The following is a 55,743-nucleotide window of genomic DNA, read 5'->3' as shown; positions in this document are numbered from 1 at the left end:
AAAAACTTTGTCAACAATATGTTAGTTCTAAGCCGGGATACTGAAGTTCAGAAACCTATTGTAGCTATGCCCGGCACGGACACCTTTCAAATAGGGCAAAAGATAATCATTGAATTGTTAAGCCAGGTAGACGATGGTAAAGCGTCTATTTTGGTTAATGGAAAATCTGTTCCTGCTTTTGTAGATTTCCAAGCAAAACCCGGGGATAAATTTCAGGCTGTTGTTAAAAACTTTGTCAACAATATGTTAGTTCTAAGCCGGGATACTGAAGTTCAGAAACCGGGGGAATCCGTCCCATCAAACACGTTAAATACGGTATTGGCTAATCGGGGTTTACCTACTAATGAGTTATTTGTTTATTTATTAAACGATGCGCAGACTGCTTTATATCCGGAAATCCTCAAAAATTCTAATCTTCCGGAAGAACTATTACAAAAATTTAATGATTTAATACCTAGCTTAAAAGGGCTGTCAAATCACGAGACAGCAGGACAATTAAAATCCTTTTTAAAACTACTTGGGATAAATTATGAGCGCCGATTGTTTGACATTTTAATCAAAGGACAAGGGGACGATTCTGGGGAACTTGCTCAGTTAAAAGATACCCTAAAAGCCCAGCTTCTTAGCCTGACGAACACTCATCCCTCTTTATCGGTCATTAATCAATTATTGGATAAGATCACAGGCCAGCAATTATGGTACGATACGGGTGTGGATGGTAATGGTTATATGTTAGCCGAAATTCCAATTAGACAAGACCAGGAAGTCAAATCAATTAAGCTTGCCATTCAGGGAAGTCGTAAAAATGGTAAGATTGATCCTAAACATTGTCGCATCGCATTACAAACTGAAACACCTAATCTCGGACCGATTGGCATTGATGCTTTCTTTTCTATGAATCAACTTTCGTTAAGTCTATTAACGAAAAATCCAGACGCTTTATCAATACTTCTTGATGGTCTGATGGACGAAGTGAAAAGGAACTTTCAAATGATAGGCGTTAACTTAACCTCTATTCATCTCAAACCTTTAGATAATTCGGAATTTCACACATTGCTTAAAGGAGAGGCAAAGAACGGAGTGGACGTATTGGCATGAAAGAAAAAGCAGTTGCATTAGCTTACGATCAGATCGGGGGCACAAAGATTGTAGCCTCTGGGCAAGGTGAAGTTGCACAATATTTGATCGAAGCTGCTCAGGAACTAGGTATTCCAATACAAACGGATGCCCAATTAGTCGAAGCTTTAATAAAAATTGATATTGGTCAAGAGATCCCACCAGAACTCTATAAGGCTGTGGCTGAAATTCTTGCGTTTATTTACAGATTGGATTCTGAATGGAGTGTATATTACGATTCAACGAAGCCACAAATCCGGTAATGGTCTATATAGCTTTTGTATCCTCGCTGTCAACTCGATGTGAGGAAATCTCCTGCGCGTGATGTAAGTAAGATTATGGTTGATGAGCAAGCCCACGCGGCAAGACGAAAACCACTGAACATTCGCTTCAGTGGTTTTTACCTTATCACAGTAACATAGATCTTCATTAGATCTTTAGCTCTGAATCGCACCAATAACAGAATATGGATAAAACTGCATAATCGCGATGAGGAAATCACGTTACGGCGTTATAACCTACTTTTTTATCGGAATCCAAACCTTACACTTATAATCCGGAGCAGATATATCACCCAGGCGATAAACCTCCAGTTGTGGCCCTTCCTCTTGCTGATAACCCGTCGCTGGAATCCATTCGGAATAAATCCGTTCCCATACCTTCTGTATTGCACCCGGCATGGGACCAACTGACTCAAACACGGCCCACCGTGCAGCAGGTATGTCCAGAATCCGCCCTCGAGAAGTAGCCCTGGAGCTTTTCAGTTGATCTATCATTTAGCGTCACGATCATTTTCACTCTTGCTTCTTTGGCATCCGGGTTGACCGCCCTATGCGGTTCACTCATAGACCAGAGCAACTACCCGGAAAACTGGTCTTTGAGAGAACTTCATAATTACCTTCCTCAGAATTTTCCCTAATATAACATCTGACAAGCCTCGGAATTTGACTCATCCCTATATTTTTCGCCGAGCAGCGCTTAATTCTCCTTTTGTTACAATAACTAAGACCCAGTCTTTAATGGAGGCCGAACTGGATCTAAGACAGACTTAGCATCAAAAAGATTCTTCAGAATTTCTGCCTGATTATACAGTGCGATCCCGTCGATATGCCTCCGGTCCATCATCACATAATCGGTTGAATCTTTCAGATAGGGTGTGGGGCCGACGGAACAGAGAATATTGAACCCTTGATCAAGCAGGAATTGGAATTTGGGATTCCCAGGCAACACCGAGCTGCCAAAAGGATAAATATAGATATTGGTTGGGCCGATAAGGGATTCCACTTCCTTTCTCCATCGCAATGTGTCCTTCTCCAGACTTTGATAAGATTCCGCCCGGGCGTCCAGATGGCTGTAACCGTGAGAGGCAAATGTCCAGCCTGTTTCCTTAAGTCGTTCAATAATCATTAAGGCCGTCTGCCGTTCTTCCGGATAGGAAGGGGAATCCAACTTATTGGTATTATAACCTAAAATCCCATAATAACCGGTAAGGGCCAGGATTCCCTTAGCACCCTGGAAGGAAAAGTCGGGATGCTCAGCCACAAAGGCATCGATCATCGGGATAATCTCGTTATCATGGGAGATGACTTTCTCTCCGCTGGGGGATACGGAATAAGTCGCCACATTGCCATCGGAATCGAGAATGAGTTTACTGATCGTCCCATTCGTTGATTTGTAATCAGGATAATTAACATCATCAACAGATAGGATAAGCGGTTTCTTGTTGAGAGGAAGCTTTAGCTCTTTCCTCACCAAGACCGTTTTCCCGTCCTCTACTTTTTCTTCATACAAAGCATTTACATTAACCATAATATAATTGTTGGCATAAATTTGGTTGAGAATCTTTTTGAATTCACTCACAGTCACAAAATACTGGTTAAATCCATTGGAATCCGCATCCCCATCAAACGTCAGGGCCGGATAAGCCAGCAGCGGATGGAAAAAAATATGTTCAATCGGTCCCTTATAAGGAACCAATGTTTTCTCAGCTTCCTGAGCTTTTTGATACTTTTGAAGATCATTTTTAATTTGTACGTCATCCGGGAAATAAGCCGACATATCGGTCAGGAGTCTTATTGCTTCCTGATTATTACCCTGTTTGCTTTCAAATCCTGCTTTCGCCAGATAATGGGCGTACATTTCTGTTACCGATTTCTCTATCTGGTCTTGGGCTGTCTGATAATCTGGGTTTTCCGAAGTTATCTTTTTATAAAATTCTATAGCTTGTAAATAATCCTTATCAGCATAGGCTGTATTCCCCCTAAGATAACTTTCCTGTTCAGCCTTATACTGGATCCCACGGGCCGCATCTTCAATTTGCTGATCTCTTATGGCTTGCTGGAGCTTTTGCTCCTGTAATTGCTGAGCATTCAGTTCTGTCTGATAACGGTTTTGTTTCTGCGTTTCGTAATGGTTATACAAGATTGGCACAGTAAAACCTGTTAATAAAACAAATACCAGCAGAGTCATGATAATTGTCTTATGTGAGGAAAGATTCAGGTTTGTTTGCAAGATGATCATTCCTTTAATACATAATTAATCTGCAATATTTATCTATATTAGTATAAAATTCGCCATAAAATCTTTATCTCCTGTTATTAAAACAACAAATTTTGCTAGCTTTGCCCATCTCACAGGGTCTCTATGAAGTCCGACAGAGTCAAATGACATAGAAAACTAAAAACCCCACAATGTTGCGGGGTCTAAGTTTCTTATTGAGCTGATGGCCGAATATAAAGCCTTTTGGGGTCATCCCCACCGATTTTAGCATTGCGAATTTTCGTTTTCGCAGGGAAATGCTCGTTCTTATCCTTCGAAGTTTCGATGTATTTCTTTTCCCAAATTGCCAACCGACTGCTTTTTTATAACTTCGTTTGTCCATATCTATCCCCCTAAATCCCCCAACGAGAACCCTGCATTTATGAATTTTTCTAATCTCTTTGCCAAATTACTTTAATTTCATCTGGATCATAAACAAATTCATGAGGAGAGACATCTAATCGGACAACGATAAAAACTCCATTCTCATCACGGTCAACTCGAACGACAACACCATTATGATGATTACTAGTTTTAACACGATCACCGCCTTTAAGCACCTTGTGTCGAAGAGAAGCTTCAGTTTTGGATTTCAATTGGAACATACTTTTTTCCATTTTTGCCCCCTTGTTTTTGAATCACACATAGTCATAGAAGCCTCTACCAGTCTTCATTCCTAATAATCCCGCTAAAACTCTCTTTTTGAGCAAAGGATGTGGCTTATATCTATCGCCAAAATCCCGCTGCATTGTCTCCATACCGTGCATCGCAATTTCTGCTCCTACCAGGTCCAGCAATTTACATGGTCCCATGGGATGACCGGCACACAGCTTCATGGCCTTATCAATTTCTTCCGGTGAATTGCCCTCTTGAACTAATTTTATCGCTTCATTAATTAAAACATCTAATAGTCTGGTTACAATAAATCCCGCATAATCTACGGCAATCGCTGATTCCTTACCAATCTTTGCTACATAAGCTAAGGTCTCCTTCATAGTTTCCTCGCTGGTAAGCTGACCTCTTATAATTTCCACACCCTTCATTAAAGGAACAGGATTCATAAAATGAATGCCGATGACTTTTTCGCCCCGACTAGTCGCACTGGCTATCTCTGTAACCGGGATTGCCGATGTATTGGTTCCTAAAATGGCTTCGGGTTTGCAATATCTATCAAAATCCGTGAACATCTTTTTTTTGAGATCCAAATTTTCAAAAACACATTCTATGATTAAATCAGCATCAAGGCAGGCTTTTTCCAGAGAAGTAGTGGTATTGATACGGGCAATGGTCATTCTCATATCTTCCTCAGACAGCTTACCTTTATCCACCATTTTGTTTAAACTGCTTTTAATAGCACCCAATGCATTTTTTAAAGATGTTTCTGCAATGTCATTGAGAATTACGTTATATCCGGCTGCTGCACTAACTTGAGCAACTCCCCCCCCCATAACCCCGGCGCCAATGACAGTTACTGTTTTTATTTCCATAATACGAACCCGCCTTTCCCGCAATACTTCCTTATAATATAATTGCCTTACCCGGTAACCTCCCGTAAAGAGCTGATGCTGAACGCTATCTTACCTTGATCTACATAATTTGCAGCCAAAAGGTCGGTGCGATAAGTTCAGCATCCGAAATAGCTAAATGAAGCTCATGTCTAGGTGTTTAAAGACCCTACTTAAACATTCCAATTACTCTACAGCAATTCGTAAACTCCTGCGGCACCCATGCCTCCGCCGATACACATTGTTACCATCCCATATTTCAGCTTCCTTTTTGTCATTTCCTCTAATAAAGTTGCTGTCAGTTTGGCACCGGTGCAGCCGAGGGGATGCCCGAAGGCAATAGCTCCACCATTGACATTTACCTTTGCCGGATCTATGTCCAGCGTCTTTAAGATCGCCAGCGATTGGGATGCAAAAGCTTCATTTAGCTCGAAAAGATCGATTTGGTCAAGTGTCAGTCCAACTTGTTTTAGAACTTTAGGAATAGCTTTGATCGGCCCAATCCCCATAAGTTCCGGTTCCACGCCAGCTACAGCAAATCCACGCCAGATTGCCAAGGGCTTAATTCCCAGGGCTAAGGTCTTGCGTTCCGACATTAGGAGTGTCATGGCAGCGCCGTCACTAGTCTGAGACGAGTTCCCAGCCGTCACTGAGCCACCAATTTTGAAAGCCGGTCTAAGTTTAGCCAAGGTTTCAAGCGTTGTATCCGGGCGGATCCCCTCATCTTTGGTAAACCATTTTTCCCCGGGGCTTCCCCAGGTCGACAGCGAAATGGGGACAATTTCATTGTCAAAACGTCCACTGCTTTGGGCCGCCCAAGCCTTTTGATGACTTGAAGCAGCAAATTCGTCCTGTTGTTCACGGGTTATTGCATAGTTTGCCGCAACATTTTCAGCAGTAATCCCCATGGAGAGGTATGCTTGCGGGGCATGAACTGCCAGATAAGGGTTTGGTGCTGCTTTGGCTCCTCCCATGGGAACCATCGACATGCTTTCGATACCTCCTCCCATCATTACATCTGCCTCACCTAAGCGGATGCGGTCGGCCGCCATAGAAATGGCCTGCAGTCCGGATGAACAAAAGCGATTGATGGTTACTCCACAAACATCAATGGGAAGCCCAGCGCGTAACGCCACGATCCTGGCCATATTCATGCCTTGCTCTCCTTCAGGAAAAGAGCAACCAATTACTAAATCTTCGATTTCTTTGGGATCAAGCCCCGGAACTTTTTTGAGGATGTCTTGTATCACATAAGCACCTAAATCGTCAGGTCGTACCTGCACCAAGGAACCTCTGCCCGATTTTCCGATCGCAGTCCGTTTTGCCTCAATAATATAGGCTTGTTGCATTCTCTTCCCCCCTAATTCCGTAATGGTTTTCCCTTGGTAAGCATATGGCGGATACGATCCTGTGTCTTCCCTTCCCCGAGCAGGCTTATAAAGACCTCCCGCTCAAGGTCTAAGAGGTATTGTTCGTCCACGAGCATGCCGGCCGGACGATTTCCGCCTGTCATAACATAAGCCAATTTATTAGCCAAGTACTGATCATATTCAGAGATATACCGTCCTTCGAGCATACCGTACATTGCCATCTCCAAAGTCGCACGGACACCAGGCCCGGCAATTTTAACCTTCTTCGGCAAATTAGGCCTGAAGTTTCGAGCCAGGTCGATGACCCGCGCCTTAGCATCTGAGATAATGTGTTCAGGGTTCATGCTATAGCGATCATGGTCACGCAGGAAGCCAAGTTGGCGAGCTTTCTCAGCACTCGTTGAGGTTTGAGCCATTGCGACCACTTCAAAACGTTTGGCAAAAAAGTTATCCGGAGTTACTTGTGTCCAGGGTAAGATTCCTTCCATTGCCCTAACAGCCATTTCTTTCGTTCCACCGCCAGCCGGTATTAAGCCTACACCAAGTTCAACCAGTCCCATGTAGGTCTCTGAAGCGGCTTGAATGGCATGGGCGTGCAGGCATATTTCTGCCCCACCACCCAGGGTCATTCCGAAGGGAGCAGCTACTACAGGCTTATGAGCATATTTTAGCGCCATTACAGCATTCTGCAATCCACGCACTACCTGATCAAGATCATCCCAGTTGTTCTTTTCGGCTTCCCGGAGGATTTGCTTGAGGTTGGCACCCAGGCAGAAGTGTTTCCCTTGATTGCCGATGACAAGTCCCAGGTAATTAGATTCCACCTCCATTAATGACCGATTGATCATCTCTACTACATCTGAGGTGATGGTGTTATTCGAAGAGTGGACTTCTAAGCAAACAACCCCGTCTCCTAGGTCTACTAAACTGGCACCCTCATTAAACATAATTACCTGGTCCGCCTTATGAGCTTGTTTCAATGAGAAGACATAGGGGCTTACTGCTTTTTTATGATAGCCTCCGTCTTTATAATAACTAGTCCGTCCATCCTCTGTCTCATGGTAGAAACGTTCATAGCCATCTGCAAGTAATGCTTGGACGATGGGGGGGAGAGTGCCGCCTTCAGCGCTGATTCGGTCCGCTGTAGCTTTGACTCCGAGTGCATCCCACAATTCAAAGGGACCCATTTCCCAATTATAACCCCAGCGCATACCTTCATCGATTCCGGTAATATCATCGGCAATATCCTGAACAATTGTCGCTGCATAAAGGAGAGTTGACTTAAGAATATTCCAAACAAACTCTGCCCCAACGTCATCTCCGCTAACTAAGGTGCGCAATTTTTCGGGCAATGTTTTGGCTGCTTTGGCTTTTTCCAGGGATGGGAAACTTACAGCATTTTGTGGACGGTAAGTCATGGTAGGAATATCTAGCACTTCAATAAGTTTGCCTTTTGGGCCTTTAGATTTTTTGAAGAAGCCTTGTTTGGCTTTATCTCCCAGCCAACCATTTTTCTGCATCGTGAAAACAAACTCCGGTAAGACGAAGTCGTCTTTTTCTTCAGGCACGCCATCGGCTACATTGTTATTCGAATGGATAAATACATCCAGGCCGACAAGATCAATCAAACGGAAGGTTGCACTGTTGGGACGTCCTATGACGGGTCCGGTCAAGGCATCCACCTCTTCGATGGTTAAGCCCAAACGTACCATTTCTTTAAACATGACCGGTGTACCGCAGGCACCGATGCAGTTGGCGATAAAGTTAGGCGTATCTTTGCACATAATCACACTCTTGCCCAAAATCCGCTCTCCAAACTCAGCCATGAATTTGACAACGTCCGGGTCAGTATCTGGCCCGGGAATAATTTCTAAGAGTTTCATATAACGCGGGGGGTTAAAGAAGTGTGTCCCTAAAAAAAACTTGGTAAAGTCATCAGGAAGCCCCTCTACCATCGATTTCAAAGAGATCCCCGAGGTATTTGAAGTTACAATCGTCCCTGGTCGGACAAAAGCAGCAATTTTCTTAAAGAGATCGACCTTGATATCCAGCCGCTCTACTACAACCTCAATCACCCAATCGACTTCACTTAATCGACCCAAATCATCGCTTAGATTCCCCACCTCAATTCGCTCAGCAAACTCCGGAACTAAGAATGGAACCGGATTCATCTTCAATATTTTGGCTTTATTTTGATCTGCTAAGCTATTTCGTACCTTTCGGTCCTCTAAAGTTAATCCCGTTGCTTCTTCTTTAGGCGATAGTTTGGATGGGACAATGTCCAACAGCAGACTGGGAATTCCGGCATTGGCTAAATGTGCAGCTATGGTGCTCCCCATTACGCCCGATCCTATGACCGCTACTTTGTGAATCTGCATTTATATCCTCCTCTCGTTTCTGTTAGGTGACACCTCGTTTATCTCTCGCAACTTTTCTTTAACTTAAATGCTCCGATATCGCTAAAATGGAAATTAAGTCTACTCCAAAGCCAGAAGATCATGACTCTCACCTCCTCAATGAGACCAGAATATTCACCTACTAACTGTCCAATCTGCAAGATCGAAGCCCTCTTCCTTCTTATAACGATCAAACAAGTAGTGACGGAAACGCACATACTCCTTAAAATCACACTCGATCCCCTCTTTTGCCAACACTTCAACTAATTTTTCCAGATCGGGAGGACATCCCCAGATCGGAATAGCCTTTGTCACATTGGGATTATCCTTATTAGAGTGACATGCGCATTTACCAAAGAAGACCGAATTGTCAAAACCCGCAGAAGCTTTCTGTTGCTTACCGGAAACTAACTCAACCTTTGGGAAAGGCTTCCCTTTGAATGCCGAACCAAAGAGGATCAACATAGGATTAAATTCTACGGAACAACCCGTGCACAGACTACTATCATACTTGCGAATTGCGAGCCCTGTGATGCCACGTTTTTTGAACCCAACCGGGCCAGTGTCGTCTTCCGTCCACTCCCAATCATAGGTAACAAATTCCCGATGATCTGCTACACTCTCACCTTTAATTTCATAGTCTGCTAATTCAAGGCTGTACCCGTGGCGCTTGGCATAATTGCTCAGATGGGCTACCTCTTTTGCGGGATAACCAAGGATTTCCGCTCCCACAAGGTCACAAGCAAAAGGATCACGAGAAGTAATCAACAAATCTTTTCTGAACGCTTTTCCAGTATGGCCCGGGCCTTTTTCTATAGTATAAAGACCATCTATGATCGTCAAAGCCACTGGCAACTTTTCAATGATACGGGGAAAGGTTAGACTCAGCTCCTCTGCATCTACGCCATGGCAAGCCTGTTTGGACTTTTTATTGAGGCACCCTTTAAGGTTTTTAATTCCCAAAGAGACTTTAGCTTGGTTATGAGTTTTTAACACTGGGAGATTAATGATCTTGTCCGCTTCCAAGGATTGCTTAGCAATGTCTAGCTTAAACCCATCACCATAATCCACTGCCAGAAACTCTCCTTTGTTAAAATCCACAAGTTTAACTCCATAGCGCACCTGCAATTTCGTATAGCCCAACGTTTCGCAAACAGCATCCCATTTAGAGCTGAGCCCTGGAAGGGCACCTTCACCAATCGTTAAATCTTTGAATCCATTTTCCGCTAAAATTCGGACTAAAGCCTCTATCACTGTACTGGTTGTAACAACTCCAAATGGAGGGTATGGTAAATCAAAATCCCAACTCACAATATTAGGTTTAATTAAAATTCGATCATTTATATTCAACCCGGCTAATCCATCGCTTAATCTCAAACTTTCCTTTAGGGACTCATAGATATCTGTCACTTTTACAATTGACACCGCTGCATTTGCCATTTTTTACTCCCCTCAAATCTTAGGATTGATTAGTATTCCTCAATGTCCAGCGGGCCTTTTAGAAAGCATCTTCGGGAATATCAATAGCTGAAGTGTCAGCTTCTTTAATAAGCTCCACTGTCGCCATGACATCCGGCACAATATTACGTACATAAAATTTAGCGGTTTGTATTTTACCGTTATAGAAGTCTAGGTCATTATTTCCTTGACTCAGCTTTTCTTGGGCAACTAAAGCCTGTTGCATCAACAACCAGCCACAATAAAGTTCCGCGGTAATCCGAAGAATTCTCGTACTATATAAAGGAACCAGTCTGATATTTTCCTTGAAGTAACCAAAGACTGTTCCCATGAGTTCTTGGTATGCCATCAATGCTTTATCCAATACCGCAAACTCGCGGGCAAACAGCTCATAGTTTTGGTTGGCCTTTATAAAGGTGACTATCTCCATCACCCATTCTTTAAAGACATTTCTTTTATCCAGGTTCCACTTACGCCCCACAAGATCCATTGACTGGATGAAATTGGTACCCTCCCAGATGGAATAAATCTTGATGTCTCTGGCTTGACGTGCCACAGAGTATTCCTCTGTATATCCATAGCCCCCAAAGACTTGAATGGCTTCTGTGATCATTAACCATCCTTGGTCGGAGCAATAAGCTTTGACTAGAGGAGTGATGACTTCTATTGAGCGCTTTGCGGCGTTGACCTCAGCTGGGTCATCTCCATGTTGGGCTAAATCTATCAGGTAATAGCCCTTAAAAATCAGAGCGCGCATAGCTTCCAACGTAGCCTTCTGGGTAAGCAGCATCCGACGTATATCTTCATGTTGGATAATGGGTACTCGGTTACCTTTTGGATTGTTAATAGGACGGCCTTGAACGCGTTCTTTGGCGTAATGCACAGCATTGTTATACGCCACCGTCGCAACCGCAAGAGCAGAGTGACCCGTATCCATCCGTGAATTGTTGATCATCTGGAACATTTGAGCCATACCTTGTCCGATCCCATTTTCATCGGGTGCACTGCCCAGCAGGACTCCTCGACACTGATCTTCTTCTCCGAAACTGAGCACTGCTGTGGCTGAACCCTTGAGGCCCATTTTATGTTCGATCCCGACGGTTGAAACATCATTAGGTTTTCCAAGACTGCCATCTTCATTTACCCAGATCTTTGGAACAATGAACAATGACAAACCTTTAGTACCAGTAGAAGCCCCATCAACACGTGCTAGAACCAAATGAATAATGTTTTCTGTGAGATCGTGATCTCCACCGGTGATAAAACACTTTGTTCCTTTTATGTTATAGACTAAAGGGTCTTCTGTAGGATAAGCCTTTGAAGTCATATCTCCCACATCAGAACCACCACCTGATTCAGTTAAACACATTGTACCCTCCCATGTCCCTTCGAACATTTTCGGGGTATAGAGAGTGATTTGTTCAGGAGATCCGAAGGACTTGATTACCGACGCTATACCTCCACAAAGTCCAATATAAGGGTTCATAGCCGGGTTGGCTCCAATGATATACTCGCGAACAGCTTGGTGAAGGATCTCAGGAAGGGCTCCTTCTCCATCCACGTCACAATTGCTGGAACCCCATCCATTTTCTTGTATGAATTTGTAGGCCTTATGGAAGGAGGGGGGAACTGTAACTTTCCCATCCTTAAAGATCGCGCCGAGCGTATCACCGTCATCATTCGTGGGAGCGACTACATCTCGGCATACTTTTAAAGACTGATCAAGAATTCCGTCGACATCTTCAATTGAAAGATAATCTTGATAGCGTTTTAAGCTAAGAATTTTTCCCCCATCCAACCATTCTTTGATGATAAATTTGTGGTCCCGATTGTTGTAAATAAAGTTACTTGCCATAACAACTCATCCTTTCGCTTCTATCGTCCTTGGAATTTTGCAGGTCTTTTTTCCAAAAAGGCTTTCATGCCTTCTTTTTGGTCTTGCGTCGCAAATAGAAGACTGAAACATTTATGCTCATACTGAAGGCCAGCCTCCAAATCCATTCTTAACCCCTCATTCACTGAAGATTTTGCCAAATGCAAAGCTACAGCGCCCCTGGAAGAAAAAACCTTGGCCATTTTCTGAGTTTCAACAAAGAGTTGATCAACAGGCACAATTTTATTGACAAGTCCAATACGCAAAGCTTCCTCAGCATTAATAAAATCCCCGCTAAAAATCAGCTCTTTCGCCTTACTGGGACCAATTAAACGAGGAAGACGTTGGGTTCCACCACCGCCAGGCAAGATACCCAATGTTATTTCCGGCAACCCGAGCTGAGCATTGTCCGCCGCTATCCGCACATCTGCCACCAGAGCCAGTTCACACCCACCACCAAGAGCATAACCAGCGATGGCGGCAATGACTGGCTTTGACATATTCTCAATAGTTCGGTGGGCCCTATGTGCTGCTTTCTCCCCAATCGCCATATCCATAGCTGTCGCTGAAGCCATCTGGCCAATATCTGCCCCGGCTGCAAACACCTTTTCACCTCCTGTGATGATCACAACACGTACAGACGGGTCCGCTTCTAGGGTTGCGGCTGCTTCTGCCAACTCATTGAAGACTTGATCATTTAAGGCGTTCAGCACCTTGGGGCGATTTAGGGTAATTGTTGCTATTCCTTCTTCGATTTGTATAATTATCGTTTCATAAGCCATTCATTCTACCTCCTACCTAGTTAAGAGTTCATTTCCCATTTATACAGCAATAAGATATTTATCCATCACTCCTTTTCGACAATATCCAATTCTATAGAAATGCAAAATTCGTGCCAATAAAACAGAGCCCTCCATACAAGCAAATACCTGCCGGAAGGCTCTGAACTGTATTAAAGCTTATACACGCCACGATACACTTACATTCATGTATACAATTAGAAGTACCTCGACATAGTTTATGCATTTAACTATTGAATGCCATATTGATGTAACTTATTGTAAAACGTCCGCCTGGAAAATCCTAATGCTTTCATTGCTTTTGTCCGGTTATTGGCATTATTGTCTAAAACCGATAGAATCAATTCCCTTTCCGCCATTGCAACAACCTCCTTGGCGTTATTAGATTTATCCTTAAATCTAATAGAATCATGATTCACGGGGATTATTCGAGCCGGCAAGTGCTGTATTTCGATGGATTTACTGTTGCAAACTATACTTGCATGCTCTAGTACATTTTGTAATTCCCGAATGTTACCAGGCCAGTCATACTTATGGAAAAACCTTTCAACTTCAGGAGAAATTGTTAGTTCATGCCCAATCCTTCGAGAGAACTTATCTAAAAATGTTTTAGACAGTGCCTTTATATCATCCTTTCGTTCACGCAACGGCGTTAAATATAGATCTACAATATTTAGTCGATAATATAAGTCGCTTCGGAAGGTGCCTGCAGTGATCATGCTTTCTAAATCACGATTAGTTGCTGCAATCACCCTTATATCGACTTTGAGGGTCTTAGTTCCTCCTACCCGCTCAAACTCCTTTTCTTGCAATACACGTAACAATTTTGCCTGCATAGCAAGGCTCATATCACCTATTTCATCCAAAAAAATTGTTCCATTATGGGCAAGTTCAAATTTGCCGTACTTACCCTCCTTTTTAGCCCCTGTAAAGGCGCCATCTTCATACCCGAATAGTTCGCTTTCAAGCAAATTATCAGGTATAGCGGCGCAATTCACCTTAATCATTGGCATCTCCTTGCGACGGCTGCTATTATGAATTGCCCTGGCTAATACATCTTTCCCTACGCCGCTTTCACCTAAGATTAATACCGTGCTATTTGTACGTGCGACCTTAGCCGCTAATACTAAGGTTTCCTTCAAGCGAGTATTTTGTCCTATATATTCCTTAAATGACAGTGGCAGTTGTTCCCATTGCTCTAACTGCTCCTTTAAATAGTCAGCGACACCTCTCGTTTGCTGCAATTTGCGATCCAATTCAACAACTTCAGTCACGTTTTTGAAAATTGATACACAGCCAATAACCTTTTTTTCCTGATAAATAAGAAACGAACTACCGACCACGTTTATACCAAGTGACGCTAAAAAATCTTCTCTGCTTTCAGCCGGCTTACCCGTACGAAGTAAATTTATTGCCCCGGATTTAGGTTCTATTATATCTAGCCTGCGTCCTAAAACTTTCGCAACGGGTACTCCTAAAATCCTTGCATAGGCTTCATTAGCATATACAATGGTCGTATCGGCATCAATTACCAGTACAACATCGTGAATGTTGTTCAGAATGTTAAATAAAAGATCTTTATCCCAGCGGGGAAAATAACCGGTTGTGATCGCATGTACCCCTGCGCTCATATATTTATTCCTCTCAATAATTTATGTTAGTTATTAATCGAGATTTTGGCTAAGCCCGAAATAACTTTTTCCTCATTCTCGTTTCTTGCTTCTAAATTACACACTAGTGTTTTTTCCACTCGCTCACTGATAATACCATAAAAGGTGATTTTATTACCTGGACGAACCATTTGTTCGAAACGAACACTAAGCATAACAATATTACCCTCTTGACCGATCCACTCTGTGAGCATCGCAGCCATATGAGCCATAGTCAGCATACCATGAGCAATTACTCCACCTAAACCAGCTCTTATTGCATAGTTGTCATCAAGATGAATAGGATTAAAATCTCCTGAAACCTCAGAGTACTGGCGAATTTGCAAATGGTTAGGAGCCCATACTTTTATTGGCAATCGGTCAGAGACCTGATAACTCATCAAATTATTCATTGGCCGTCTCCTTTGTTGGGGCGAAAAATGTGGAACTAATAGTAAACACCTGCTCGCCAGTTAAATTAATACCGGTAGTTTCAATTACGAAAAATGTTACCTTTCCCAGCTTAGTAGTGCGTTCATAGACATCCTTAATACACAGCTTATAACTAAGAATATCTCCTATTAAAAGCGGACGATGGTAAGTGAATTTCTGTTCCCCATGGATCATACCGGGAAGCATCTTAAACCCAGGTATGTCAGCTCGGGTCAGGGTTTCGACAAATGTAGCAGGTACACGATCATCAAACTGAATCTCTAAAGTCTCAGCAAACCTACAAACCTCCTCGTGCTCTATTTTCAATACAACAGACTCACTCTGTCTCCCAATTAATTCTTTCCCAATCATACAAATCCGCCTTCCTCTATTCGTGGAAGATTTTTTGTTAATAGACTAAAATTTGCAATCTTCAATATTCATAGAATGCAAAATTTGTGCCAATATTGCAGAACTCTCCAAAAGGCAAACTGCCTGCTGGAGAGTTCTGCAACTATATTAAGTTTGTCACATATCTAACGACACTTATTTATCTGGAAATATTTCCGTCAAACAAAAATACCTACATCGATGATTGATACCGCAATAAACTAGTTTACATATAAATTTATCCCTTTAGTTATGACTCCTTACAAAGCACAATTGTGTATATTTAGACACAGTGTATACTTCAATTGTGTATCTTTAGAGCGATATATTGACCTGCTGTTAATTGCTTCTGGTAGTGTTTCGTCATCCACAGATTAGTTTAATTAACTGAGTTGTCAGTTATATTTCTAACCTTGCGGTAGAGCGTACTACGAGCAATTCCTAATTCTTTAGCCGCTAACGTCATATTTCCATTGTATTTTTCTAGACACCCTCGTATTGTGCTCTTTTCCGTTGCGCTCTTAATGGTTTCAAGCCTATGTTCACTTTTATTAAGTGGCCTATAATGGGTTGAAAGATATAATGTTTCGGGTAACAAGTCAGAACTCAAGGTATTGCCGTCTGCTAGATTTACGGCTCTGTCAATTACATTCTGCAGTTCCCGAATATTTCCTGGCCAATCATACTCTGAACATATTCTAAAGACATCTGGAACTATATGATCTATCTTTTTACCTAGCCTGTCGGATAATAGTTTGACAAAGTTAGATATAAGCAGTGGAATATCTCCGACTCTTTCTCTCAGGGGTGGAAGTGGAATATTTACAACATTTATACGGTAAAACAAATCAACTCTAAAATTCCCTTTTTTAACCTCTTCAGACAAATCTTTATTGGTAGCGGAAATCACCCTAACATCCACTGGAATAGCGCCCTTGTCTCCAACCTTGGTCACTGTCTTTTCCTCAAGCACACGCAAAAAGGAGGTCTGCATGTCAATGGGCATATCCCCTATCTCATCAAGAAAAATAGTACCGCCATCAGCAAGTTCAAACTTCCCTGGGCTGCCACCTTTTTTAGCCCCGGTAAAGGCACCTTCTACATAGCCAAAGAGCTCGCTTCCCAATAAGTCTCGTGGGATAGCAGCACAATTGATCGCAAAGAAAGGTTTATCCTTCCGCGAGCTTGCATTATGAATAGCTTGGGCGAACAAATCCTTACCAGTACCGCTTTCACCTAACAAAAGGACATTTGAATAAGTTTTTGCGACCTTAATGCCAATCTTGATGCAGTTAAGAAATTTTTGTTCTTGTCCAAGGATATCGCTGAACGTAAAACGAGCATAATTTCCCAAGGCGCTGGTGACCAACTTTGCTGTTCTGGACAGCTGCTGAATGATTAAAATCTTGCCCAGCAACTCCCCGTGTGATTCTAAATAACGTGTTGAAACTACACATCTGATAACTCCTTCAGAATTTCGAATGTTAACAAACCGATCCAGCACACTTTCTTCTGAATTAATAACACTGGCCAGCTCCTGGTACCGCTTATTTGTTCCATAGGTTCGTTTCAAAACTTCGAAAATATTTAAACCAATTGGGTTTTTTTCAAGGCCCAGAATTTCCAAGGCCTTATAGTTTACATGTATAACCGATCCGTACTCATCAACGGCGATCAATCCATCTGAGAAACACTCCATGATGACGGTTTTAAAGTGATTAGCAATCTCCCATTTTCTAGCTAAGCGGCGAACCGCCAGTTGTTTCTCAATGGAATCAACTGCAGCAACAACCATTCCTAAAGTATGAGGGTGGATCTTAGTATAACTTGCAGCCACAGTTAGGATTCCAATCAATTCCGAAGTATCAGGATCATGAATAGGAGCAGCACAAGTAGAAACTTCCTTGAGACATTCGCACCAAGTCTCTTGAGGATGAACAATAAAAGGCTTATCATGATAAGCTACTAATGTTGCAGCAGTCGTTCCCATTACAGACTCTGTCCATCTGTATCCCGGAAATGCATTAGTCAGTTCATGCGCAGCCAATTGCTCATGATCGCCAATAACTTCAAGTATAATTAGTTCACCATTTTCAACTGGCCCAAGCAATATCGAAAATCCCGAACCTTTTACATAATTATAAAAATTATCCATAGTCGGAACTCCAATATCTATTAGATCCCTGTATTTGAATTTTAACTCTTCAAGATCTTTAGGGGACACCATTTCCAGGTTCTTTTTCTTGTAAGGATCAACTTTACCTTTACATCTTTGCCATGAGTTCAAGACCTCAATGCTCAATTTTGAAGTGTCAATTGATCGACCCTGGATAAATTCCTCCCACATACTTTTCCCCTGATTGCTGTCGTACAAAATAATCAAATCTCCTCCCAAAGCTAGGAAGTATATTATGCTTCATGGTATAAAGTTTTACTTCAAGAGTTTTCTACGATTCTACAGCTTGCCTTTCAATTTCTATCAATGTAGTTTGTTGACCATAACTTCGTATTATTATTTATGATTCTACATATTTTTCGGACTTTCCTTCAATTAATAACTGCAAGTTCTAATTTAAAGTCCTGATTGCCCATTTTGTCTTAATTCTCTGCCCATGGCTTTGGCGATCTGACGAATAAAAAGCTTTGCTACGTCCGGATCTAGGAAAAAGTGTCGCCAAACTCAGGTTATAATAGTCTTTACTTGCGTAATGCTTTGGTTAGATCAAGCCATAGAATCAATGACTGATGAAAATTTAGCCGGCACCATGCCATAGTCGACAACGGTTGCCTTAGTTGCACTTAATATAACTAGTGATGTACGAATCTATTCTTTCGAATAAGAATAAAATAGAAAAACCACCAAGTGCAAAACAGATCAAAAAATGTGCTTAATCCCTGCTCTTGCTAGCTTTGGCGGTTTTTTATTACTATCCGTTATAAGTCAATCCCATATCCTTCGACTTTTCTATAAGGTCGTTCTCCCACTTTTCAAACGTATAACCTTTTAGTTTATTTTGAGTTCGAGTGGATTATTTTCTGGGCTGGTACACCGTCTATTAAAGATCGTCCCGAAACGATCGTTGCTGTACGTGTCTAATATTTGCCGTTAGTTAAACCAGTAAACCGCACTTCTTTGGAATAGCGGTCAACTGACAAAGATCTATGGAGTTTATTGATTTTGTTCTATTCCTGATTTAATTTACGATATAAAGTACTTTTAGAAATTCCTAATTCCTTAGCTGCTTTTCTTACATTCGCATATTTTTTTATACAAGCTTTAATTATTTCAGATTCAATAGTCTTTGAATATTGTTTCAGATTTGCTTCATGTAAATTATCAATTTCGTTATTGTTCTTCGTAATGTGTTCGGGCAAAAGATCAGTAGTAAGTAGTTTTCTGTTTGACAGATTAATACTTCGCTCAATTACATTTTGTAATTCTCTTACATTTCCGGGCCAATCATACAATGTGCAGGCTAATACATAGGATGTATCTGCATTGACTGGTAGCTTACCTAAACGAGCCGATGTTGTTTTTATCATATGGTCTATTAGAAGCGGAATGTCAGTTCTTCTCTTTCTTAATGGCGGAATGTCAATACTGATCACATTAAGCCGATAGTAAAGATCTTCACGAAAGTTCCCTTTTTCAAATTCAATTTTTAAATTCTTATTGGTAGCTGCAATTATTCTTACGTCTATCGGTATTGAAGCTTGACCGCCAATGCGGGTTATTGCCTTCTCTTCCAGCACCCTCAATAGAGAGGTTTGCATATCTAAAGGCATATCTCCGATTTCGTCTAGAAATAGAGTTCCACCATTAGCCAACTCAAATTTTCCGGGATTACCATTCTTCTTAGCTCCAGTGAAAGCGCCTTCAACATATCCGAAAAGCTCACTTCCTATAAGTTCATGCGGTATTGCGGCACAGTTTATCGCGAAATACGGTTGGTTACTTCGAGTACTAGCATTATGAATAGACTGCGCAAATAGGTCTTTGCCGGTTCCGCTTTCTCCCAGAAGTAAAATACTGGATCTAGAATCAGATACTTTAATGGCATTTTCAATGCATCTAAGAAATTGTTCATTAATTCCGATTAGGTCATTAAAGGTTACTCTTGCATTATTACCAATGGTTCGTGCGATCATAGTATCGAGACGAGACATTTCTTGTACGGTTATTACTTTTCCAATTCGCTGTTCATTTAAATCAATGCAACGAATAGAAATAGCGCATCGAATTGTTCCAGATTTGGAAGAAATGTTAATCAATTCATCAGTAACACAATCATCACACATTAAAACGTCACTAAATCGCTTAGTACTCTTAAACGTTTCAAAAACTTCTGACAAAGCTGAAATAATGTTATACCCGACAATATCTTTACTAAACCCGAAAGTCTGCATGGCTTTTTTATTTATGTGAGTAACCATCATTTTACTATCAATAGCTATTAATCCAATAGCGGCGGATTCTATTAGCAGGGTTTTATAACTATTTTCTATCTCGGCTTTCTTCTGTACTCTAGTAGTCATTATTTGTTTTTCAATTAAGTTGACCAATGCCACGGTCATTCCCAGAGTATGAGGATGTACTAATTTGAAATTACCTGCTATGGTAAGAGCGCCAATTATTTCCCTAGTTTCTGGGTCGTGAATTGGTGCGGCAGCTTGTGTATTATCTTTTAGAAGACAAACAAAGTTCTCAAATGGATAAATTTGAAAAGGTTTATCCTCAAAAAGGGCCACAGTAGAAGCTGAAGTTCCAGTAATGTGTTCTGCCCAATTACTGCCTGGTATGCAATTTATATATTTACTTTGGCGCAAAGCTAACTCGTCACCAATTATTTCTAGAATATAGTTGTTTTCCTTCTCTGCAGCTACGAGACCTATTTCAATCCCACCATCGTTGATCATATCATAGAGATTCTGCATTACTGGAACCGTTATTTCTATAATTTCCTTATATTTTAGCCTTAACCTTTTAAAATCCTCTTCAGCCAATAATTCTGTATTTCTTTTCATATAAGGATCGACAGTTTTTTTGCTACGCTTCCATGACTCGAAAATTTCTGATCGTATTTCGCTTGGATCTATTTCCTCGCCATTAATAAATCTCGAGTGTAGCTCTCTTTGCCTTTGAAATGCGTCCATAAATACCTCCCTTAATTGAGCTGAGTGCATAGCATTCGAGGCCCTCCGAAAAGGTCCTCCCATAACAATTGCCATTATGAAATTATTACGGGAATAACACAAAAAACAAAAGCTTTTATCGTTGCCTTAATTGGGACGAAATATATAATTATTGTAATAATTAATATTTACCCAACGCTAACTATTAATGTTAATACTCATAAATAGAGTACGATCAAATACTCATTATATGTTACAGAAGACATTGTTCTTATTTTCAACCCCCTGTTGAAATTATTCTTCCATATAAAAACTTAATAGTTCAAAAGCCAACCTCTCCTAAGATTATGCAAGAAATATGCCACGATCTAAACAGCAAAGAAACTGGCAAGTGTTCGATCCATTTTCTAAACCTAATTATCCGAAATGGGACAGTATCTTTAGATTTGTTTACAATATAGTCTGAATTCATTGACTTTTTTGGCATTATCTCAAATAGGACACTTCCTCACGAAAGTGTCCCATTTGAGAGACTAATAATTACAAATTAATGGACCTGTCCATACAAATACATGATAATAGCCTCCGTCAGAAGGATAAGCCTTACAAAGTAGGTTCTTGTCCAATACGAATCCCAATGGCCGATCCTATTAACACCGTTTCATTGTTTTGATTAGTGCATTTCCAGGAACACCATATTTTTGTGCCCTTCCTTATTTCTTCGATTCGTTCAATTAACGAGCTACAGGTTATTGTGTCTTCAGTGTATACAGGCGACACAAATTTCATTTCCATTTGACAGCCTATTAAATTGAGGTCGGTGCCTATTTTTATTGGCAAGCTTGCTGTTAGTAAACCCTGAACCATAAGTCTGCCGAGAGGGTCAGTTTCTAGATGAACTAATGCTGTGTTTTCTGTCAATTCACCAAATATCCTGACTTCCAAGTTGGTGAATTTTCTTCTATACTTAAAAACCTCTCCTACTTTCATTAGTCCCTCCTTGATTTTGGTGTATAAATTTGTACTAAACAGGTTTCAAGAATCTAGCATAAATATCTAAGGGGTATCCTTTTCCTTTTATCCTAGTAATATTTCACAGTCTCTACCCCATCGGCCGAAATAATTAAATCTGCTTCTGTTTTAGATCTAACCTCTTCAATGGTTGTATCAGGAGCTATTTCCCTGAGCACTAGGCCCTCTTTAGTAACTTCCATCAAGGCCAGCTCGCTAAGAATCCAGTGAACACTCTCCTTGGCAGTAAGAGGCAGCTTGCATCTCTTTAATATTTTCGGATTACCGGTTTTATCACAGTGCTCCGTCACTACCACCACCATCTTTGCTCCGATAGCCAGATCCATGGCCCCACCCATACCAGGCACTAGTTTACCTGGAACCATATAGTTAGCCAGATTACCCTTTTCATCAACTTCAAGCACTCCAAGTACCGTGGCATCCACATGCCCCCCTCGGATCAGAGCAAAGGAGGTGGCACTGTCAAAGTAACACCCTCCGGGCAGTATGGTTAGGGGACTGCCACCGGCATTGGTAAGATATGGGTTATCATAGCCCTCTTCAGGAGCGGGGCCAAACCCTATTGCACCATTTTCGGTTTGAAAATTCAGTTGAATGCCCTCAGGGATATAATCCGCCAAGGCAGTCGGCATCCCGATGCCCAGGTTTACGAGCATACCATCCTTAAATAACCGGGCACCCCTCCTACCCACTTTTTCCCGCAGGTCCATTATTTACCCCTCCTTACTAAGTAATCCACCAGTACACCAAGGGTTGTTACATCTTCCGGGTCCATAAAGTCCACCAGATTATCCACTTCGGCAACGACTATATCCGCTGCGAAGGCCATTTCAGGGTTAAAGTTTCTGCCGGTAGCCTGATAACGCAGGTTACCGTACTTATCCCCCAGGAAAGCCTTTATAAATGCAAATTTAGCTCTTAAAGGAGTTTCCAACAGCATTTCCCTGCCGTTAATGATTCGGATCTCCTTTCCTTCAGCCACTAGGGTCCCTACTCCGGTAGGAGTGTAAAAGCCACCTACTCCATTTCCTCCGGCACGGATACGCTCAATGAGCGTGCCCTGAGGATTTAACTCTACTTCCAATTCTCCGTTACTCATTTGGCGACCGGTTTCCCGGTTAGTTCCCAAGTGAGAGGCGATGACCTTTTTAAATTGATGATTCATTATCAACTTGCCTGCACCGCGATCAGGCCACCCAGTATCGTTACATATTAGACTTAGATCCTTAACGTTCCTGCGAACTAAAGCATCACAAATTGTTTCAGGACTACCAACCGCCAGGAATCCCCCTACCATGATGGTATCGCCCTTATTCACCATAGCCGCAACTTCATCTGAAGTTATTACTTTTGCCACTTCAAACCTCACCTCCACAAGTCAGAGTACTTATTAGCTCTCCAAAGAAGCGCACGTCAAATCCACCGCCTACGCAAAGAGAAGCGCCATCAGTCGTTTTCTCAATCCTTTCCAATTCATAGTAAAGGCTGACTGTTATGCGCAGAGCAGTCGCTCAACGGATGTCCCAGCCGATTTGAATCCATTGTTGTCAATGTTGCCATTCTGTTCAAAGCAATATAAAAAAGGGAAACCGGTAACTCCGAAAAGGTAAGTGCAGGGCAACCAAAAAGGATTTGTTAACCGATGGCCAACGCAAATTTTACCTTGCCAGATTACGAAGTGTCCCAAATCTCCAAATTCCTTTACGGAGTTAAGAAAGGTATATTCACCCTATCCTCCATCGAAACTTTATCTAAATTAGCGGCCTTTGAAAACCGGTTTGCGTTTTTCTAAAAAAGCTGTGGTACCTTCCTTGAAGTCCTCAGTATTTCCCAGCCACATATTCATACCCCGTTCTATCGTCTGTGCAGCCTGGATACTTCCACAAGAAATTCCGTCATTGATTACCGTTTTGGCAGCTCTAACTGCCAAAGGGGGCTTAGATAAAATGGCTTTCACTGTTTTTTCCACCGCAGTTATCAAATCCGCCTTGGCAAATACCTTATTAACCAGATTAATCTTAAGAGCTTCGTCAGCGTCAATCATTTCAGCCGTATAAATCATTTCCTTGGCTCTATTGACAGGAATTCTTCTGGGTAATCTGGTCATCCCGCCCCATCCCGCTAATACGCCAAGATTGATTTCCATCAAACCAAAAACCGCATTGTCCGCTGCATAAATATAGTCAGCGCAGAGAGCTAGTTCCAGACCTCCCGCCAAACAATAACCGTTAACTGCAGCAATCACTGGTTTCTCCATATAGGTCAAAAGAAACTGGATATGGTTGCCGCGTTGGTAGGCATAATCATACCCTTCATAGTTATTCATCTTATTGAGCAGGCTGATGTCTCCGCCAGAACAAAAGGCATCGCCTTCCTCATCACCGGTGAGGACAATAACCCGAATCGTATTGTCATATCTGATCTGCTCCAGAGCTTCAATAAGCTCTAATTGCATTGGATCATTAAGGGCATTTTTCATTGGAGGGTTACTCAAAGTTAACCACAGAGCTCCTCCATCTGCACCTTTTCTTTCATATTTAATAAATTCAAACTTGGTCTTTACTTCTGTCATTGATTTTACCCCCTCACACCAACCGGAACATGACCAAAGTAGTGTCCGTGGTGACATCTTCAAATACTGCTTCTACATCAGCACCGATGGTTATCTCTTCCGCTTTGGCGCCGACGATTTTACTCAGCATACGCGGCCCTTCTGCCAGATCAATCATAGCCAGAGTGAAAGGCTGATCTTTAGTAAACGCCGGGGGCGCTCCTAAATAAGTGGTGGAATAAGTATAAATCTTCCCTTTACCCGAAGCTTCAACCCAAATATGCTCCATGGACATACATTCTGTGCAGTATAGATAGGGTGGATGGTCAATATTCCCGCATTCTTTACACTTTTTTAGTAGAAACTTGTGATCTTGGGTACCCTTCCAGAAGTCCTGGGACCATCTTTGTGGATTCGGTAACGGTTTATTGTACTGATTGCTCATTATGTTCACTCCTTTCTTAGAGTAATTGATTACTCATAACGGAACAGTGGGTGTCCATGAAGGCCCCGCCACCGCAGTTTTCGACTAAGAAACGGGCACCGGGAACTTGTGCTCTTCCTGCCTTGCCCTGCAATTGCCGAACGCTCTCCACGAATAGAGCTATGCCAACCCCTGTACCGGTGTGGCCAAAGGACAGTGCCTCACCATTAGTACACACCGGCATCCTTCCCCCTGGTGAGGTATGCCCTTCCATAAAGAACTTACCGGCTTCCCCTCGTTTGCAGAACCCCATTTCTTCAAAAAGTATCAACGTAAGCATAGGATAGGAGGCATAAATCTCGGCAATATCCATGTCTTTTGGTCCGAGTCCGGCTTGCTGGTAAGCAAGATCAATTGCCGACTTTGCTTTCATCCTGGTTAGGTCCTTAGCCTTGGTCAGGTTACGGTGGGAATATTCTGATCCTTCTCCCAGAATGTAGACTGGTTTGTCCACTAACTTTTTAGCTCGTTCGGCAGTGGTCATAATAAAGGCGCTTCCACCGTCCGCAAGCACATTGCACATGTAAGCAGTCAGCGGAGTCGAGATCATTTTAGAGCCGAGTACCTGTTCAAGGGTCAATGCTTTTTTGTTCATGGCATTGTCTTGAAGCAGGGCCCATTTACGCGCGGCGACACATACAGAGGCAATCTGTTCGATGGTTGTCCCGGTTTCGTACATATACCTTTCGGCAAGCATCCCGCTCAACGCATTAAAACTCATGCCATAAGGAATCTCCCATTCCGGGTCGGCTCCGGCCTTAGCAAAGCCCTCTGCCAACTGTCCCGGGGTGAAGGTTGAGAAGCGCTGGGCATGGATAACCAGAACCATTTCATGCCCAGCGAGGAGTAAACCCTGTGCTGTTTTCCGCAACGAGTTGCTTGAGGCCCCACCGGAGGAAACCAACGCGGTAGTTTTACAGTTCTTTATCCCCAGGGCCTCTGGGAGACGTCCAAAGGTGACCTCGGTGTTCCAGTCGTTATCCATGATCGACATGGCACCCAGTACACCGTCGATGTGGTTTTTATTAATACCGGCATCCTTAATGGCCTTATAGGCGGCCCATGAAGCAATTTCCAGAGGAGTCCGGTCAGGATACATGCCACACGGTACTTCTCCTGTTCCGATGATTGCAAACTGTGCTTTACTCATGAATTAACCTCCTTGTCTTGATAAGATTAGTTAATCTAATAGGATTTAGGCAATCCCGTCCATTGAGCGATCATATTTTTAGCCATTTCATCCGATATCGGTGAAAAGATCATCTGTTTATAATCCCGGAAGTGACGCTGCATGGAATATTCCATGCAAACCCCGTACCCTCCTAGGATCTCTGTTCCCTTGATGGCGGCTATCTCAGAGGCCCGACCAGCTACTAACTTGGCCATTGCAGCTTCCATATGGTAAGGAAGACCGTTTTCCAATAGATAACAGCATTTGTAGATGAGATTGGTGGCATTTTCAATCTCAATCAGCATATCAACCAAGTAGTGCTGGAGTACCATGAATGAGCCGATGGGCTTGCCAAAGGCGAACCGCTGTAAGGAGTACTCGTGAGCTTCCTTGTAGGCAGCTTTGGCAATTCCGAGTGACAGCATCGCTGTGCCGATTCTCTCGGGATTAAGGACATCCACTAATTTGTTCCATCCATTATTTAACTGACCCAACAGGTTTTCGGCAGGTACAACCACGTCATCAAAGAAGATCTCGGTTGTTCCACAAGCATGGATGCATACTTTTTTAATCAAGTTAACGGTAATTCCTGGGATCTTAGCATCGACTAAAAAGACAGACATTCCCTTAGTACGTTTAGCAGCAGTGGGATCGGTGATGGCAACGACCAGCATGTAGTCAGCCACATGTCCACCGGAGATGAATACCTTCTGTCCATTAAGGACATAGTCCTTTCCTTTTTTTACGGCACTTGCCCTCATAGAATTAATAATGTCAGTTCCACCCCCCGGCTCAGTTAAGGCCAGGCAGTACTTCGTCTCTCCGGCGGCTATCTTGGGTAGATGGAATTGTTTTTGTTCCTCAGTTCCCATTCCGCCAATCACTTTCGCGCCAAAAGACACGGCTAATCCCGCACCGATAGCCACAGCCGCTGATGCGATAGCCACCTCCTCCATAGCCACCATAAAGTCAGTAAAGGTCATTCCGGCGCCACCATACTCTTCGGGAATAGTCATTCCAAACAAGCCTAAGTCAGCCAGCTTTTTATAGAGATCATCGGGAATAAAGTCGCAGTTTTCATCCATCCAAGCTACATAGTCTTTGGTAAGTTCTTTATCACAAAACTTCTTGAAGGTTTGCTTTAGCAATTTATGCTCTTCAGTTAATCCAAAATCCACTGAAATCTCTCCCTTCTCTTTCGAATTCATTTTCAATGCCTGGCTACCCATATTGCAAATTGTGTGCCAATCATATTCCTTCCCTCAAGTATTCCTATCGAGGAAGGCGCTCGGGGATACTCTATCCTACGCCGGTAAGTATTCCTATCGGGACCACGACTTCGGCGATACTCTCCACCGGAGAGTATCGTACCGGAGGCTATCGTCACCGAAGTAGAATCACCACCATCCGCTCAGCGGGTGTTTGCACTAGCCCTATAAGGGCAGGTACTATACATAGCCTCAAGGCTTACTGATAGATCCGTCAATTGTAAAGCTTCTCCCGACGCCTCCAAGGAGGCAAATCAAGGACTGTCGCTTTAATCCAAACTATCTTTCAATAGACACAGAGAACTTGGTTAACAATTTATAGCCCCCAGTTCAGTTGAAACATCATGCGAGAATCAATTCTTTTCATAGCAAAGCTTTTTGGAACCACCTGCATAGCAGGTGGTTTTCGTTAGACAAAAATAAGGAACACCCACTTGAAAGAGTGGGTGTCTCTGATTGATGAATAATTACATGTCCCACATTTGGGACTGTCCTTTATGGGTTTAGCATTCATTTTTAGGACCTTTTAGTTTTTTACAGTAATAAATAAGTAACCTGCAGTTTCCCGACACTTGAACGGATCTGGCAGAATAGGCAATAGCAGTTTCAGCTAGTTCCAAGTGAGATAATACCGGTTTCACCTGCTCTAATAAGTCATTGGCATAAAAATTGCATTATTGTGTTGTTATAGTTATAGATTTATAGCCAGTTCTACCGTTATCTTGTAATCGTTGCTTCGTTTTTCCTTCCTGCCTAGCTGGGTTACGAAAGGAGGCAATCACAGAAGGCATATCTTCGATGATTGAGTTAACGCTATACAAGTACTGTTTCAGAGAAAAATCTCCGGATATGAAGTTGGTAGCAATTTAATAGTATTAAGAGAGAGGTATTACTATGAGTTTCTATACTAAAGAATATCAAAGCAAGTTAAAGACTGCAGAACAGGCAGCCGGTATGGTGAAATCAGGAGACTTAGTGGATTACGGTCAAGCCGGGATCAAACCCATAGAATTTGATAAAGCATTGGCAGCTAGAGCCGATGAACCTGGTCTCAAGGATGTTATCGTCAGAGTAACCAATGCCATCCCTCCCATTCCCCAGGTCGCAGTCCAAGATCCAGAGCATAAAACCTTCACCTATTATAGTAATTTTCTGGGCATCATCGATAGAATGCTGTACAAGAAACAGCTTGCCGGATTTATCCCCGGCAACTACCATCAGGTTGTGGATTTAATGGTGCAACAACCTCAAACTATTGGATCTGTGTGGTGTGGGCAAGTAACGCCAATGGATGAAAACGGCTTTTTCAGCTTTGGCATTACTAATTCGCATAACTATGCCTATGGAAAAGGGGCAAAGCTAAGAATCGTAGAAATAACCCCAGATATGCCTAGAGCTCTTGGAGGTTATCATGAGGGTTTTCATATAAGTGAAATAGATGGAATTATCGAAACCAACAATGCTGTTCCCTGCTTGCCCCCTCCGGCTGAAGCCAGACCTGAAATAAAGAAAATCGCTGGATTTATTATGGAAGATATCAAGAACGGATCCTGCCTCCAATTGGGAATAGGTGATGTACTTAACGAGATAGGGAAAATGATTTCTGAATCTGATTTAAAAGATCTTGGCCTTCATTCCGAGTTATTTAACGACGCTATGATGAAAATGTATAAAAATGGCCAAATAACCAATGCCCGAAAGGCTTATGATCAGGGTAAGACAGCTTATACATTCTCTTTTGGCAGCCGGGAATGCTATGATTTCATTCATAACAACCAACTCTTGGCTTCTTATCCGGTCTATTACACAAATCTTCCCGAGAAAATTGCCGCACACGATAATATGATTAGTATCAATAACATTATGGAGATAGATCTATTGACCCAGATTTGTTCAGAATCCATCGGCTATAATCAGTTTTCCGGGACTGGAGGGCAAGTGGATTTTGTAACCGGAGCACTGAAATCCAAAGGGGGAAAAGCATACCTTGCCTTCACTTCTACCTATACGGATAAGGAGGGAAAACTTCATTCCAGAATTAAGCCGATGTTGACTCCGGGAGCAGTTGTCACTGTACCACGCACATTGACGCCAAACCTAGTAACGGAGTACGGCAAAACGAATATGTTTGGTTTATCAATCTGGAGACGGGCGGAAGAGTTGATTAATCTTGCCCATCCAGACTTCCGGGATGATTTGATTAAAGAAGCCGAGAAGATGAAGATTTGGAGACGATCAAGCAGGATATAGATAATTTATTCAATCGTAAGACTCCCACTTCAAGTGGGAGTGGGCCCTCGTACTCCGCTTCACGATAGTCTCCGGTGGAGAGTATCGCCGAAGCCGCGATCCCAGAAGGAATACGTATCGGCGTAGGATAGATTATCGCCGAGCCGCCCTCCCAATAGAAATACTTAGCGGCGAAGGATGGTAGACTCCCCCACCGAAGTCTCGATGTTCAACTTTAGTTGAATGAGTTCACTTATAAAATAGAGCCGTGGCCAAACTTAAGTTTCGCCACGGCTCTATTCCTCTATTTGTGCTGGGATCATTATATGCTTTACATCAACTGTTTTAATTTTTGATCTCGGAATAATCTATAGACTGCTTGGTATTATCTCCAATAGGACACTTAAAGCAGAAAACAATCAGCAATTCTGCTGGTGCATAACGACGGGTTTTTAATTTATGAACTATTCGCTTAAAAAGAAGTCCTCAATAATTTGAATAAACTGGTCAGGATTATCTAAATGAGTGACATGATCAGAATCTACTCTTATATATTCACAATTAGGGATTAAGGAAACCACTCGATCTGCCTCATCCTGATCCAGTCCACCATATAATTCACCAGAATCAAGAATTTCGAAATTCGCATGAATCAGTAATGCCGGACAAGTAATTTTTCCAAGGGCTTGGGCATGGTCAAAATCCCCATTCCAACTTCCATCATAAAATGCATTGCCAAAATGCGGATCATAGTAATTAAAACCTCTAATCATCAGTCGTACAGTATCTGGAAGAAAGGATATTTCAACCGCTTCTCCTGGATTCGAGCTCCGATAGCTGTTAACAGCTGATTTAATTAAAGGCACTGAAAACTTTCCGGCATGCTTCTCAAAAAAAGCCGAATTACTTTCCAGCCAGTAGAGCAAAAAATCATCGTTTTCGATTTCCTCAACATAATTATGGGCAGTAGAAAAGGATCTATAAGCAACCGTTTCCTTCACTTTAGGATACTCTGAATTAAATAACGGTGGATCTTCAAGGACAATGGCTTTAACCAGTTCCGGCTTATTAGCCGCCAGCCAGGTGGTTAGCAGTCCGCCTGACGAATTCCCTGTCACATAGGCCGGTTCTTGAATTACAGTTTCTATTAAAGTAGCCAGATCCCCTCCTATCTGATTGGCATTCATAGGGTACTTCTCCGGATAGGTGGTTTTGCCATGACCTGGGTAATCCACGGCAAATACATGAAATTTAGTAGACAGCTCCGGCATTACTCGGCTGTAACTGTACCAATCCATATGCTGGGCATTTAATAAAAGTAAGGCAGGCCCGTTATCAGGCCCCTCGGCATAGTTAAAATTAACCTGACCGATTTGCACATTTTTTTCCGTAACCCCTGCTTGAGCGAGCTTCTCATGCCAAGGGTCTTTGTAATTATTCAGATAAAATCTGAAGATAATAAATGCCATTGCCAACAGGAGGATAATAATACCAATTACAAATAAGAAAATTTTGAGTTTGGAGTTTAAGATAATATTAAAGGCCATTTTTCCCTCCTAAATCGAATAATCCATTAAACTTAGCCACTATTATAGTTGACTGAGTAATATTGCACGTCTCCTTCTTGGCCGATAGTTTTCTCTATTACGCAATTATTCTACCCAGGCTAGTAGAAAATTATCGTGGTCAAAAACAGAATGCAGCGCGGTGAGTAATTCTATTTTTGCCAATAATGCATTATGTACTAATATTGGACCATTCAAGGAGATAGGATAACCTTAATCCAGCTTAGACAAATTTGTTAATACTTCAGAAGCTGCTGTAATTTCTTCCAGTGTCGCTGTGATTTCTTCTGTTGCTGCAGCCTGTGCATCCGCAATTAGTCTCGTGCTATTGATTTCTTTAGCAATTTCTTCCATGGACTTCCGAATTTCCAATAGAATCTTAGAGACTTCCTTAGAGGATTCATGACTGATCTGAGAGAGCTTTCGCATTTCATCAGCGACAACCGAAAAGCCTCGACCTGCTGCTCCAGCCCGGGCAGCTTCTATGGCTGCATTGAGAGCTAATAGATTTGATTGGGAAGCAATGTTTTGGATTGAAGAGAGAATTGAATTAGTATCTTGGATTTGCTGATCAGCTGTCTTAGTAAAACTTAAGACACTGTTAATTGTAGACGCCAGTTTTTGCGAACCTAAAGCAATCTCTTCAACACTTATATTGGTTTGCTGCAGTGAAATAAAGATCGCCTCTGACGCTGATTCAATCTTATGCTTATTTTCAAGACTCTTAGCATAGATGACTGTACCGATAATTTCGCCCTTTTCACGCAGAGGATAAACACCGGTTTTAACAGCAGGATCACTTTCTGTTTTGGTTCTAATACCAGAGTGCCTTTTGCCTGTCTTCATAACCTCCATCATCGGAGCACCGGCAGGGATATCATCCCCGATTATATTCAATTTGAATTTATCCGCCTGGAAAAATCCGATAAACTTCTTTCTATCCGTGACTCCGAAGGCAATATCTTCTTGGAGTAGTTCCTTCAGTAAGGGGAGAACTTCCATAAGAGAATTTATGATCTTATTTGACGACATATAATACCCTCTTTCAACTCATTAGTATCAGTCGGCCTTTATCCTGATTTAAGAACGCTGATCCAAACTCCGAGCCATTTCCAGACCTTGGCGTAATAAATTGACTGTTATATCATCGCCCACTGCTTCTTATCATCTTTTACTACTTCAGAAAAACTTACCCCGACGACTTCATCTCTTATAAATTCAACCCCGAAAGTCTCAGCATATTTTTTGAAATCCTTCATGAGATTCGGTCCGCTGGTCTGGATATATCCGGAATAATTGACTTCAGGTTTCCATGGCTAAGGCAAGGTATACGCTTACTCAATTTGTTCTAGGGGTACCCCTCCAGTGCGCTGACCTAAGAAGAAGACGACTGCTGCTGCGAGAATGAATAACGCAAAGACTCCGATGAAGACGCCGCTAGCTCCGTACCCTGCCGCTATAAGAGGGATAAGCGGCTGCGAAAAGGCAACGGCCAAGCGCTGGATAGCATTAATAATGCCGACTGAGGTATTGCGCATTTTAGTTGGATAATGCTCCGGAGCATAAGCCATGGCGATAAATCCGTAGGACATTGAAGCCGCATTTAATAAGAAGGCGATAATCAACGTGAGGACATAGTTATTGCCCACGAAGGCATAGCCCAAGGCTAAGATCCCTGTCAACAAAATTGTGATAGTTAACGGAATCTTGCGCCCACCTTTATCAGAGAATGAAGAGGAAATCAACAATCCAAAAGGGCCTCCAAACATAAAGGCAACACCAATGTTGATACTCTGTTCCAGAGTAAACCCTCTCATACTTGCCAAGGTCGGAATCCAAGTAACCAGGGCAAAGGAGGCAATCGTTGCCGGAATGCCAATAGCCAGCAAGGTCGAGGTGCGCTTGAGGTACTTGCCGGAGAACATTCCCACCAATTGTTCACTGGTGCTGAGTTTCGGAGGAGTAGTTTTAGCAACATCGCTCAGATCCACATCCATGCCGCTGAGTTCTTTCACAACCTTTTCCGCATCAGCGACTCTACCTTTAGAAACCAACCAGCGAGGGGATTCTTTCAGGTATATGAGTCCCAGGAAGAAGGTGATAAAGCCCAAACCTCCTATGTAGAAGATGATCCGCCAAGCTTCCGGACCGCTCGGAATGATCGCTCTGGAAATCATGCCAATAATCGGCATCGCACAGAATCCCCCTGCAGCGGTTAGGCTCTGCCATTTGCCCCGGCTTTCTCCGGGAGAAATTTCCGCGATGTAAGCAATTGAAGTGACCATCATCATGAAGATGCCGAAGCCGGTTGCTGCTCTGGCGATAAGAAAGACTCCAAAGTCGGAGGTGGTTCCGTTAAGAATAGACATTGAAGAGAAGATGAACATGGCTGTCAGGAAGGTCTTGCGGCGACCTATAAGGTCGGAAATAAATCCTCCCAGTAATCCTCCAAGGGTCATACCCAGGAAGTAGATGCCAGTAATTGTAGCGACTTGCGATGGTATAAGAAAACCGCTTTTAATTAGTGCCGGGGCTATAAATGCAAAATTATTGTTATCCATTTGCTCGAAAAAATAAGAAAACACAATGAGGACAAAGAGAAACATCTGCTTTTTACTGACGGGTAGACCATCAAAATAGTTGTTTTTCTTTCTAATTAATGTAGACATTTGAACACTCCTCTACAATTTAGTGAAAGTTAGTTCAATTTACCTCATAAATGTATCTATAGTCCCGATAAATCATTTTGATAGGTATTCCCATTTCCTTGCCCCAATAGGGGGGAATATTCCCTCACGACATCTTTCATCTAGTCACTCCGAATAAATGTCCGCCGCCCCCCCCGGTGCTGAACGTATTTCTTATTCGGAAGACGTTGAGCCGCCTGGTCAAAGGACTGTAGTATAGCCGTTAGAACATTTTTTCGGATAATAAATTGTAACTCCTGCAGAGTAAGCAGAGGGTTGACCCATGAAAAGCACTCATTAATTTTTAAATAGCTTTTTCATTAATATCTTCAAGTGACCTTAGCGCAGAACGCCAACCAAACACCCCTACCACGATAGCGAGTATAACACTAAATGCTGTAAGTATTCCATAAACTCCGGGAATTCCATATCCTGCGTATATTATTGGGATAAGTGGTTGTATAGCCATAATTGAGAATCGAGCGACAAAGTTAATAAGCCCGACTGCTGTATTTCTTAATTTAGTAGGATAAGACTCTGCAACATAAGGATGAATGATAAAACTTCTACCCGTTTGAGTTATAGTAATTAGGAGTCCTATAATGGCTAATAAAGCAAAGTTTTTTCCCACCAATAAAAAGGCAAGTGTAAAGAAAGCAGACAAAATCGAAAAAGATACAATAGGTACTTTTCTACCGCCTTTATCCGAGAAGAAAGCCGCAGAAAGCTGTCCCAAAGTCGCTCCAAACGAAAATATGATCCCCAGAGTCAGAGACTCCTTCACGCTAAAACCATATAAATTTAACAAAGTGGGTTGCCATTGACTAAGAAGTTGCGCACAGATCGTTGTAAGGCAGACAGTAACTAATAAGATCAACGTTCTTTTAAGGTATAATGGGCTAAACATTTCTTTTGCGACATGTTTCATTTTCATTTTTTCCGATTTAGTTGAAATGGAATCACTTAAATCCACATTCACTCCAGAAACTTCATAAACAATTTGTTCTGCTTCAGCAACTCGACCTTTGCTCACAAGCCAGCGTGGGGACTCCTTCAAGAACTTAAGGCTTAGTACAGCCGCAACTAGACCAATACCCCCTAAATAGAAAATGTAACGCCATGCTTCAGGATGTATAGGAATAATCGCCCGACATACAATGCCTACAATGGGTATAGACAGAAAGCCTAAAGCTGAGATTAATCCTTCCCATTTTCCCCTACTCTCCTTAGGTGACATCTCTGCCATATAGGCGATCGATACAATTAACATCATAAAAACTCCAAATCCAGTAATTCCTCTGGCTAAGATGAAAAGAGGTACGGAATGTACTAACCCATTTAAAATAGAACCTAAGGAAAATATTGTTACACTTAATATGATTGATTTGCGTCGCCCGATAATATCTGAAATAATCCCACCAATCAAACCGCCAAAAGCCATACCAAAAAAATATGCCGAATTGATTTGTGCCAATACAATTGGGCCAACTTTCATCGAGGCCATAAAGGATGGAGCAATGAATGAAAAGTTAATGCTATCAAACTGTTCAAAAAAATATGAGATAGATACGAGTACAAATATAAACAAATGCATTTTTGAAACCTTGAGCCCATCAAAATAATTATTTTTTATTCTAACTCCAGTTTCCATCCACTACACTCCTTGTAAATTAGTGTTATATATCAACTTCTTTACTTTTTAATTTGGAACTAGAATAGATTGTTTTGTTCTATTGCAATGAGTTCGATCTTGATATTCTCAAGCCTTGATGGTAACTCCGGTTTTATAAATTTTCTCTTCAGCAACCAGCTTAACTTCATACTTCCCTAACAAGCCAGTTTTGTTAATAAAGGTATCTACATTTCTAAGGTCTGCTTTTTGGAAGGTACCCACGCACATCGCTTGAAAATTCTGAGCTACGGTATTTATTGGATATCTGAGGATTTCACCCGTTTCATCTTCCAAGAGTAACTGGGCCATTTCTCCGCTCTCAAAAATTGCATTGAAGTTAAAACGATCTTCCTCCTCAATAATTTTAGCTTCATAATGATCCGGCACAAGGTCCCCGCTTTCAACTGCTTTAACCTTCATTTTGGTTGTTTGGGTCTGGATCAGTTGACCAAGCTTTAGTCCATCACCCAATTCCGCTATTTCATTGGCATAATAGATTGGGAGTTTCTCAGCACGATAGCAATTGGCTGGAACTTGAAGTTCATAAACCAGCTGGTCATTCTGCAATTCACAGGTAATTGAGTTGAAGGTGTAGTCGTTATCCTTAAATTTTGGTTGCATTGCTTTCATGACAGCCATACCTTCGCAGGCTTCGCCGTTTTCGTAGCCGATGCCGCCGGAATGAACCATATAATGACCTTCGTTGTAGTATTCAACGTTACAAATATAGGGAGAAAAAAATTCTGCGCCACGTTCTTTGCCGTACTGCCAAACTTGCTCTATGGTCATTTTTTCGGTATCAATCCTGTATCTGACCCCACGAGAGAAGTTATCTTTGTTCAGCGAATATTTTTCTTTATTTTTGGAACGAAAATGGCCGTTATCAAACAACATAATATCCCCATCAGGCAAAACCACGCAGCCATGCTGTTCATACTGCCAATCGAACTCCCCGTTCCCCACCGGTGTAAAGAAATATTTTTCAACCATATCCTGAGGCCAGCCTTCCGGATCCCCGATAACCCAATTCAATTCACCTGTCTCAAAATTCAGGTTGATTACCGCATCCTGATGACGACCTGAAAGGGTGAGGCTGTTGGTTTTTTTATCGTACCAGACAGCATTGTTGTGAAACCAATCATGGGTATCCTGGCTGCCTGAACCGGCAACATTTTGAGGAAGAACCGTCTTAAAGTCCCACTTTTTGAGGATCTCCCCGGACTTGGAATCCATTAAAACGCATACATCTTCCACCGTACCGGAGTAAAAATCTTGAGTTAGAACTAAGATATTGCCGTCATCCATGACCATCTGGTCGTGATGATAACCGCTGGGTAAAGTATATTCTTTAAAGATTTTGCCGCTAAAGGCCATTTCGTATAAACCAGTGGCGAAATATGGCATCTTTACTAAACGTTCAGTCCCGATCAAGATATGGCCATTTGGCATGCGTTTTAAATCAAATGCAAAATTTTTAGGTGAAAACCATCGGATATCCCCAGCATAATCATACCCTGCCGGCAGACTCCTAAATGATGCTGTAAGGAACATCATGTTATTTCCCATATATTCTGAAGTCGTTCTAATTGAAGTTGCAACAGGAACCTCCGGTAGTAACGGTTCGGTTTTAATAGTCACGCTATTTCTTTCAGAATTGGACATAATTATTTCTACGGTGTTCTCATAGTCTGCATATAGACCGTATATCGGAAGGATATGTTTTTCCGTGCTAGGGAAAGTATGACGAATATCTCCTGGATGTTCTTTCCCTTTAACAACGATCGTGGCTTCGCTGGCTACTGGAGTGTTAAACAAAATCATAGCGGTCAAGGGTGCCACTTCGTAGGGGTCTAGAATGACTAGTGGATTCTGAATAGTATAATTTCCGGCTTCAAGCTTGGCAAGAAACGCTTTTTCCAGTGCATTCTGTCTGTTGATAATGTGAGGAATTTGTTCGTGTTTGATCATATTTTCCATTTCATTACTCCTCGTATAATAGTATTAAATCCACCGGTTAGCATAATTTCCAGTTAGGGAACGCGACCCGGAGAACCGGTTCCCAGTTCTGAAGAATCATTTATTCATGATTTTAGGTTATCCACATCCTCAACTTCACCTACAAGCTTCCCTTGATATTCCCCCTCATTGAAAAAGAGGATCTGGGGCACTCCTTTGAGTGAAAATGATTGATACAACGACTTGTCCTCTTCTACATCCACATAGTAAAATCCAAATTCACCTTCATAGTTAGGCTGCAATTCTTCTAGAATTGGTACAACTTGTTTGCACACATGACCGTTCTTCCTAGAAAAAACGACTAGACACTTTTCAGTCCTATCATAGATCTTTTCTTCAAAACTCTTAGAGTTTAATTGTTGCAATGACATACTCACCCTCCTGAATAACATCCCCATAATTTTAGTGAAATTTATTAGCTCCTACATAAAAGTGTCTTACCCTACCTAATATAGAGATGAGTACTTAATAAGCACCTAAACCAAATAATTACTCGATTTCTTCCAAGGGTATTCCTCCCGTACGCTTGACGAAGACGAGTACAACAATCGCTCGAACGTAAACATCAAAGCAAGAACCATGCCCAAGATTAGTTTGTAGTATATGAAAATAATCACATAAACTGCTTTTAAAGTTCACCTCCATTTATAAGTATTCTTCGATATGCGCAAATCTTATCTAGGCCATTATTAATTTCGATGTTAAATTATTAAAGTTGATTTGCATAATATATATTTTGTCATACATAATATGAAAAAAAATATATTCACGACTTATTGTTTTCGTGAATATATAAAATAACCTTATTCATTTATTCCCTCTTCTCTCGGGTATCGTTTATAATTTGTTTCTAATCAACTCTACAACTATGGATAACAATTCCTTTTCAATGGATGTTAAGGATTCATGATTAGAATAAAGAATATATATATTAGACGGCTCGGTTGATAACTCTTTTATAGGAATTACTTTTATTAATCCACTTTCTATATATAAATTATTTACAGCTAAAATATCAATGTTAATAGAACAGCCAAAGTCTTCACTAATAAGTTTACTCAGCAATTCAATATCTTCAACAATAATGGGGTTTTTTTTGTTAAGCTTTAAGTATCTAAAAACTCCCTCATAGTTATCTTTATAGGAAATAATTCTTAAATTATTAATCTCTGATATACTAATCGATTCTCTAGAGGCCAAAGGATTCTTACAGCTTATAAAAAGTTTTAAGGATGCTTTTTGCGGAACAATTTCACTTGCTAATTTTTTTTCTTGGAGATGTATGTGTAAATCTCGTTCATGATCTACTCCTACACAACCTATAACTCCAATTGAACAGGTACCCTTATCCATCAAATCCAAAATTTCATAATAAGGCGTCTCTAGAATATGCAAACTTACATCGGGATAAAGTTCTCGAAATTGTCTTAGAAGATCCGGAACTATTGCATTTGCGAAGGCAGCCGGAATACCCATCTGGAGATTTTGAATTTTCCCATTCATTATCCCTGTAATCTTTTCACTTAAATCCAGTACAGCTTTAGCGAGTCTTAAGACTTCTTTCCCTTGCTCAGTGGGTACAACTCCTGTATTGCTACGTTCAAATATTTTAAGATGAAGCTCTTCTTCAAGATTATTAACTGAAATACTTAGCGATGGTTGACTAATAAAGATATCATTGGCTGCTTTGGAAAACGATTCATGCTCTTTAATTTTCAAAATTTGATTTAATTGTTCTAGGCGCATAAATCACATCTCCCCAGTAACAGTTGATCTGTGATCAGAAATTACTGATTCTTTAATCATCTCTATTAGTTGTTTATCTAAGAAAGATAAAGCTTCTGACTTCGAATATATAATGAACATTGTCACTTTGATTTTACCCGTTAAATCTTCAATCTCTCGAAAGTTCAGTAATCCTCGTTCAAAATACAGATCATTAAGAGAGAAAAATCTGGGGGCAATAGCAATACCTCGATTTACAGATATCATATATTTTAAAACCTCACGGTCATACACCTTAATGGATTGATTTTCTTTAGGTCGAAAACCCGAAATTCTTAAAAATTTCTCTGTTATACCTAAATAATCAATAATTGTTACTCCTTCTAAATCCGATAATCTAACTATCTTTTTTGTGGTCAAAGGATGTCGATTTCCAACGATCACGGCAAACTCGTCCTTAATTACTTCTTCATAGGCAATATTCCTTCCATCCATAATCTGCTGCATCACCTTATTCTGATCATTACGCCAGCCCGTCACCCCCAATAAACAAGTCCTCGTTGCCACTTTCTCAATGACGTCATGATCTGAAGCTTCCGTTATCACTAGCTTAACATTAGGGTAGTTCTGATAAAAACCAATCAGCAACTTAGAGGCAAAGGCATTAAAAAATGCAGATTCCAGGGATAAACTCAAATTTCCAACCAGATCGGCTTCATCACTGGCAATCATTTTCATTGCTTCAAGATTCGTGATTAATTCACGTGCTAGCTTCAGAACTTCATTTCCCTGGCAGGTTGGCATTAGTCCGACTTTATTACGCCGAAAAATCTTATAGCCCAATTTAGCTTCCAGATTTTTAAGAGAGTTACTAAGCTGTGGCTGACTAATCGAAAGACTTTTTGCAGCTTCGGAAATAGATTTCTTGTTGTCAGTTTGAATAATTTGTTGAAGCTGTTCTATGCGCATGACCCACCTCACTAAAATGAATAATTCATGATATTGTAACTATACCCCGTAGGCGGGTAATTGCATAGAGATATCTTCAACGTTAAATTCCTAGGGATACTTAATGTTCCATGTTTCTTTATGATGCATAGAACTGTCTGTCATGTAAATAGGTGAAGACAATAGTCGACCATTGATACATCAGATTTTCTATACCAATCTCCCGTTATAACCGTTTAAAAAGCTGTAAGGCGTTTTCTCTAAAAATCATTGCTTTGTATTTGTCGATTGGTTCATAAGCCATTATGGCCTTCTTATTAGCAATGATCGCCGGGGCAGGTGTAAATGGGTAATCCGAACCATACATTACTTTAGAAGGATCTACCATGGTCAGCAATGTATCAAAATTACGGGGCAAGGGAGTACCGGCTATATCAAAATAAAGCATCTTAACACTGTCCATTACATTAACCGGTTTGCCCACCCCTTGTGCTGTAAGTATTTCAGTAATTCCAGCTAGCCGCTCAACCAAACCAGGTAAAAAGGACCCACAGTGAGGCACAACGATTTTGACATTCGGATAACGTGTAATAGTGCCGCTGGTTATTAAATTAATGACCGCTCTGGTTGTATCTGCAATAAATTCAAACAGGGGCAGCAGTCCACTGGTAAAAACATTGGCAGGAACTGCCGAAGGCTTGCAGGGGTGGATATTTACAACAGCGTTCCTTTTATTCAATTCAGCAAAAATAGGTTCGAACAATGGATCGCCCAAATAAACACCTCTACTATTGCTGGATAATTTGATGCCATCAGCTTTTAAAACATCAAAGGCATGAGTGATTTCCTCCAAAGATCCTTCAACATCGGGCAACGGGAGCACAGCATTAAAGCCAAATCGTTTAGGATATTTTTGTTTAATTGCTGCTGTTGTCTCATTAATACGTCTACTTAAAACACGTGATTCCTCATTATTGCCAAAATTCTGGTGAGGAGAAGAAAGGGACAAGATTGAAAGTTCAATTTCTGCTTGATCCATAAAATTTAGATGTTCTTCTAAATTCCATTCTGGTGCAGGAAAGCCGTCCTCATTAGCGACACCGGCTTTTCGCACAGCTTCCGTATACTCCGGAGGAATAATATGGCTGTGTACATCAACTGTTTTGATTTTAATCTCGGGAGACTTTGGTTGTGGAGCAGTCGCTACCTTTCCACAACCAGCCAACATCCCCCCGGAGGCAATCCCCGCAGCAACTATCACGCTGCCCATGCAAAAATAGCGTCGGGAAATTTCACTCTCAGCTTTGTTCTCACCTTGCATAGATACCTCTCCTTTTATATTTTACGCACCATCGGATAGGCTTATGTAGCCTATTGCGAGGCTTGCAAGTCTTTTGTTACAACGCTCTTTTCTTCCCGTGTCAGTCTCTTCTATGTGCTCTTCCGCAGAGTTGCGGTTTTCACTGTTGCTGAAACACAGTATAGACTGTAATATGTTTTCTAACGAGTTTAATCCAAATGAGACAGGCCGATTTAGTACGAGTCTCATTTGGATTACAATTTGTTGATAACTAATGCAACCGCACTGAACAGTTCCAATTCCTCAGCTAAGGCAATTACTTGCTAGGTACTCTTCTGACCGTGTGATCGATGCCTAAAAGTGTGGCCAAGTTTTGTCCGAATATCTTCCCCCGGTCCTCCGAGGTAATTTCCGGGTAACCATATTGTTCCCGCAAATCAGCAGGTATCTGAAAATCCCTCATACCCTGGACAGCAGCTTTGAGCTGTGTGCCGAAGCCTGCGTAGTCCGTTCCCCAGATAATCCGATCCGGCCCCACCCAACGCAGAGCCTCACCCAGAATTTTAGCAAACTTATATGGAGCAGATAATGCCCACGGCAACAAAAGACTTAGGCACGGGTATATGTTAGGGTGTCCCATGGCAACCATGTTGAGATCGTCACAATACGGGTATCCCATATGAAAGGCCACGATTTTCAGTTCCGGAAAGTCCCTGGCCACGTCGTCCAACAGTATCGGCAAGGCATACTTACTTTTACCCGGGGGAACCCAACTAAAGCCCGTGTGAATATCCAGCACTATGCCGAGTTCCTCTGCCTTTTGGTAAAAGGGCCAGAGGACCGGATCATTAATATAGGTGTCTTCCGGAGGGTAATATTTGAATATCTTTGCGCCCCTTTCCTTAACCCAGTATTCCAGTTCCCAGATACTCTCCTTTAAACCTTTATGTTTTATCGGTGAAATGTTAGGCTGGTACATAAACCTGTCCGGGTGGGTATCAACCGCTTTCGCCATTTCCCCGTTAGTGCACCACCTACTGGTGTATCCTGTCGTATCCATCATGGATTCGGGAAGCAGGCAGGCAATGTCGATTCCATATTTATTCATGTATTCAATAATATACTCCGGGTCTTGTTGGGCGTGCATTTCGTGAGGCTCCACCCCTTCAAAGAAAGTCGGAGAACTTCCTAGGAGCAACGGTCTGGTTATATTTCCTATGGCACGCCACCACATCTGGACCCCCGGAAAATGATTAAATGTCTCCATCTCTCCTATAAGGTGCATTTCTGGGTCGATTTTGAAATAATCATCCGTTTGAAACTCGGACATACTCAAACCCCTCCTAATCCTTAACCAGTACTGCTTTTTCAAATGAAACTTCTTCACCTATATTATTAAAATTCCACCTTTGGCAGCCAAGGCTTTACCATTAATCTTTAGTTGAACGAGTTCACTATCTGGAACCTGGACCGCGGAAAGGAATCCAGAACTTTTCAGTGTACGGAATTTCACTCCTCCACCAAGCATGATTCAGGGAGGGCATACTCATTGCACCGCGTGGGAAAAGCGGCTCATCCGGTCTTCGAGGTCCCATATGGTACTCAGGGAACTCAAATTCTCTGCCCAACATTGGATTAAACGGACAACGAGGGCCGCCCATATCCCCATTAGCGCGAGCAAGGCAAATATTACACCTCTTACATTTTATAATGTCTTCGATTTTGCCCGCCGCAACTTTATTCGGTAATTCCGGATCACAGAAGGACTGTCTGCCTAAGGCGATAAGGTCCGCTTTACCCTCAGCCACAATACTTTCAGCCAAAACAGGATCATGGGCCCCAACTAAAATCGCCGGTATTTTTAGAGCTTTTTTAAATTCAGCTGCGCAATCGGGTTGATGAGCCCACCGTTCCGGGTCGGGAATCAAGTGCCCGGATTCTTCATACCCTCCCCCATCGGAAAGGCTGATATAGTCACAGCCCAAGGCCTGCAGATCTTGAGCTACATCAATCATTTCCTCCCGTGTCAGGCCGCCTTCACAGTGCTCTTCTGCAGAAATGCGACAACCAACTGCCACATCTTTACCTGCTGCATAACGTACCTGTTCGGCAATTTCGATCAGAAAACGCTTGCGGTTTCGCCAGGAACCGCCGTACATGTCAGTGCGCTTATTGGAAAGTGGAGATAAAAACTGATGTTCCAGGTAGCCGTGGGGAGCATGAATATCGATAACATCAAAGCCTGACTTTATTGCTAATTGACAGCTTTGAGCAAATTCTTTTTGTTCGCTGTGAATTAAATCAATGCTCATTTCAAAGGTATTCTGTCCATATAAGAATTCACGAGCTAAGTCATTAGTCTTCATGCTAGGAGCAACCAGAGGGTGAGCGCCTTTTTCTATGGCAATCTCATAAGGAAGTCCTCCGGTTGCTGCCGGTACCAGCTCGTGATGGTTATCTGAATGTCCCTGCCGACCGAAACCTATCGTCATCTGTGCCGCCGTTTGTGCGCCGAAATGGTGACAGGTTTCATTAAACAAGCTCATACCCTGAATATGCAAAGGACTAAACATGTAAGGATTTCTTCCCCAAACGAATTTGGAAGCTAATTTAGTGCCCATAATAGCCCCTGTAGTTAACAATCCAAAGCCGCCTTTCGCTCTTGCGGCAAAATATGCTATATACTGAGCAGTCGCCTCTCCCCTCACGCCGGCAAATGTTTCATTCATGGGGGCTACGACGTATCGATTCTTTAGCTCGACCGGTCCAATTTTGAGTGGTGACATCAAATTATTAAAATTGCCCATAATTGTTTCCTCCCTTAAGATATATTTATTCCTTGTTATCGTATCCTTTAGGTCAGTAAACCGATAACTTTATGACATTTTCTCCTGCACCTGCCTTCATTTCTATTTTAGCTAACTCGAGTCCCTGGAATGTTTTTCTTTCAAAACTCATAGAGGTAAACTTAAACAACGTTTAAGATCCCTACATTTGGAGTATATTGAATATTTGGAATATATTCGCGAAATTACCCCCTCTTAATAGCCTGTTCAGAGTCACGCGATGAAATTATTCCTTCCACACAAAAACATACTAGGGAAAATGTCAACCTGTCCTTTAATTATGCAAGAAGTATGCCACAGTCTAACCAGCAAAGAAACTGGCAGTCCGCATTCATTTCAAAACCTAATTATCTCAAATAGGACAGTACCACTAACTATATTTACCTAATAATCTGATTTTGCTGATTTTTTTGACATTATCTAAAGTGGGACACTTCGTGCTTAGATTGTCCCATTTTGAGGAGCCTTTCTCCTACTTTGTCTGCCAACCAACCAGCTCTGAGACCGCCGAGCCCAGACCGGGGGCAGGTTTTCATCACTGATCAGGTCAGTCATAACAGACATTGAGGTGATGGGAGTTTTATTTTTCAAGAGGTCGGCTTGCTCAGAGAGGGTTACGGTTACTTTATATAGTTCACTTTTAAGGATGCTAAGCTCGCCTTCATCGTTATCTCTAATATCCAGGGAGTATTCGCCATCTGCAATTCGCTTGAGATAGTCGGCTAGCTTTTCTATTTGCTGATATTTCCATCTCGTAAACAGGAAGGATACTGCAGCCATTAAAAGCAGCGCTAACAAGGCGATGATCCCTGAGACGGGATTAAAAAAATAGCAGGCAACAAAACCTACTATTACTACTACAGTCAAAAGTGTCATATATAGCTTGATTTCTTTATTTCGCAACACCTTAGCTGCCCCCTTTGTATCATGCTGTCTTGTCATACCTGCGAGTAACAGATTTAAGACGCAAGAGCAGCTCTCTTATTCGAAATGGCTTTGTAATATAGTCATCAGCGCCCATATCGAGACCCATAACCACATTAACCTCGTCATCGATTGCCGTTAAAATATGACTGGGATATCTTCCTTAGCCTTGATTAATCGGCAAAGATCATAGCCACTTCCGTCTGGAAGGGATAGATCAAGAATTGCTAAGTCAAAGTTATTCTCATAAAGTGTCGTTTTTGCTGACTTAATATCCACACAGTGAGTTACCAGATATCCCTCTTGTGTGAGTAGAAACCGCTCCTCTTCCGGGATCCCAAGAAGAACGAACACCTGGGCGGAGGTCAAATTCATCACCATTGACGAATTTGGATTACCGCCACTGTCGAGAGAAGCAAGCAGTTTCATCCCTGCTCTTCGCAAAGCTGCATCAGTGCGGCATGAAGACAGCTCTTCAATTCAACAATTCTTATCCTTCAAAGTTTCAATGTATTCGTTTCCCCAGATTGCCAATTCTGCTAACACTTTTTTAAACTTTATCCCTATATCACTCAAAGAGTATTCGACCTTTGGCGGGACTTGGGGATAAATCTTTCTTTCAATCAATCCGTTCTCCTCCAAAGCGCGTAACTGTTTCGTCAGGGTTGACTGGGTTAAATCAGGCAACTGCCGCTGCAATTCTCCAAAGCGCATAGTCTTTTTCCCGAGATGGTAGAGAATAATTATTGACCATTTACCAGAAAGAACCCTCTGTGCTGTTGTATATGGGCATATCCCAAATAAATCTTTCTCCAATTTCCCTAATCTCCTCCCGACAGTATTTATTTAGATACTATGTATCATAAATAATCGTACTTGTTATTTCAAGACTTTTATTGTAAATTTATTGTATAAACTTGAAAGGAGATTTCTTTAATGCAAGAAGTTTTAGATTTCTTAAAGAAGTGCCAGACTTATTACTTAGCAACCGTCGATGGAGATCAGCCACGAGTTCGTCCCTTTGGAACTGCCAACATTTTTGAGGGCAAGCTTTATATTCAGACTGGTAAGGTAAAGGACGTTTCAAAGCAAATGACAGCAAATCCCAAAATCGAAATTTGCGCTTTTAATGGCCAAGAATGGATTCGTATCCAGGCCGTTGCAGTAGAGGATGACCGTGTTGAAGCAAAGGAGAGTATGCTCAAAAGCTATCCTTCGCTTCAGTCTCGGTACTCTGCTACAGATCCAAACACCCAGGTATTGTATTTGCAGGATGCAGCAGCAACGATAGCTACCTTTACAGGTGAACCTAAAATAATTAAGTTCTAATTTGCCATTTAATAGCCTCAACTATTACAAGCCACCGTTTACTGTAACGGTGGCTTGTTTTTCACTTTCTTTTCACTCATTAGAGTGGACCATGGCGGCAAGATATCAATTCTTATGGCTTATTGCCCAGCCAGCCTCCTGAGCTGCTGTTCGATGTCATTCCCCACTACGCTCTCTCCTCCGAAAATAGCGGCTTCACTTAACTCTCAGGCTTCAAGGTAATGGATGACCTGTTCAGACAGACTGTCGTCCTCGAGAATAATCGGAGCCTTGTGTTTTGCGACATAGACACTACCGGCTAAAGCCTCTGGGTAATTATTTCCGGTAGCGATACAGACAGCCTGATCCCTTGAAGGAGAACCGAAGCTTTAAGCTGGGGAGGAAATATTGCGCGATGGCGAGGGAGGTGTCATAGCGGTCGGCTAAGGCATCCGGTTTGCCACGCCGCTGGGCAGGCTCACGGTTCCGTTCACAGTGAACGACGGGGCTGCCACTAGATAGTTTCTGTTCATATCTAATGGTGTCCCATCCGCTAAAGTGACCGTGACGATTCTACTATTCTCAGGATTTTCAACCAAGTATTGAGTCCTGCTGATTCTTTTCTCCATAAATTTTATCAAGGTCTAATACTTAATATTTTTATATTTAAGTTTTGAAAGCAACAGGGAAAAAGACCCATATTTGGGTGTAAAATTATAATAATTGTTCACAACGAAACCCCATCAAAAAAAACTCCATGGTTATATCTTTATTACCATAGTATTTTACAGAAAGCTATATTATTTTTTCATCGTAATTTCCTTATTAAGATTAACATTCTAAATAGATATGAGGAAAAACACATGGCTAAAATGACGAGAGAGATACAAATGCCTCTCTACCTAAAGTCTTTCAATTGCATAGGTTCCGCCTGCGAGGATAGCTGCTGCTTTGGTTGGAGCAGTATCACTGTGGACAGCAAAACCTTCGAAAAATACAGCAAGATCCATGACTCAGCATTGAAAGAAATAATCGATAATAAGGTCGTACTCAACCAAACAGAACAAAGTGAAGAAACCTTCGCCCATGTGATACTAAACAATGATTCAACTTGCCCTTTTTTAAGTGAAAAAAAACTTTGTCTAATACAGTTAAAACAAGGCGAAAAATACTTACCCAAGATTTGTTTTGCTTTTCCTCGGGTTACTAATGTTATCAACGGTATCCTACAAAAATCCGTTGTCATGTCTTGCCCCGAGGCTGTACGCGTAGCACTGTTAAACTCCAAAGGAATTGACTTTATTTCAGTACAAGAACCTCTAGATGTGCGCAACAATATTTCGATTTCAATTAATACCAATGATTCAGCCTTCACTGATACACCGAATAAGTATTTTCAGGATTTACGAAATTTTACACTTCATATATTAAAGAACAGGGATTATAAGCTCGAGGAACGGCTTATTATTCTAGGATTATTTTTTCAAAAGCTTGCAAAAGTATGTAGCGAAAAAAAGGTTGATACTATACCTGAGCTCATTGCCTCCTTTGCCCAATTATTAAAGAAAGAGTCTTTAAGAGCGTTTCTCGCGAAAAGCCCCACATCCCCAGCAGTTCAGTTTAAACTGTTGATGCAAAGCGCTCTCATAAAGCTTGTACAGGGAATAACCAACCAACGCTACGCTGAATGTTTCATTGAATTTTTGCATGGCATAAACCATTCGCCTGACATAAGCTTAGATATTCTGGCTGAAAACTATCGTCTAGCCTTTGAAAATCACTACGCTCCCTTTGCCTTTATGCACGAATATATTTTCGAGAATTATCTGGTGAATTACGTCTACAATAATCTTTTTCCACTGTGTGACGGAGACATTTTCGACGAATATATAAAGCTCGTGTTTCATTACGCGTTAATCAAAATGCTTCTTATCGGTATTGCCGGATTCCACCAAGGACTTAGTTTAGAGTTGTCAGTTAAGCTGATTCAGTCCTTTGCCAAAACAATTGAACACGATCCACAATACATCAATGAAACGAAAGATTGGTTCAAAAGAAAAGGTTTAAACTCCATGAGTTACTTATCAATACTCATTAAAAACTGAGCTTGAACCAGACTCTGCTCTAGTTGCTTCTCCTGTCATCATGGCAACAATTGGCGCTAGGCATCCCCACCTAAAACTAGTTTCACGAGGGTGACAAACCCCATATAAAATGCCTATTCCAAATTGGACTTCGCGGTCCTCTTCGGGGACTTGGGTTTGATCAGGATGCGTTTTGTTGCTTTAAGAAGATCCTCAATCTTATTCATCTTTACTCACTCCCATGCATCCTTGGCATTTTCATTCCCCATTGTGCCGCCAGTCATGATGGTTGAGTTGGTGCCAGGCACAGGGTCTTCCAAGACCTCTTTATGATTAAAGATTAGTTTTCCCCGCTATTGGCGTTTTGAGATTTCATTAGCATTTCTGACAATCTCTACATACTTTAATAGCTCTTCCTCAAGATATTCCCCAACTAGAGAAACCATCTCTGATGGATCTTCACCGTTTGTATGATAACTTGTGAAGCATTCATAGTATCGTTTACGATCACTAAATTTAATGTTAATGGGAGGATAACCCTCCTTCATCAACTCCAGGTTTAAAAGCAAACGTCCAGTTCTGCCGTTACCATCAATAAATGGATGTACGGCTTCAAATTCCATATGAAATTGAGATACACGTTCAACCACATGAGATAAGGGAATTTCCTGGTATTTTAGAATAAGTTGTTCCATTCTAGCAGGCAAAAGATATGGCTGAGGCGGTGTATGAACAGCCCCCATAATAGTTACAGGCACACGTCTGTATACTCCTCTATCTTCACGATTATCCATCAGAACCAGACTGTGAATGTCTTTGATGACCTTTTCGGACAGCGATACTTTTTGCTTTACCAAATCCTCAACATAGAGATAGGCGTCCTTATGACCTACTGCCTCTAAATGGTCTTTAAGTGGCTTCTTATCTATGGTTATTCCCTCTTTGATGATTAAGGCAGTTTCCTGCAAAGTAAGGGTATTGCCCTCTATAGCATTAGAATTATATGTAAAATTAATCAAAAACTCCTCGCTTAATCTTAATAGTTCACCTACTTTAAGTGGTCTATATGAATTTAATTCTCGAAAAATTTTTTCAATTCTATTAAAAGCAGCTATTTTGCATACCGCCTTTCCATAAAGTATCCAATTTAATATATCGTAGCATAGTCAGTTAAATATTACCAGTTCAATCTCTAAGATTGACTATTCCGAATTAATTAAGGAATAATATGAGTATAATCATGCTATTCTTTACTCAAAGGGGGATAGGGTATGCCCACCATTAAATCTTTTGAGCCCGTGGAAGCATCGTTTGGACCCCAAAAGTGATCTCATTTTCAAACGACTTTTTCGAGACAGACAACTTCTAATTCCCTTTTTGAATGATATTCTTCATCTAAATGGCCTAGAGCGAATTGCGGATGTGACACTTTTGGAAACCACTAAAGAAAGAGAGCATCCCAAAGACAAACAAATTTCTATGGACATCCAAGCCCTTACTGAGCAGAATATGCGTATAAACATCGAAATCCAACTCAAAGATGAGCAAAATATGGAAAAGCGCAGTGTCTAACGCTCACCAAAATGCTCTTGAAATACTCCAGGCCCGCTTTGGCGATTACAGAAAAGAAAAAAATCCGACTATAAAATCGGACTTTAGCAAGATACTTATTCATTTTTTATGGCCTGTGGGAAATTGAAGACATTCCTGGGGTCATATTTTTTATTTGTTTGAGCTTGCAGGCGTTCTCTCCATAATATTCCTTCCCATAGTTTCTCAATCCACTATAGGGAAAATTAATATAGGATCCCTTCGCAATTGCTTTTAAATACGTGAATGGATGGTGAAATTGCCGTTTTAGTGCACTCATTTAAGTAAGTCTTCAAGATTTATACTAAATCCCTTCAAAACCTCGGAATGGGCTATCCCTATTTCCTTCAAGACCTCTACCTGGTGATACTGCCCTTCCTCATTTAAAACATAGATTTGTACAGTATTCAAAAGAGGATTAACAATCCAATATTCTTTAACCCCGTATTGCATATATAAATTGAGTTTTTTAACGAGATCATGAGCTTGATTTGAAGGAGATAAAATTTCAATGATAAGTTCAGGTGAACCAACATACTTATTTTCGGCAAGTTTCGTTTTATCACAGATAACTGATAAATCTGGAATGACAACCTTGGTTTTTTCAGACTGATCCCCTTGGTCATCATCAGCTGTCCTAAGCTCAATGTCAAAGGGTGCAGGAAACACTTCGCATTCTTTGCCTTCAAGGAAATTGAATAACTTTGCATGTAATCTACTGGAAATCCTTTGATGTTTCGTCGAAGGAGATGGAGTCATATACACAATCCCATCAATGTATTCCAATCTATTCTCGGAATTTTCCCTGAGTTTGTTATATTCGGCTATTGTAATGACTTGAGGTTCAGTTAAGCTCAACATAAACACCCCTCATCTGCAAAGATTGATGTTATTACCATATTATAACACAACTCAACCTATACATTCTATTGATATCCTCTTCAACTTCGTTCCGAATATAAATAATAACAATCTGTTCTAGAAACGGAGCATACCAGTGAACGGCGGCCCATTGTTTCTCTTTTTTAATCACTCACTAAATCACATCAAAAAAACTCATCTCATTACTTTCCGGAATTCCTTAAAGCAGCCAAATTTCCGAAGTGAATCGATGGTCGCATTCCCAATCTTAACCCGTTTCTTCACATCCTCTACAGAATTGAGGGCTTTTCTCGGGCCGCGTGATTAATCCATGCAACAACGGAGAAGAAACCCTATCCAAATAATCCTTGCAGATATTGTTTTGTTTCTTCTTCTTGAGGATTTGTGAAAAATCCCTCAGTATTATTCATTTCGATGAGCTTACCTCCTAGAAAAAAGGCAGTACAGTCTGCAATTCTTCTCGCTTGCTGTAAATTATGAGTAACAATGACGATGGTATAATGCTGGGAGAGCTTCACGATCAGATCCTCAATTATTTTAGTATTATGGATATCAAGGGATGAACAAGGTTCATCCATCAATAAAACCTCAGGTTCTACACATAATGAGCGAGCGATGCTGAGTCTTTGTTGTTGTCCACCTGAAAGCTTTAAAGCAGACATCGTTAACTGATCTTTTACTTCCTCATAAAGTCCGCACAATCTTAATTTAGCTTCGATAATTGTATCTAAGTTGCCCTTACCTCTTACACCATGATATTTCAAAGCATAGGCTAGATTATTATAAATCGACATGGGAAAAGGTGTTGGTTGTTGAAAAACCAGGCCGATGTCCTTCCTTAACTTTGCTAAAGGTATCTGATGAATAGACTTCCCCTTAAAGAGGATCTCACCCGATACTCTTGCTTGCTTTTCTTCGTCACTGAGTCGATTTAGAGTCCTAAGCAAAGTGGTTTTTCCACAACCGGATGGCCCGATAACCGCTAAGATTTTATTGTGAGGAATGGTCAGATTAACCTTTTTAAGTATTTCCGTATCCCCGATAGCGAAACTTAAATCCTTGAGTATTAGATGATGTTTCATCGCTTTCCTCTCATTCCCAGTAGGGTAGGCACTGCTGCTAATAAATTAAGGAGCAAAACTAAAATCATTAAAACGAAAGCTGTACCATAAGCGTTTTCTAAGGAGATTCCTTGCCCTATTAAAACATAGAGGTGATAGGGCAAGGACATAAAGGGCGAGGCAAGGGACTCTGGCACGGGTGCATTCATCATGCATCCTGTGAGCATAACCGGGGCAGCAGCTCCCATGGCAAAACCTGAGGCCAGGGTGATGATTGAAAGGATCTGTTTTCTATACATTGGTAATAGCAGGTTAATGATGGTATAGGATCGATTGATGCCTAAAGAAGCTGACGCTTCCAGGAGCTGTTTGTTGGTTTCTAGAAATAGTTTTTGCAGCCTGATTTGAATATAGGGAAAAATCATAATAGCCAGAGTTAGGCCGGAGGCAAGGATCGATAATCCAAGCTCTAGCTTAATAACTAAAAAGGCATAACCGAAAAGTCCCAATACTATAGAAGGAATACCTGCAATACATTGGATGATTAGGTTAACGACTAGCTTAATCCTATCATCTCTACAGTGAAAAACCATATAAACTGCTGTAAAAAAGGCAAGGATCGTGGCAAAGAGGCTGGCAATCAAGGTAACAAGCAGGCTGCCTGCAACTGCTGGCCAGATGCCTCCTGCTGAACCCACCGGAAAACCTGCAGGTTTTGCTAGAATGAAATTCAGACTTATAACTCCCTGGGCTTTTATGAAAACGAAACTCAGCAAAAAAAATAGAAGGCCTATGGAGAGAACGGTGCTTAAGACAGTCCAACACCTCAGTGGAAAATTGGTCATATTTTATTATCACCTCTGTTCCTCTCTACCTCATTCGAGATGCTCAGTCAAATTCTTCTTGATTAGATAGAAAAGAGCGTTCAGGAAAATCAAGAACATCATCAATACAAAACCCGACGAAAAAAGCGCGTGGTAATGTAAACTTCCAAGACCCGCAGTTCCTATTTCCAAAGCGATGAGCGCCGGAATGGTCTCACCTTTCCCTAGCAATTTCGGAAGAATCGGTGAATTTCCCATGACCATCATCACTGCCATGGTTTCACCCATCGCCCTGGAAAAGGCCAAGATCATGGAGGTTAGAATTGCACCTTTGGCGTTGGGCAAAATTAGAGCTCTTAACATATAACTTTTAGAAACACCCAAGGCCAGAGACGTTTCCTTATACTTCTCATAGGATTTTTCCGTTGTTTCTGCCACAGATGAAACGATGTACGGTAAAACCATTACTGCTAGGACAATTCCACCGCTAAGGATAGATTCACCAGCAGCCAGCCTAAACGTTCTCTCAAGAAATTTCACCACAACCAGAAGACCAATAAATCCATAAATAACGGAAGGTATTCCCGCTAACACCGCCAATATTGATGTAAAAAAGCCTTTTAGCCTTTCATTTTCAAGCGCAGCTAACTCTAGGGCACAGCCAATTCCTATCGGTAGAGAGATTAACACTGCAACCATTGAGACATAAAAGGTGGCTAAAATCATAGGCAGAATTCCTACCGTTGGCTCGCCGGCTAATGGGTTCCAGGTTAAGCCAGTAATAAAATCAAAGAATTTAACTTCTTGAAAAATCAGCACGCTTTCTTTGGTAATAAAAAAAATCACTAGAAATAGCAAGACTATTGAGATTATCGTAAAAATTATGCTTAAAATGCCAAATAGTTTTTCAAAGATCTGCTCCATAAAAAAACACCTCATCTGAAAAGACACTCATTGGATATACTAGTGCAAAAAATTCAGAGGCTGAGTGCCCCTGAATTTTTTGTTTTCCTTATCTGGTACTATCTATTAGGAACAAAGCCTAATTTTTCGATAATGTCCATCCCCTCGTCGGAAAGGGCATAGTCCATGAACGCTTTTTCTTGAGGTAAAAGCTCTCCCTTTTTAAGTACAATCAGAGGTCGTGAAACTTTGTAGGTACCATTCAAAATATTTTCTGACGTTGACTCTATCCCATCAACTTTAAAGGGAGCAAGTTTCCCTTTATTCTGATTAACCATACCATAGGAAGCATAGCCTATAGCATTTTCATTCTCAATAACTTTTGTAACCAACGCTCCCATAGAAGGTGCTTGAATCACATCGGCACGAACCTTGGCGTCTCCCATAATCGCTTTTTGGAAAACCTCATGAGCTCCACCCCCAATATCACGAGTCACAACAACAATTTCTGTTTTTGGTAAAAAAGGGTCAACCTCATTCCAAGTCTTAAATTCTCCAGCGAATATTTTCTTTATCTCATCTGCCGTTAGTGACTCTTTTAGCTTTGTGAGATTATTCTTAGGGTTTACTGAAATGGTTAAGGCATCCATACCTAGTTTGAATTCCTGATACCCTTCAATTTTTGCTTTTTCTTCATCGGATACCTTTCTGGAAGCCATACCAAAATCACTAACGCCATCAATGATTGATTTAACACCTGCACTGGAACCGGCGCCAGATACATAGATTGCGATATCCTTTTTAGCAAATTGGCTATCAACTTTATCCCAGGTCCCATAGTGCTCATTAAAGTTAGTCGATAATTGCGATAGGACTGGTGCTAAGGTTGTAGAACCATAAAACTTAATTTCTGATTTGAATTGAGTCCTGGCATCCTCGAGAGGTTTTGACCCTCCCGCTTGACTGGAACACCCCACTAATCCGAAGGCCAACGATAGGACCAAAAAGAGTGCAGTTGAAACTTTCCTGTTCATGTTTCTCCCCCTTATTCTAACTATCTATCCATATAATTCATTCTCAGGAAATTATATGATTGTTTTTTGAATATGTACAATATTAGTTTTTAATAATGTTACTGATATACGTTTTTATTATGTTAATGGCCCCGGGAGAGTATCTTAAACAAATCCTATATCGTTATCGGAAAATATAACCAATTTCTCATCAAACTTCTTTCACATTTCAATATGAAACCAGAAAAGGGCTCAACTATATATTTGGGAATAGGCAGAGACGGTATTTGGCGCACTTGTAAGTTTGACTACCACAAAGATAAAGATTCTATAGTCACAGGTACCGCTAAAATAATAGCTACTTCTTTAGAATTCAATACTGTATTAGATGATGAAGGAATATATCGACAAATTCCTTTAGTGGCACAGACGACTCTCATATCAAAGCTTTTAAACTATACATTCCCAATGAATCACATCAACATATAGCAAGAGCCAGCCTGAATGGTCGCACCCCATTCGAGCTGGCTTCTTTACTTCTCACTGTTACAATTTCTCGGTTCAAAGCACATCCCTCACGATGACGTCCTCCTCAAACCAAGGCTGCTTAAACGTCCACCCGCTGGAGGTAACGCATCATGATACTGACTAAAAAGCCACTGGATCAGCTTAGACACACAAACTTCTTCAATCTATTCTTGCTGAATAGTCTCGCGTCGGGCAGGTCTGGTTAGATGCTTCTTCAAGGCGGGTGGAATTTACTCTTGCACAACATCTTTCGCCCGTCAGCTACTGCACACCCTTTTTGCGTCCAACGCCACTGTAGACACCTTATTTCACCATGGGTTTGACCCATTGCATAATTAAATTTTTACTCATCTTTCAATGCTTCCGGCTTTTTCTTTGCATCGCTGGCCTTTTCTTCTGCCGGAATTTAACTTTCATTTAATCAATAGTTTTTATCAGCGTAACCAACCCAGCCGCCTTCTTTAACAAGTGT

General features: G+C 41.4%; 49 protein-coding genes and 3 pseudogenes. 6 read left to right on the top strand and 46 right to left on the bottom strand.

The window, feature by feature from the left end:
* Both LJE72_RS20320 and LJE72_RS20315 read left to right on the top strand, forming a co-directional pair.
* Nucleotides 1–1,098: pseudogene (locus tag LJE72_RS20320) on the top strand (hypothetical protein); the annotation flags it as partial.
* Nucleotides 1,095–1,379: an EscU/YscU/HrcU family type III secretion system export apparatus switch protein gene (locus LJE72_RS20315; protein ID WP_229249815.1), complete on the top strand. Its 285-nt coding sequence runs from the start codon at nt 1,095–1,097 to the stop codon at nt 1,377–1,379. The pseudogene LJE72_RS20320 and the gene LJE72_RS20315, both read left to right, overlap by 4 nt.
* 255 nt (nt 1,380–1,634) lie before the next feature.
* Here the strand turns inward: LJE72_RS20315 and LJE72_RS20310 are convergent, their stop codons facing one another.
* From LJE72_RS20310 to LJE72_RS20205, 22 genes are all read right to left on the bottom strand, one after another.
* On the bottom strand, nt 1,635–1,892 hold the full coding sequence (locus LJE72_RS20310) for a GyrI-like domain-containing protein (protein ID WP_229249814.1): 258 nt from the start codon (nt 1,890–1,892) through the stop codon (nt 1,635–1,637).
* Between the two features lie 226 nt (nt 1,893–2,118).
* Nucleotides 2,119–3,627, bottom strand: a complete 1,509-nt coding sequence (locus LJE72_RS20305; protein WP_229249813.1) for a polysaccharide deacetylase family protein — start codon at nt 3,625–3,627, stop codon at nt 2,119–2,121.
* 148 nt (nt 3,628–3,775) lie between these two features.
* Nucleotides 3,776–3,997, bottom strand: a complete 222-nt coding sequence (locus tag LJE72_RS20300) for a hypothetical protein (RefSeq protein WP_229249812.1) — start codon at nt 3,995–3,997, stop codon at nt 3,776–3,778.
* A 49-nt stretch (nt 3,998–4,046) separates the two neighbouring features.
* Nucleotides 4,047–4,271 carry a hypothetical protein gene (locus LJE72_RS20295; protein WP_229249811.1) on the bottom strand — a complete coding sequence of 75 codons (225 nt, stop codon included), beginning with the start codon at nt 4,269–4,271 and terminating at the stop codon, nt 4,047–4,049.
* Nucleotides 4,272–4,292: 21 nt separating this feature from the next.
* Nucleotides 4,293–5,141: a 3-hydroxyacyl-CoA dehydrogenase family protein gene (locus LJE72_RS20290; RefSeq protein WP_229249810.1), complete on the bottom strand. Its 849-nt coding sequence runs from the start codon at nt 5,139–5,141 to the stop codon at nt 4,293–4,295.
* Between the two features lie 209 nt (nt 5,142–5,350).
* The gene (locus LJE72_RS20285) at nt 5,351–6,508 is read right to left on the bottom strand and encodes a thiolase family protein (protein ID WP_229249809.1); all 1,158 of its coding nucleotides are present in this window, start codon (nt 6,506–6,508) and stop codon (nt 5,351–5,353) included.
* Nucleotides 6,509–6,519: 11 nt separating this feature from the next.
* Nucleotides 6,520–8,907 (bottom strand): 3-hydroxyacyl-CoA dehydrogenase/enoyl-CoA hydratase family protein, encoded by a 2,388-nt coding sequence (locus LJE72_RS20280; protein ID WP_229249808.1) that lies wholly within the window; start codon nt 8,905–8,907, stop codon nt 6,520–6,522.
* A 153-nt stretch (nt 8,908–9,060) separates the two neighbouring features.
* Nucleotides 9,061–10,365, bottom strand: coding sequence for a DUF362 domain-containing protein (locus LJE72_RS20275; RefSeq protein WP_229249807.1), 1,305 nt, complete (start codon nt 10,363–10,365; stop codon nt 9,061–9,063).
* A gap of 58 nt (nt 10,366–10,423) precedes the next feature.
* On the bottom strand, nt 10,424–12,238 hold the full coding sequence (locus LJE72_RS20270; RefSeq protein WP_229249806.1) for an acyl-CoA dehydrogenase: 1,815 nt from the start codon (nt 12,236–12,238) through the stop codon (nt 10,424–10,426).
* A 20-nt stretch (nt 12,239–12,258) separates the two neighbouring features.
* On the bottom strand, nt 12,259–13,038 hold the full coding sequence (locus LJE72_RS20265) for an enoyl-CoA hydratase/isomerase family protein (RefSeq protein WP_229249805.1): 780 nt from the start codon (nt 13,036–13,038) through the stop codon (nt 12,259–12,261).
* A 248-nt stretch (nt 13,039–13,286) separates the two neighbouring features.
* Nucleotides 13,287–14,687 (bottom strand): sigma-54 interaction domain-containing protein, encoded by a 1,401-nt coding sequence (locus LJE72_RS20260; protein WP_229249804.1) that lies wholly within the window; start codon nt 14,685–14,687, stop codon nt 13,287–13,289.
* Between the two features lie 26 nt (nt 14,688–14,713).
* Nucleotides 14,714–15,118 carry a MaoC/PaaZ C-terminal domain-containing protein gene (locus tag LJE72_RS20255; RefSeq protein ID WP_229249803.1) on the bottom strand — a complete coding sequence of 135 codons (405 nt, stop codon included), beginning with the start codon at nt 15,116–15,118 and terminating at the stop codon, nt 14,714–14,716.
* Nucleotides 15,111–15,509 carry an FAS1-like dehydratase domain-containing protein gene (locus tag LJE72_RS20250; RefSeq protein WP_229249802.1) on the bottom strand — a complete coding sequence of 133 codons (399 nt, stop codon included), beginning with the start codon at nt 15,507–15,509 and terminating at the stop codon, nt 15,111–15,113. Before LJE72_RS20250 ends, LJE72_RS20255 begins: the two co-directional genes overlap by 8 nt.
* A gap of 397 nt (nt 15,510–15,906) precedes the next feature.
* Nucleotides 15,907–17,910, bottom strand: coding sequence for a sigma-54-dependent Fis family transcriptional regulator (locus tag LJE72_RS20245; protein ID WP_229249801.1), 2,004 nt, complete (start codon nt 17,908–17,910; stop codon nt 15,907–15,909).
* Nucleotides 17,911–18,710: 800 nt separating this feature from the next.
* A complete protein-coding gene (locus tag LJE72_RS20240) occupies nt 18,711–20,681 on the bottom strand; it encodes a sigma-54-dependent Fis family transcriptional regulator (RefSeq protein ID WP_229249800.1) in 1,971 nt (656 codons plus the stop codon).
* Nucleotides 20,682–21,263: 582 nt separating this feature from the next.
* Nucleotides 21,264–21,650 (bottom strand): hotdog family protein, encoded by a 387-nt coding sequence (locus LJE72_RS20235; protein WP_229249799.1) that lies wholly within the window; start codon nt 21,648–21,650, stop codon nt 21,264–21,266.
* Between the two features lie 92 nt (nt 21,651–21,742).
* A complete protein-coding gene (locus LJE72_RS20230; RefSeq protein WP_229249798.1) occupies nt 21,743–22,402 on the bottom strand; it encodes a 3-oxoacid CoA-transferase subunit B in 660 nt (219 codons plus the stop codon).
* The gene (locus tag LJE72_RS20225; protein WP_312038951.1) at nt 22,402–23,049 is read right to left on the bottom strand and encodes a CoA transferase subunit A; all 648 of its coding nucleotides are present in this window, start codon (nt 23,047–23,049) and stop codon (nt 22,402–22,404) included. The genes LJE72_RS20230 and LJE72_RS20225 overlap by 1 nt, the downstream gene beginning before the upstream one ends.
* 399 nt (nt 23,050–23,448) lie before the next feature.
* Nucleotides 23,449–24,264, bottom strand: coding sequence for an enoyl-CoA hydratase/isomerase family protein (locus LJE72_RS20220; protein WP_229249797.1), 816 nt, complete (start codon nt 24,262–24,264; stop codon nt 23,449–23,451).
* Between the two features lie 13 nt (nt 24,265–24,277).
* A complete protein-coding gene (locus LJE72_RS20215) occupies nt 24,278–24,688 on the bottom strand; it encodes a Zn-ribbon domain-containing OB-fold protein (RefSeq protein ID WP_229249796.1) in 411 nt (136 codons plus the stop codon).
* 16 nt (nt 24,689–24,704) lie between these two features.
* Nucleotides 24,705–25,877: a thiolase family protein gene (locus tag LJE72_RS20210; protein ID WP_229249795.1), complete on the bottom strand. Its 1,173-nt coding sequence runs from the start codon at nt 25,875–25,877 to the stop codon at nt 24,705–24,707.
* 35 nt (nt 25,878–25,912) lie between these two features.
* Nucleotides 25,913–27,076: an acyl-CoA dehydrogenase family protein gene (locus LJE72_RS20205; protein WP_229249794.1), complete on the bottom strand. Its 1,164-nt coding sequence runs from the start codon at nt 27,074–27,076 to the stop codon at nt 25,913–25,915.
* Between the two features lie 984 nt (nt 27,077–28,060).
* Between LJE72_RS20205 and LJE72_RS20200 the strand changes: the two genes are divergently transcribed.
* The gene (locus LJE72_RS20200; RefSeq protein WP_229249793.1) at nt 28,061–29,416 is read left to right on the top strand and encodes an acetyl-CoA hydrolase/transferase family protein; all 1,356 of its coding nucleotides are present in this window, start codon (nt 28,061–28,063) and stop codon (nt 29,414–29,416) included.
* 443 nt (nt 29,417–29,859) lie between these two features.
* Here LJE72_RS20200 and LJE72_RS20195 read toward each other — a convergent pair whose 3' ends face one another.
* From LJE72_RS20195 to LJE72_RS20130, 15 genes and pseudogenes are all read right to left on the bottom strand, one after another.
* On the bottom strand, nt 29,860–30,942 hold the full coding sequence (locus LJE72_RS20195; protein WP_229249792.1) for an alpha/beta fold hydrolase: 1,083 nt from the start codon (nt 30,940–30,942) through the stop codon (nt 29,860–29,862).
* 231 nt (nt 30,943–31,173) lie between these two features.
* On the bottom strand, nt 31,174–31,992 hold the full coding sequence (locus LJE72_RS26350; protein ID WP_282437933.1) for a methyl-accepting chemotaxis protein: 819 nt from the start codon (nt 31,990–31,992) through the stop codon (nt 31,174–31,176).
* A gap of 137 nt (nt 31,993–32,129) precedes the next feature.
* Nucleotides 32,130–32,261 (bottom strand): annotated as a pseudogene (locus LJE72_RS26825) (pyridine nucleotide-disulfide oxidoreductase); the annotation flags it as partial.
* A 33-nt stretch (nt 32,262–32,294) separates the two neighbouring features.
* Nucleotides 32,295–33,629 carry an MFS transporter gene (locus LJE72_RS20185; protein WP_229249791.1) on the bottom strand — a complete coding sequence of 445 codons (1,335 nt, stop codon included), beginning with the start codon at nt 33,627–33,629 and terminating at the stop codon, nt 32,295–32,297.
* Nucleotides 33,630–33,951: 322 nt separating this feature from the next.
* A complete protein-coding gene (locus LJE72_RS20180; RefSeq protein WP_229249790.1) occupies nt 33,952–35,298 on the bottom strand; it encodes an MFS transporter in 1,347 nt (448 codons plus the stop codon).
* A 108-nt stretch (nt 35,299–35,406) separates the two neighbouring features.
* Nucleotides 35,407–37,296, bottom strand: coding sequence for an aryl-sulfate sulfotransferase (locus LJE72_RS20175; protein WP_229249789.1), 1,890 nt, complete (start codon nt 37,294–37,296; stop codon nt 35,407–35,409).
* 104 nt (nt 37,297–37,400) lie between these two features.
* Nucleotides 37,401–37,706 (bottom strand): thioredoxin family protein, encoded by a 306-nt coding sequence (locus LJE72_RS20170; RefSeq protein WP_229249788.1) that lies wholly within the window; start codon nt 37,704–37,706, stop codon nt 37,401–37,403.
* 466 nt (nt 37,707–38,172) lie between these two features.
* Nucleotides 38,173–39,081, bottom strand: a complete 909-nt coding sequence (locus LJE72_RS20165; RefSeq protein ID WP_229249787.1) for a LysR family transcriptional regulator — start codon at nt 39,079–39,081, stop codon at nt 38,173–38,175.
* A 3-nt stretch (nt 39,082–39,084) separates the two neighbouring features.
* Entirely contained in the window at nt 39,085–40,029 is a 945-nt protein-coding gene (locus LJE72_RS20160; protein ID WP_229249786.1) for a LysR family transcriptional regulator, read from the bottom strand.
* A 205-nt stretch (nt 40,030–40,234) separates the two neighbouring features.
* The gene (locus LJE72_RS20155; RefSeq protein ID WP_229249785.1) at nt 40,235–41,329 is read right to left on the bottom strand and encodes an amidohydrolase family protein; all 1,095 of its coding nucleotides are present in this window, start codon (nt 41,327–41,329) and stop codon (nt 40,235–40,237) included.
* 295 nt (nt 41,330–41,624) lie between these two features.
* Complete coding sequence (locus LJE72_RS20150; RefSeq protein ID WP_229249784.1) at nt 41,625–42,638, bottom strand: amidohydrolase family protein; 1,014 nt, start codon at nt 42,636–42,638, stop codon at nt 41,625–41,627.
* A 124-nt stretch (nt 42,639–42,762) separates the two neighbouring features.
* On the bottom strand, nt 42,763–44,115 hold the full coding sequence (locus LJE72_RS20145) for an NADH:flavin oxidoreductase (protein ID WP_229249783.1): 1,353 nt from the start codon (nt 44,113–44,115) through the stop codon (nt 42,763–42,765).
* Between the two features lie 480 nt (nt 44,116–44,595).
* On the bottom strand, nt 44,596–45,060 hold the full coding sequence (locus LJE72_RS20140) for a hypothetical protein (protein WP_229249782.1): 465 nt from the start codon (nt 45,058–45,060) through the stop codon (nt 44,596–44,598).
* Nucleotides 45,061–45,216: 156 nt separating this feature from the next.
* Nucleotides 45,217–45,507, bottom strand: a complete 291-nt coding sequence (locus LJE72_RS20135) for a response regulator (RefSeq protein ID WP_396391566.1) — start codon at nt 45,505–45,507, stop codon at nt 45,217–45,219.
* 51 nt (nt 45,508–45,558) lie between these two features.
* Complete coding sequence (locus LJE72_RS20130; protein ID WP_229249781.1) at nt 45,559–45,894, bottom strand: winged helix-turn-helix transcriptional regulator; 336 nt, start codon at nt 45,892–45,894, stop codon at nt 45,559–45,561.
* Nucleotides 45,895–46,014: 120 nt separating this feature from the next.
* Here LJE72_RS20130 and LJE72_RS20125 point away from each other — a divergent pair, with 120 nt between their 5' ends.
* Nucleotides 46,015–46,407: a pyridoxamine 5'-phosphate oxidase family protein gene (locus LJE72_RS20125; RefSeq protein ID WP_229249780.1), complete on the top strand. Its 393-nt coding sequence runs from the start codon at nt 46,015–46,017 to the stop codon at nt 46,405–46,407.
* 206 nt (nt 46,408–46,613) lie between these two features.
* On the opposite strand, the gene LJE72_RS26820 is transcribed toward LJE72_RS20125, so the two are convergent.
* Nucleotides 46,614–46,739 (bottom strand): cell wall-binding repeat-containing protein, encoded by a 126-nt coding sequence (locus LJE72_RS26820; protein WP_396391581.1) that lies wholly within the window; start codon nt 46,737–46,739, stop codon nt 46,614–46,616.
* A gap of 90 nt (nt 46,740–46,829) precedes the next feature.
* Nucleotides 46,830–47,015 carry a 5'-nucleotidase C-terminal domain-containing protein gene (locus LJE72_RS20120; protein WP_229249779.1) on the bottom strand — a complete coding sequence of 62 codons (186 nt, stop codon included), beginning with the start codon at nt 47,013–47,015 and terminating at the stop codon, nt 46,830–46,832.
* 234 nt (nt 47,016–47,249) lie between these two features.
* Here LJE72_RS20120 and fliB point away from each other — a divergent pair, with 234 nt between their 5' ends.
* Nucleotides 47,250–48,491: a flagellin lysine-N-methylase gene (gene fliB / locus LJE72_RS20115; protein ID WP_229249778.1), complete on the top strand. Its 1,242-nt coding sequence runs from the start codon at nt 47,250–47,252 to the stop codon at nt 48,489–48,491.
* A 332-nt stretch (nt 48,492–48,823) separates the two neighbouring features.
* Here fliB and LJE72_RS20110 read toward each other — a convergent pair whose 3' ends face one another.
* On the bottom strand, nt 48,824–49,489 hold the full coding sequence (locus tag LJE72_RS20110) for a Fic family protein (RefSeq protein ID WP_396391562.1): 666 nt from the start codon (nt 49,487–49,489) through the stop codon (nt 48,824–48,826).
* A gap of 292 nt (nt 49,490–49,781) precedes the next feature.
* Here LJE72_RS20110 and LJE72_RS20105 point away from each other — a divergent pair, with 292 nt between their 5' ends.
* Entirely contained in the window at nt 49,782–50,042 is a 261-nt protein-coding gene (locus LJE72_RS20105; RefSeq protein WP_229249777.1) for an Rpn family recombination-promoting nuclease/putative transposase, read from the top strand.
* Nucleotides 50,043–50,137: 95 nt separating this feature from the next.
* Here LJE72_RS20105 and LJE72_RS20100 read toward each other — a convergent pair.
* The 6 genes and pseudogenes from LJE72_RS20100 to LJE72_RS20075 all read right to left on the bottom strand — a co-directional run bounded on the left by LJE72_RS20100 (nt 50,138) and on the right by LJE72_RS20075 (nt 54,764).
* Nucleotides 50,138–50,340 (bottom strand): annotated as a pseudogene (locus LJE72_RS20100) (BBE domain-containing protein).
* Nucleotides 50,337–50,918, bottom strand: a complete 582-nt coding sequence (locus LJE72_RS20095) for a Uma2 family endonuclease (protein WP_229249816.1) — start codon at nt 50,916–50,918, stop codon at nt 50,337–50,339. The pseudogene LJE72_RS20100 and the gene LJE72_RS20095 overlap by 4 nt, the downstream one beginning before the upstream one ends.
* 356 nt (nt 50,919–51,274) lie before the next feature.
* Nucleotides 51,275–52,024, bottom strand: coding sequence for a phosphate ABC transporter ATP-binding protein (locus LJE72_RS20090; RefSeq protein ID WP_229249775.1), 750 nt, complete (start codon nt 52,022–52,024; stop codon nt 51,275–51,277).
* The gene (locus LJE72_RS20085; protein ID WP_248286483.1) at nt 52,021–52,848 is read right to left on the bottom strand and encodes a PstA family ABC transporter permease; all 828 of its coding nucleotides are present in this window, start codon (nt 52,846–52,848) and stop codon (nt 52,021–52,023) included. Before LJE72_RS20085 ends, LJE72_RS20090 begins: the two co-directional genes overlap by 4 nt.
* A 30-nt stretch (nt 52,849–52,878) precedes the next feature.
* Nucleotides 52,879–53,751: a phosphate ABC transporter permease subunit PstC gene (gene pstC, locus LJE72_RS20080; protein WP_229249773.1), complete on the bottom strand. Its 873-nt coding sequence runs from the start codon at nt 53,749–53,751 to the stop codon at nt 52,879–52,881.
* A 98-nt stretch (nt 53,752–53,849) separates the two neighbouring features.
* On the bottom strand, nt 53,850–54,764 hold the full coding sequence (locus tag LJE72_RS20075) for a phosphate ABC transporter substrate-binding protein (RefSeq protein ID WP_229249772.1): 915 nt from the start codon (nt 54,762–54,764) through the stop codon (nt 53,850–53,852).
* Between the last annotated feature and the right edge of the window lie 979 nt (nt 54,765–55,743).

Source organism: Desulfosporosinus shakirovi, assembly GCF_020595055.1.
In the GTDB taxonomy this organism is placed as follows: Bacteria; Bacillota; Desulfitobacteriia; order Desulfitobacteriales; family Desulfitobacteriaceae; genus Desulfosporosinus; species Desulfosporosinus shakirovi.
Note: the sequence above shows the minus strand (reverse complement) of the source record. Positions and strands in the feature narration are given on the sequence as shown.

Excerpts from the sequence above, each read along its gene's own strand:
- LJE72_RS20290 (WP_229249810.1), bottom strand. The coding sequence starts at position 5,141 with ATGGAAATAAAAACAGTAACTGTCATTGGCGCCGGGGTTATGGGGGGG.
- LJE72_RS20150 (WP_229249784.1), bottom strand. The coding sequence starts at position 42,638 with ATGTCCGAGTTTCAAACGGATGATTATTTCAAAATCGACCCAGAAATG.
- LJE72_RS20315 (WP_229249815.1), top strand. The coding sequence starts at position 1,095 with ATGAAAGAAAAAGCAGTTGCATTAGCTTACGATCAGATCGGGGGCACA.
- LJE72_RS20185 (WP_229249791.1), bottom strand. The coding sequence starts at position 33,629 with ATGTCTACATTAATTAGAAAGAAAAACAACTATTTTGATGGTCTACCC.
- LJE72_RS20295 (WP_229249811.1), bottom strand. The coding sequence starts at position 4,271 with ATGGAAAAAAGTATGTTCCAATTGAAATCCAAAACTGAAGCTTCTCTT.
- LJE72_RS20165 (WP_229249787.1), bottom strand. The coding sequence starts at position 39,081 with ATGCGCCTAGAACAATTAAATCAAATTTTGAAAATTAAAGAGCATGAA.
- LJE72_RS20155 (WP_229249785.1), bottom strand. The coding sequence starts at position 41,329 with ATGCAAGGTGAGAACAAAGCTGAGAGTGAAATTTCCCGACGCTATTTT.
- LJE72_RS20275 (WP_229249807.1), bottom strand. The coding sequence starts at position 10,365 with ATGGCAAATGCAGCGGTGTCAATTGTAAAAGTGACAGATATCTATGAG.
- LJE72_RS20310 (WP_229249814.1), bottom strand. The coding sequence starts at position 1,892 with ATGATAGATCAACTGAAAAGCTCCAGGGCTACTTCTCGAGGGCGGATT.
- LJE72_RS20250 (WP_229249802.1), bottom strand. The coding sequence starts at position 15,509 with ATGATTGGGAAAGAATTAATTGGGAGACAGAGTGAGTCTGTTGTATTG.
- LJE72_RS20180 (WP_229249790.1), bottom strand. The coding sequence starts at position 35,298 with ATGGAAACTGGAGTTAGAATAAAAAATAATTATTTTGATGGGCTCAAG.
- LJE72_RS20280 (WP_229249808.1), bottom strand. The coding sequence starts at position 8,907 with ATGCAGATTCACAAAGTAGCGGTCATAGGATCGGGCGTAATGGGGAGC.
- LJE72_RS20300 (WP_229249812.1), bottom strand. The coding sequence starts at position 3,997 with ATGGACAAACGAAGTTATAAAAAAGCAGTCGGTTGGCAATTTGGGAAA.
- LJE72_RS20085 (WP_248286483.1), bottom strand. The coding sequence starts at position 52,848 with ATGACCAATTTTCCACTGAGGTGTTGGACTGTCTTAAGCACCGTTCTC.
- LJE72_RS20175 (WP_229249789.1), bottom strand. The coding sequence starts at position 37,296 with ATGGAAAATATGATCAAACACGAACAAATTCCTCACATTATCAACAGA.
- LJE72_RS20260 (WP_229249804.1), bottom strand. The coding sequence starts at position 14,687 with ATGAGCGCAGGGGTACATGCGATCACAACCGGTTATTTTCCCCGCTGG.
- LJE72_RS20135 (WP_396391566.1), bottom strand. The coding sequence starts at position 45,507 with ATGAAACTGCTTGCTTCTCTCGACAGTGGCGGTAATCCAAATTCGTCA.
- LJE72_RS20270 (WP_229249806.1), bottom strand. The coding sequence starts at position 12,238 with ATGGCAAGTAACTTTATTTACAACAATCGGGACCACAAATTTATCATC.
- LJE72_RS20215 (WP_229249796.1), bottom strand. The coding sequence starts at position 24,688 with ATGAGCAATCAGTACAATAAACCGTTACCGAATCCACAAAGATGGTCC.
- LJE72_RS20285 (WP_229249809.1), bottom strand. The coding sequence starts at position 6,508 with ATGCAACAAGCCTATATTATTGAGGCAAAACGGACTGCGATCGGAAAA.
- LJE72_RS20120 (WP_229249779.1), bottom strand. The coding sequence starts at position 47,015 with ATGGAGAAAAGAATCAGCAGGACTCAATACTTGGTTGAAAATCCTGAG.
- LJE72_RS20195 (WP_229249792.1), bottom strand. The coding sequence starts at position 30,942 with ATGGCCTTTAATATTATCTTAAACTCCAAACTCAAAATTTTCTTATTT.
- fliB (WP_229249778.1), top strand. The coding sequence starts at position 47,250 with ATGGCTAAAATGACGAGAGAGATACAAATGCCTCTCTACCTAAAGTCT.
- LJE72_RS20255 (WP_229249803.1), bottom strand. The coding sequence starts at position 15,118 with ATGAATAATTTGATGAGTTATCAGGTCTCTGACCGATTGCCAATAAAA.
- LJE72_RS20160 (WP_229249786.1), bottom strand. The coding sequence starts at position 40,029 with ATGCGCATAGAACAGCTTCAACAAATTATTCAAACTGACAACAAGAAA.
- LJE72_RS20265 (WP_229249805.1), bottom strand. The coding sequence starts at position 13,038 with ATGGCTTATGAAACGATAATTATACAAATCGAAGAAGGAATAGCAACA.
- LJE72_RS20210 (WP_229249795.1), bottom strand. The coding sequence starts at position 25,877 with ATGAGTAAAGCACAGTTTGCAATCATCGGAACAGGAGAAGTACCGTGT.
- LJE72_RS20200 (WP_229249793.1), top strand. The coding sequence starts at position 28,061 with ATGAGTTTCTATACTAAAGAATATCAAAGCAAGTTAAAGACTGCAGAA.
- LJE72_RS20240 (WP_229249800.1), bottom strand. The coding sequence starts at position 20,681 with ATGGACGCATTTCAAAGGCAAAGAGAGCTACACTCGAGATTTATTAAT.
- LJE72_RS20145 (WP_229249783.1), bottom strand. The coding sequence starts at position 44,115 with ATGGGCAATTTTAATAATTTGATGTCACCACTCAAAATTGGACCGGTC.
- LJE72_RS20075 (WP_229249772.1), bottom strand. The coding sequence starts at position 54,764 with ATGAACAGGAAAGTTTCAACTGCACTCTTTTTGGTCCTATCGTTGGCC.
- LJE72_RS20230 (WP_229249798.1), bottom strand. The coding sequence starts at position 22,402 with ATGGACCTGCGGGAAAAAGTGGGTAGGAGGGGTGCCCGGTTATTTAAG.
- pstC (WP_229249773.1), bottom strand. The coding sequence starts at position 53,751 with ATGGAGCAGATCTTTGAAAAACTATTTGGCATTTTAAGCATAATTTTT.
- LJE72_RS20170 (WP_229249788.1), bottom strand. The coding sequence starts at position 37,706 with ATGTCATTGCAACAATTAAACTCTAAGAGTTTTGAAGAAAAGATCTAT.
- LJE72_RS20220 (WP_229249797.1), bottom strand. The coding sequence starts at position 24,264 with ATGACAGAAGTAAAGACCAAGTTTGAATTTATTAAATATGAAAGAAAA.
- LJE72_RS20125 (WP_229249780.1), top strand. The coding sequence starts at position 46,015 with ATGCAAGAAGTTTTAGATTTCTTAAAGAAGTGCCAGACTTATTACTTA.
- LJE72_RS26350 (WP_282437933.1), bottom strand. The coding sequence starts at position 31,992 with ATGTCGTCAAATAAGATCATAAATTCTCTTATGGAAGTTCTCCCCTTA.
- LJE72_RS20090 (WP_229249775.1), bottom strand. The coding sequence starts at position 52,024 with ATGAAACATCATCTAATACTCAAGGATTTAAGTTTCGCTATCGGGGAT.
- LJE72_RS20235 (WP_229249799.1), bottom strand. The coding sequence starts at position 21,650 with ATGAAAGTAGGAGAGGTTTTTAAGTATAGAAGAAAATTCACCAACTTG.